Source organism: Pseudomonas sp. LBUM1659 (assembly GCF_059716045.1).
Window position 1 is genome coordinate 6,458,433 of record NZ_CP166797.1, and the last position, 46,407, is coordinate 6,504,839.

The following is a 46,407-nucleotide window of genomic DNA, read 5'->3' on the forward strand; positions in this document are numbered from 1 at the left end:
CTATCGAACCTGGATTGGATGGACCCTGTGACCTTGGGAGACTTGCCCACTCACATCACCCAGGCATGAGGCGTTGTGCGATCACCTCTTCAAGTCGCGGACACACTGCTCGCTCGCCGTCCCCGCGGCCACCCAACAAGGCGTTGCAGCTGAAGATGCTGAAAGACGCCGTTCGGCCAAAAGCAGACCATGGACACGCCGCTGATGACTCCGTAATGTGTGCAAAAAATAACCGTGGCATTTTGCATCCTCATCTCGCATAGAGGTTTCAACAGCGCTACTCCGAGGTGGATCTACAGCGGATCCTTTATATACAAGGAATAAGTATGGCCGTACGTCTGGATGAAGCTGAAAAACAAATTCTTGGTGCACTCTTGGTGGATTTTTCAGAGCGCACGCTAAACGCTGATCATCTGAGTAGCGGATATGAAGGTCCTCTAGTATCTGATCTCGCGGCAGCTATCTGCGTGGGAGGAGAAATTACAAAAGTCGACTTCGATATTGCCTTTTCGGATCTCGAAAAGAAGAAGTTGATTAGCACAGGGCCATATGCGGTTTTTGAGAATGATCCAAGCAGCAGCGTGTTGTTTATTGGCGGCTACAGCAAGCGAGAGTATGCAGGATTGACAGAGACGGGATACAAGGCTGCCAGGCTGTCGCCAAATAGGCCAAATAACGTCCAGCGCGTTGTTAACAATGTGCACATCTCAGGAGGGCAATTTTCTAATTTGCAACTCGCCGCCGGCAACAACGTCGCACAAAGGATGGACTCCATCTCCGGTGCGGACAGTGACATTTTAATGAAACTGGTTGCGATACTGGAGAACCAGGGGCAAGTTGTTTCAATGGATCAACGCACAGACTTGACCTCTGCCATAGAGTCGGCGAGCGAGGGTAACGGGAAAGAGGCTAAGAACCTACTTGAAAAAGTCTGCGGGCCTGCTTGGGGGGCCGTTCAGCCTGTGATTTGGCCGATTTTTGGCGAGCTTCTCAAGAAAAGCTTAGGGCTATAATTTAAGTACTAGTTTGAGGACGCTGGACGCCTAAGGTAAGTCGGGCATATTTACTTCCCTAACCGTGAATCATTTCAATATGAAGGACTGCTATGGGTCGATTGCAGCCCTCCGCAACAGACAGCTATCGACCAACAGCAGTCACTCACTATCGGCCGCTACCGACCCAGAACATGTAAAAACTGATCGTTTCTGCAAAACGTTGCAAGGTGCAAACTATCGATACACAAAGTGCCTATCTGTTCCGTCATGTCACCATCGGCACCAAGGACCTTTCCCTGACCGTCAACTTCTATGAACGCCCGCTCAAATCACTGGACATCGTATTGCTCGCTAGGAAGCACAATTGAGAGCGCGCTATTTTCACCGAGAGTATGGCAGCTTCAGATATGGCCCTTTGTATCTATAGTTCGCTCAATGAAAAGTGTACAACTTCCGGTAAAGGAGTGATGTCTAATGCTCCGGCTGACTTCTTAATTAGATGATATGGCACTAGGGCGTGATCACCCTGGAAGCCAGCTAATATACCGTTTGATCAGGAGCTCAAACAGTTGTCGTGATAGATTTGATGTCGGACCTCCTGTCGCCTCGACCGCTGACTGCCACGTCACATAATCCGAGCCTATTGTTCGAAGAAATAAAAACATCTCATTGCTAACTTCAATCGAGTCATTCCTTCTGTACAAGCGTGTTTCTCTGTGAGGTCCCTTGTAGAACTCGCCTAGCGCAACATCCGCAGCAATCCCAATCAGGGAACTATGAAGATGCTCACTTGCCCAAGGCGCTTGCCGCTGAAGGTAGTACCCCTCCACTATCAGTGCATCTACTTCTGGATGTTCAAGAAAGAAATCGAGCGCTTGCAAGGGGGTTTCCACTATCGGTTGATTAGCTCCATTTAGCGAGGTGTTAACCAGAATAGGGTAGCCTGACAAACATTCAAACTCCGTTAGTAACTCAGCGAGTTTCTGATCAAGATCCGAGTCCAATGTTTGAGCCCGAGTCGAGCCGTCTGGATGGTGCAAAGCCGCGAGTATTTTTCGATGCTCAGGCTTGATCTGGTGCAACAAATTCATAAACGGACTCTCTTCTACTCCCTCAAAATAGTCCGAAAACCGACTACTTAAAACAATAGGGGCCACCGGCCGCCATCCCTGACGGCCTTTAATACGATTCAGGCGATCCTTGTTTTCATCTAACAATGGCGAGCATAGAAGACTTCGCGCCCCGAGCGCTCGCGGCCCAAACTCTGACCGGCCAACCCACCGAGCTACTATCGCTCCATTAAACAGGTCATGCGCTACGATTGACGCTTGACATTGCTGGATCTTTACAAAAAACGCTCGTGACTTAAGAGCCTCATCTACCTCCGAGACCGTGTATATTGGGCCAAGGCGATCATTTCGGCATCGCTTACTGGATATGTTTTGACCCAATAAGTACTGGCCATAGTAAGCACACCCGACCGCTATACCTGCATCACTGGGCGAACTTGGAACGTATAGATGCTTGAAAACTCCTGATGTCGCTATTTTGCTGTTAGCATTAATATTTAAAAACAGGCCTCCAGCAACAGCAAGTGAATCACTATCCACCATAGCCCGGGCCCTACGGGCGTAAGAGAGGATGGCGTCCTCTGTACAAGCCTGAATGGTAAAGGCTAATCTTGCTGCATCATCATAGGAGTCGATACTCGCAGTCGCTCGATATTGCCAGTCGTTACGCCAAACAACATCATCGTTAACAATCGTGCAAATATCGTCCACCTGCAACCTGTTTGCTGCCCCCTCTAGCTTCGCGTAAGCAGATAGGGCCATCAATTGACCATAGGCATTTTCAGTGCGAAATACACAGCGTGACACATTCTCATAGAGACTTGCCGCACTAAATATGAACCTATCAGGTTCGCTGTGTGCAACAGCATACTCTCTATGCTCAAGTGCTATTTTTTCGTTACGCCACTTATACATAGACAAGCATTCTGTTTTAATTGCGATCGCACTTGCAACAGACTGCAAAGCGCTTTGCCAAACACTAAACGGATGGACGAAATCGAGCCCATCCAAGGTCGATGAACCTGCTAAGTCACATACCAGAACAGCACATTCCGGGAAACCGGCTCCCCCAATTGCAGAAAATGCGTGGGCCAAATGATGTGAAATGACGGTGTGTGACGTTAGGTTAGGATCAAAGCTGCGGAATTCTGCGTCTACCAACAACCGCCCGAACCCTAGCCCACCGGGCGACGCGGATTGAAAACAGGAAACAATATGGTCAACCTCTTGCATAGAAACTCCCGCAGCGCTTAGCACCTCAGCGATGGGTAGTTTATTACCTAACACCTCCTGACCGTCATACTTTACACGGGTCAAGCGCTCTTGCTGAATGGCAGAGACTAGTTGACCATCAATGACCACCGCACAGGAAGCATCATGTCCGATATGGATGCCAAGGGTGACTACTGGTTTATTCTGCATTCGGGATATCAAAGCCGATGGTTAGGATGCTAACGCTCTCACCCTGTTTCATATCCTCTCGTGCATGAATAACACTACCAGCATTGAGTATCAAAACTTCACCTGGAGTCAGCAGTATGCGTTCTGGCTCTACATCGTCGTCGAATATCAATAGACTCGACGGCTTATCAAGATATTCATGACTCAACATAACAATAACATTAATTTCATATATGTCAGTATCTACATGGGGATCAAGCCCATGCCCCTCGCGATCATAAAAGATGTAGCTTGCGATACCTGTTGGGTGAGCAAGTGGGAAGGACTGATGCACTAGATTGGTCAACTGCGCATCCACCGCAAATTTATCCGCCAACGTCCCGCCGCACCCCAAAAGATAGCGATCCGTTGGCTTTGCCACCTTGTGCATCTGTCGGCTTTCTTCTTGCAAGGACTGCAAGAGTTCATCCGTCATGAAGTCTGGTCGCCCGCGCCACATACCGCCATCAATGCGCATAGCTTTAAGGCACTGCACCACCGTTCGAAAGCTCTCTATCCGTACCGCTGACTCTGGACGATTGCCGCGAGGAGCTAATCCACCAGCGGCCATACATAAAAGCAATTTGTAGTTCTCAGTTTCTGCGGTACTGAGTCTCCCCTTCATCACACCAAGGGCATTGGCAAGCGCCATGGAAATAGACATAGATCTCCTTTCCCCCTGCACACTCAGCGCGCACTGTCACGTTCTGAGTCAAGGTGAACACATCAGATGACTGCCCTCATTACTGTAACGAGCAGTCGATTCCGAACGGATGTTTTCTACTTATTATCCAACCCAAGTTTTTTGGGAAGGTCTATGTAAGATTTTTTCATTTTTACCGTGGAGTACACCGACTTTGGCTTCATAAAGATCAGGTCACCATCGCCTTCCTCGTGGGCTTGCACCAGTTTGGTATGTGACGCTGCCGATCCAATAATTTCACTGAACACTTGCTTCTCTTCCGCAGAGAGCGTCTTCACCAGCTCGGCTAATTTTTTGATAAGTTCCGGGGCAGCAGCCTCCAATGCCTTCAGGTCTTTCGGTTCGGCGGGCATAGTATTCTCCAGTTAGGGGCAGTAATCTCTTCTGGCTAGTCCACAGCGAAAGGACGGGTCACATGAGGTATAGCATGCAATCTACGGAACGCTTTAATAACTGGAAAATTTGCGGTGATCGCGTCCAACTTGAGCCTCAGGTGCCTGCCCACGCCGACGAAATGTATGAGCTGCTCCTGGATCCTTCCATATACCGCTATCTCGATGAATCCCCCCCTGAATCCCCAGATAAGCTGAGAGATAGGTACCGTTACCTTGAAGCCTGCCAATCACCTGACGGTATGGAAACATGGCTCAACTGGATAGTAAGGGGAACAGAGGGCGCAGCGCTGGGATACGTGCAAGCAACGATATATTCCGGCAAGGTTGGGGAGATCGCGTATGTCTTCGCAAGCAAGTATTGGGGTGCCGGCTTGGCCTACGAATCGTGCAAGCTGATGCTCGATCATCTCGTCCAAAGGTTAGAAATTTGTGTCATCTATGCAACGACTTCGAAGGCCAACGTCCGATCTCGTACCCTACTTGCGAGGTTAGGTTTTAGAGTCATAGATCCCCAGACGTATCCGTTTGGCGAACTCCCTGAGCAAGATGAGGCGTGGGGTCTCGACCTACGAAAAGCACATTTTCAATCGCCCCAGGGTTTTTAATCACTTTGAATGTCTGCAAAGGGCTGTGGATTCAACCGGTCGTCACCCTCAGCTTTGGGGCTTGAGGCTGGCGACCAGTTAAACATTGAGAGTTTGGATGGAGTGATGGTGTTAAAGCCAATCTGGGATACGACTACCGACCCCTAATGATTGAGGCTTCAATCGACACGAATCTGTTGGGTGACCCGCGGTAAACGAATGCGGTTCAATGCCTGGCAAGCGAGCTAAGTGAGAGTACCCACTTACATCGACTTGACCGAGACCACTTCCACAAACCTGAATTTTTTTCTGGCCGTCTTAGTAGCTTCTTGTTCTGCAACTAGGGAGCTAAGCGTATCGGCCTCATGTACCATCTCGTGCATCTCGCCTTCAAATTCATTTCCCACACGGAGCGTAACTCTCAACCTGGGTGTGAAGCCTTTTGAGACTGTCTTTTTCTTCGTTGCCTTCACCGGTTGCACAATCACAACATCCGGGACTGTGCCCTGCACGTCTGAGTTAATTGCCGGAGCAGAGGGCTCAGAATCACCGAATAGCGCCCGGCGCATCTCATCTTCCATCAATTCTGTATTCATACCATTTCTCAGAAGAGTGTTATCTATAACCTGATTTATTCTATCCGGATGGCCGGACTCTGTAGTAAAGCGTCGCTGGGGTCAGACCTGAAGTGGTAGAGGGCCAGCAGATACCGGCGAGCGTCAGCATCTGTCCATCTGCTGCCTATCATGGCTGGCACTGGCGGCCAAAAGCTGCCATTCCGTTTATCTATGAAACCAAGGGGGATCTATTACGCCCTTATGGTCTTGGATAGATATCGGGCAACAGAGTCTATTTGATAGCCCTCACCGCTTTCTTGTTCTCCCCAAGCACATTCCACGTCCTCCATAAGTTTTTCATTGATAAACCATGAAATGGGAGTAGGTGATCCCGTTTTCAAATAGTACGCTAACAGCATGTAGTCACCACGATCTTTGTGGGATAGCGATGCAGGGCCTTCACGCTGCACAATTGACCAGAATAACTCCTCAACTTTAGGCATTTGCTCAGAAGCTATATCAACCCGCTCTCCGACCACCTCTTTCCACGCGTAGTACGTGAGATAAGATTGCATGTCAGCCATCTGCATACATGTAGGCAAAACTTTGCTGAGTCGGGAATGAAGTGTCGTAATATCCAACGCAGCCTCACCATGTATGACATCCCCGGAGATTGGAAGATGATAGCTATACAGCTCACGGCAAAATCGCAACTCCTCAAGTAGAGATACAATCTCACTCGCATAAATATTTTGCCGAACGTAGTAGTTGTCAATCTCCCTAGCCAATGCACTATGGGAGATTGATCTGACCTTTTCCAAGCTAAAATCAGCATTCAGTAGCATGTTTGCCGACAGAGCACTGAATAACGAGTAATAGCATGCGTAAAACGAAAGATTTTTCATACCCTGCACTTGAAGGGTTTGTGACTGTGTGAAATAGAGTGCGGCTAGCGATATTTTTTTTGATGCCAAATAATGTCGCGCAATCCATTCAACCCCGACGAATACGTCTTGATGACCAAAAACTTTCTTAAGTTTCTCGTGCTGCGCTCTCGAAAACTTTCCCAACTTTTCTCTAGAAACGTCTTTTCTTAGCGCGAAAAATTCGCCGTAGTCACTTTCGATATTTTTTAGAATTGACATATGCACCTATCTTAAAGTTAACTTTATACTACAACCTCGTAACCATGGTCTGCGGCGAGAGTCTAGCAGACTGCCAAATTTGGCATTCAACGCAGTAACCTATGCGGCGCACGTACTTAATCGATCGATCCTATACATATGTTATCTGCATGGGCTAAATTAATCCCATCCACATGCTATTTTCTCTGTGGTTTTGTGTAGATGCAAAAAAGCTTGCCGGAAAATCTGGTCTAGCTATAGACTCGCTCACATCCATACGAACTTAATCCCAAACGCCAATCAAATAGTTCCATCCTGACGTCCTCGCTACTCGACCCTTTACGGCTTTCTCCCAAAACCTCCAGGCACGCTCATTATTTTCAAGAGATTGAAGCGAGTAACTCACGCATGGGCGTCTTTCTATATACGAAAACACCTCTCTCGCAGCAGCAACTGCTGGCCCAGCGTTACCTCGAAACTCGGGGCAGATAAAAAACTTCGCCACCTCGGGGTTGAGGTCTAGAGCAATCACACAGAATCCGATCTCTTTGCCCTCGAACTTTATAATCAGCAATTCCTGACTTTGTGACCCGCAACGAGTCTCCTTGAAAGGTGTATCTACGTCGGTCTGATTGAGCCTGATCGCTATCGAGTGATCCAAAGTCAGCTTGAGCGTAACTCGTTTTTCATTCATGCCACTTCCTCCTGAAATCGGAACCTTACTGCATGCTGTGTGGATGGAATGCCAGTAGCCCACGATTGAATCGCCCCTAATTTCCCAAGCACACACGCCTGCATTATCTCAGCCGCGGTGGCGCCTCAGTGTCGAGTTTATGAGATCGGACCAGGGCTCCGCACTCCGACCTCTTTGAACTGACCTATTCTGAACACAGATTCCCTCTGGAAAGCATGTCGTTATCTCGACACGCAATTCGGATGGCTTCATAGCGCGATTTGGATCGAGTAGGAATCCAGTAGTTGTCGACCACTATGTAGCGAATAACTTTCTCTTTGTTTCGTAATGCGACGAACTTAAGAGACTTGTCAATAAATTTTAGCAGTTGGTTTTCTGGAGTTATTTCGTAGCTTATTTCGAAGATTGCAGCTTCCAACTGTAGGTAGTCTCTACTGTTTAGCGGAGGTAGTCGGAATTTGTGGGTGTCCCTAGCGGATATGGTTTCTCCGTCCAGTTCGTTGAATTCGATAATCGGAACCGAGCTGATGTTTCCGCCAGGCATCTCTAGACCGCCTTGCCGTGATTCTGCAACGATCGTTTTCGTGGTTTTTGCGATTACCGGTTGATCGGGATAAGAGATCTTGAATTTCTCAACGATGACATCAGCGGGCGAGTCATTGATTAATGAGAAAACGTAAGAGCGTCCGTATGGCCTTTCAAATATAAGTCGAGTGTCACTAATAAAAAAGCTGTAACAGGTAGCAATAATGAATCCGAATGCGCCTACGCTCGATAAAACTTTTAAGGATCGAATGCCTAGCTCTTTATAATTCTTACGGCGGTTTGGCCGTTTGAAGCGATCCTGATGTTTCATTTCGGTCCCTGATTTTAATTGACTGCTACGTTGCAAGCATCAGTGTTTGCACTGCCTACCCCATGGGGATGTCAATATGATATTAATACGCTTGGCGCCACGCGAAAAGTAGCTCCTGCACACCCAAGGGCTGATGATCGGAGGATGGATGCTTCTAACAGACGTTGAGACGGACTGGACCACTGAGATGCGGCAGCGCGGTCATTCGTTGAATAAACGACGTGGTGTGCAGTTCCTAAGACGACCTTGCAAATTCTACAGCACCGACTTAAATTCTAACGAAGAATGTACGAAAATCTTACGTTAGGACTACGAAATGAAAGACGAAATTGAGAAACACCTTGGCCAGTTTTGGGATAAGCGTGCGCTAGAAATCGTTGACGACCCGCTGTCTGTGGATGAATTGGGTGCGCCCATGGAATCGGTCATGGCCATCGACGCGCTTGTAGAGATTGGGAAGATGTTGAAAGTCAAAATCCCGGTTGATGTTGTGATCCGCAACGGTGGTTACGAAACCAAGGAACAGTTTGTCAGCTTGGTCACGTCGGGAATCCTCAAGCATCTGAAGGACAAGACTCATGAGTAGCTCGACGATAGAGGATCAAGACAGGCTTCGCCTGGCTGAGCGCCTGCGGGATGCCAGGGAATATGTTGGGCTTTCCCAAGATGAGGTTGCTCACGCGCTGGGACTATCTCGCCCGGCTGTGACCAACATAGAATCGGGCAACCGCAAGGTTGAAGCCACAGAGTTGAGCAAGCTCGCCAAACTCTATCGCAAGTCGATGGAGTATCTGATGACCGGGCGGGATCCAATGCCTTCCGGCCCCACCCAGCTTGCATTTCTGGCCAGAGCCGTAAATGGACTTTCGCAGCAGGATATTGATGAGGTAGCTCGCTTCGCCGAGTTCCTCAAGCACAAGGAACAGTGATGGGCTACCGCGATGTTGTTATGCGAGCCGCGCAACGTGCGGCTGAGGTCATAGATGAAAGCCGTGCGATGGAGCGCATCGAGCAAGACGGATATACGCGGATAGACCCATTCCAGATAGCTGCCGATTCTGGGGTCATGGTTATGTTGCGCCCCATGCAGAAGCTACTGGGGGCATTTCTGGGGAATGAGACCCCCGGAATTCTGGTCAATGTGGATCGACCGGCTGGCTTGGTTCATATGACCTGTGCCCACGAGTTGGGTCATTTCTTCATGGGCCATGGTAGTACCGCAGACGAGAAGATTTATTACGGCTCCAAGGGTGCCCTCGTCGAACAAGAGGCGGATCACTTTGGCTACAACCTTCTGGTTCCTCGCAAGCTGATCGTCAAGATAATGCAGCGCAAGCAATGGAAGAAAGAAGCGTTATTCCGACCTGCCATCCTCTATCAGCTGGCCTTGCGCATGGGAGTCAGCTACGAAGCAGCCGCATGGTCGCTCAGTCGCCATAACGTTATGAACGCCGATCAAGTTCAACAAATGTTGCGGACTACGCCGGCGATGATCAAAAAAGCGCTGCTCGGTGATCGTCTGACCGATGCTCGCAAAGAAGTATGGCTACTCGACAGTGATGACCGAACATCAATCTTGGAGCCGCGTCCAGACGATCAAATGGTGGTTCGACTGCCAAGCAGAGCCTCATCAGGATATCTCTGGGAAGCCGACTCCATTGACGAACTGGCGACAGAAGGCTTCCAACTGGAGCCGTTGACCGTTCCCTCGAAGTCTTCGATGGATAATTCGCTGGTCTTCGGCGGCCCAGGCACGATGGACTATCTGCTCACCGGCGGCCGAGCGGGCAATGCGACGCCGATGAGCGTGCAGCTCTCCGAGCGAGCACCATGGGATGTTACCAGCCCCCCAACCGACACATTCAAATCCAGTGCCCGGTTTGAGCCTTTGGATCTTGGGCTGACGCCTCACTCGCGCAAGCAGCTACTTGAGGGCAGGCAGACGTGATAGTCCCCAAGGTGTTGCTCGATGGCTATGACTCGCCGGCAAGACCGCAGGGTCGTCGCCCGACCTGTCTGGCATTTGCATTATCGGATCTCAACCGTCCGGGATCTCCCGCAGATTTGAGTCCCGAATTCCTGTACCAGGCAGCCGCGATTTTGTCTCCCGGATGGTTACCAGGGGAGGGAAGCACTTTCGACGCGATGCGAGAGGCGTCTCGTGCCGGGCAACCGGAAGAAACCGCCTTCCCCTATTGCCCCGAGGAGCCTTCGCTCCCAATCCCCGATCTGCCCTCGGGATTTCAACACTATGGCCAGTTTTTGCAGCGTGTATCGGCTGATCCTACCGATATCTCCTGCTTCATCAGCGCCGGACAGCCGATCGGGCTGGGGCTGCGGGTAACGCCCGAATTCTTCAAGCCTGAAGGGGATTTAGTGCCTTTTAGTGATCAGGTCATGTCGGGTTTGTTGCATGCGGTAGTCGCCATTGGCGTGGGTCATGAAGATGGAAATAGTGCGCCATGGTTCTACGTGCGCAACAGCTGGGGCCCTCAGTGGGGCGTAGATGGACACGCCTGGATTTCAGGTACCTATGTAAGCGCGCATGCCGAATGTGCATTTGGAGTAGAGAATGGCAAAACTGATCGTCAGTGAAAGTATAGGGCAGGCCTGGGTGGCGGCGGCGCGACATTTGGCGGGATGCAAACAGCGGAAAGATCGGAACCTGGTTTTGGAAATCAGCGCTCCTCAGAAGCTTTCCAAGGATGACGTGAGGATCATCAGGGCGGTGGATGCGGTATTGCGTAAGAGCCGGGAGGATCTGAGCATCGAGACCGTTGCGACCACAATTTTTCCCAACGGGCTGGCCCGACGATTCGCACGCCCCGAGCTCTACAAGGCCTATCTGGAGTTGTTGGCCAAGGGCAAGAAACCTGGTTCGTGGGGCACCTACGCTCACCGCATGATAAGTCGCCCTAGCCGAAACGGTACAGGAACTATCAACCCGTTAGACGACCTGATTGAGCGTCTGCTTCAGACGCATACCGGCACCAAGTACCAATCGGCTTTTGAGCTGGGGGTCAGCGACGCCGACATTGATCTGGCTCCCCCACTGGAGGGGCATGGGTATGAGCTGCCAGTGTTCGATCCCACCCGGGACGCCAAAGCCCTCAACGTTCCCTGCTTGAGTCATCTGAGCTTCAAGCTTACGGACGGCAAGCTAGATTTGACCGCTATCTATCGCTCTCAGTGGTACTGCCAGCGTGCGCTAGGCAACCTTGTTGGGCTAAGCCAGCTTCACTCGTTTGTGGGCAAAGAGTCCAAGTATGAGTGCGGAACGTTCACCTGCATTGCGACGCACGCATACCTAGATATGGAAACCTTCGGCAAGGTAGGTGTCACTAAGGATCTGTTGGCATCCCTACCCGGCTGAGGGAGATCATCAGAGTAGTGAAGCCTGGCGACTTGCCTGGAGAGCCAGGGGGCGGAGGTCATAGAGCCTTGCCATCCCTGCACGGAAGTCACGGACTCCGCCGTAGCTTGGGTGGCGGATTGTCTCCACTGGCAGGCCGAAACGCGACGCATAGTGAGCGGCATCCTGACCGATCGCGATGATCTTTCTGATTCTCAGCCAATTGAAAAGCTCGTTGTTCAGCTCATCCACCAGAGCCAGCTCCTTAGCGCTGAACTTGCGGTTGGTGAATGGGTTACCTGGCTCATGCGGATGGAAGGGAAACACATTCCACAAGAGCGGCGGAACATCGACAGCCTTCAGGATGGCCCAGATCTCTGCGGCAGTTCGTTCAGCGATTGCGGGGCCACGGGTTGCTTGTTGCGACTCAGATCCGGGATAGACGCGGGTCATCTCGGGCAGATGGTATTCGTCGGTAAGGGCTAGGCCAGTGCGTCGCCCGCCGCGATAGCCTAGATCGCGGCCCATCCAGATGGTATCGGCACCTAGATCGGAAACGGCCTGAAGGTAGCTTTTCAGGTTTTTGCGACGAGATGCAGCCGCTCCGGCGCGATCGTGTACAGGACAGGTATCTGCATAGGGGTTGAACACATTGTCTAGGCTGAATTCAGCCAAGGCCTTTACAAAGGAGGTAGGAGTCATTTCGTTTAGGCCTCTTTAGGGGGCTCGTGAAAGGTCAGCGTCCCCTCAGTAATGTTGACTACTACGGAGCCTCCTCGATGTTCGCGCAGTTCACGAAACATCTTGAAACCGTCGAGAATGGCAAGCTCCCACTGCCAAAGCTTGCATTGCTCAACCTCGTAGCCTCGAACCATGCCCTGGATCTGCTTGAGAAGACCGTAGTCGAGGCGTCCAGGTTGAGTCCCTTCGTAGTACCCATATTTTTTAGCGTGGTCGAAAATCCAAGTGGCAATGCCTTCCTCGATGATCGCTGCACGAGCACCATCGTCGTTCTCATCCTTGGCGGGGTTGGATTTCCGTTTGCGCTTGAGCAAAGCTCGCAACACTGGCGACCAACCCAGATGAGCCACGTAAGCCAAATGAAAGACATCGTGGAAACGATAGTCATCAGGCTCGTTGCTGTTATCTGTGAGGCGGTCGCCGATGTAAACGCCGTTCAAGCGCTGCACCACATGTTTGTTCTGCCCGTCGCCGCGCTCGATGAATTCAATAGTGAATTCACGCTCGAACTGCTCATGCTCCGGAAAGCCTTCATCGAATAGTGGGAATTCGCGCTTCTGCTCACTTGGCCAGCGGCTGGCTGTTTTCTCCAGGTTTCCCAGCGCCACGTCTTCAAGGGTCAGGTTGAAGCTGGAACAGGTCTTGGCGAGTTCCGACAACAGCTGTCCGAAATAGGCCTCACGCTTGGGCGCTGCCATGGCTTCCAAGCTGGCTTGAGACATTTCGGCCAGCACACCAGCACTAAGCGCTAACTTCCCAAGCTGGAGTGGGCGGGGGATTGTATCCTCATCCCGCTGTGTTTCGATAAGACCGTCTATCTGACGGAACGTGATCGGCGGTGCGGGAGCTTTCTTGCTTTCGCCGAATTCTTCGCGAAGCACAAGAATACATTGCTCTCCCAGAGCATCGGCAGGAATGCCCAGGAGGTGCGACGCAATGGTCAGGTACCACAACGCATCCCCCAGCTCTTCTGCTGCCAAATCGTTCTGCGCGGCTTGTAGACGGTCGCGGCCAGCCTTTTTCACGGAGGAAAGTAGGCCTCCTATTTCGCCGAAGTATCCGAACCGGATGTATTGAAGGCGATCGGGGTCATCCTTGAAACGCATGCTCTCCCGAGCTTTGAGCATGTACTTGGCTACGGTGAGCGCCACCGGGCGCGGTTGTGGTGTAGATGCCATCAATCCTCCTTGATCATGGTTCTGATGCTTCATGCTATTGCTAACAACTGCTGCCGTAGCTCCATCTTCAGTTGCTTGCAGCGACCCACGATAGTCTCGCGGTCAGCATCGATTGCTCCCATTTTCAGTGCGCGCTCACGCACTGCAACGGTCACATCGTAGTGCGGATAGCCCTTGGATTGAAACCAACTTCTGCGTAGGCCTAGCCTAATAGCGAACGCATGCAGTTCATCTAAGGTATCCGCTGCGAGGTGGCACCAGTGTTTTCCCCGCCATAGGATCTCTTCCGAATCCACGTAGACCGCCATTCAGCTCGCCTTTTGTAAAAAAATGTGCAAACATTTTGCACATTATGGGAAAAAAATTCAACTCTCCAGCAAGCGCCGCCATACTCGGAGGCCAGATCCGCCAAGCTCGTTTAGGTAAAGGCCTAACGCTCGTAGATCTTGGCTGTGCGGTTAGCGTAGATCATTCTCAGATTTCTCGTTACGAGCGAGGACAGATGAGTAGTGCCAGCAAAAATTTGCAAAAAATCTGCATATTTTTGCAAATTGACGATGCCCCTTACCGGTACTCGGCACCCAACTCAAGCCTGGGACGAAAAGTGGATGAGTTACTTCGCCAGGCCCCAGAGTGGGAGCCGGCCGTGACGAAGTTTGTAGAAGCGATGGAGGGACTCATCGCAGCGGCACGTGTACCCATTAAGAGCTAAATTCGCGTCGGACGATGCTGCCAGTGGGACACTGGAAATAGCCCTTCTAAACTAGGCCACGCCGCGAGCAGGCAGATGCCTGCCTGTCCCAATGATGGTGAGCGATTTCGATCCTCGAGTCATTGCAACGTACAAATCCTTAGCATCAAGCGCGTCAGCATCGAGAATAACGGCATGGTCATACTCAAGGCCCTTGACCAGCAGCGTTGTCCCGATGAGTTTTTGGTGGTTGATCGGCCGCCCCGTATGCCTCATCTCACGCTGGTACCTGTTACCGGCCTCCGCAAGAGTCACTCCTTCACCGTCAGAATGCATTTTAAGCACGCTGAGGAAGCGATACAGAAGGTCACGACGATAGGCAGACGTCTCTGGGTTGGTCTTCAAAGTCAGGAAAAATGTTTTGAGATGGCTGCTTGTAGGGTCGTTCAGGTAGTCATTCGCTGCCTGGAGTACCAGAGGATATCTCGTGCCTTTGCGAAGATTAGCCACCTCGCCTCGTTTGGTGCCAGCAGTCAACGCATCACCGACGCCAGTGAAACACTTCTTCGCGAAATCAACTGCGAGGAGAAAACCAGCCTGAACCGTCTTCGCGGCCACGAGCTTCTTGAGGAATGAATGGAGATCTCTTCCTTCAATCTCCTCAATTGAGGAAAAACGGCCGGCCATGCTTCGAGCCAAAAGATGGGTTTTGTTCTTGGACTGTTGATCGCCACCATGCAGAGCAATAACGCTCTCATCATGCTTCAGCAATCCGACACTGGTAGAAATCAGAGTCGCTGAACGCGAGATTCCATTGGGGGTGAAACGTGTAACGAATGGCTTCCAGAATCGTTGACTTGGAAGAATCCCCTTTGCCTATGAGGCAGAAGATGTCGGCCGTGGGAACGCTCCAGTCAAGCTCTTTCACTCCGCGAAAGTTCTTGATCACTACCTTTCTGATTTTCACCGACCAATATCCTTCTGAACGCCATCTATGAGAATGGGCAACATCCTTAAATAACGCCTCGAGTGTCCGACCTGATTAGGCTGGTGTGTCGGCAGGCGCATCAACAGTCAATGGCTCACTTGATGCGAATACAGTGACTTGCAGCGACAAAGGTAGAGGTGGCACTGCCGAGTTTTTTTCCACCCTGGCTCGTTTTTTATCACGTTCCGCTTTCCTCGCCGCTCGTTCCAGATCCATCTCCATCTCCCTCATCGGATGGTTGATGAAGTGCTGTTCGTACGTGCGGACCAATCCTGCATCGCTACTCTCCAGCACCTGGGCAAAGACATACTCTGAGTCTCTGGCCACAATCTCGTACTTTTGGGTTTGAAGGTCTCTCTCCGAGATCATCGATAGCGCTTGTGAAGTGAATTTGCCGCTACTCCATATTTCAAATCGCTGCGCTAGATTTTTCCATTCAGAGTGATGCTTAGCCACCTCACGGAGCACCGGGATACGGTCATCAAGCCATTTGACGACCTCACGATCGTCAACGTTGACTGAAGGGTGCACCCCTTTGCACTCGATGAACACTACGTCTCGATTCCTCCTGACAACCAAAACGTCAATTTCGGCCTCACGGCCAAGGCTATCCTTAACCTTCCGGTTCACTTCAGGATCGCCACCTAAGAATGTGGTCTTGGTAATGTGAGCTACCGCGAATTCGAACAGGCTGCCCCGTAGGGTAGACGCGGCGCCTTCGATCCTGGAAAGCACGTTGAAAACCTTGTCCAACGATTCGGGACTGTCCAGGAGCTTGGCCGTATTTTCGAGCAACGAGCACAGATTCTTTAAAGCCCTAGCTACCTCCAAGCCGAAGAGGCTTTCAGTAGTGGCGGGGATGATGCCTTCACTTTTTAAAAGCGCGAACGCTTCCGTCGAAAACTCTTCGGCTACAAATACCTGCAAACAACGATTAACCTTCGAGAGGCTTCGGAGCGTCACGCATTTTTTGACGAACGCGCTCAGCTCCTCAGCCGTTGCCCTGCCATTCAAGGCAATGTCGCATACAAAAAATCCTCCCCTGACCCCAGCAGCCTCGGTGTATGAACGCATGGGGAAGAGATAAGATGGTCCAGCCATATCCCACTGGAACGTCCCCACCTGCGGCATCTTTTCAAGACCCTCATCCTCACGAGTTTTAACGGCCTCGTAGCTCACCAGGCCCAATTTTCTTGCCCAGTCCTTTACCCCGAGCAGTGCCACTCGTTCGGCGATGTTTCGAGCCTTAAGTTTGGGCAGCGCGTACCCGTCTCTAAAAGACATTTCTTGATCGCATCTCACGATGCATACATCACCACCCGGGAGCGCTACCTCCTTGACCAGGTCAGCGCTGATCAGGCGTTCAAGCAGGCTTTCCGCGGAGATATGTTTCAGTTGAGCGACCGGCGCGCCACAGGCTATGAGGAAGTGGGAGCGCAGCATGATGTTGGAGCGCATCTTCAGAGCCTGGAGCGCTTGGTAGTAAGCGCTGTTCGTCTTCTGGAGTGCATCCATAAGGTTCTTAAAAAACCTTGGCGACCCATAGTCGGATCGCAAATATACAAAGCGAGCACGATGTGGAAAAACCAAATGGCTCAGCTTTCTCATGTCATCACATCCGCGCTCAACTCGCTTGCGTGCGGCCGGAGGGGCAAGCTTGTGCTTGGATTCCAGAATCTTCGCGAGTTCGCTGCTTAGCATCGGGCCGCTTTTGGCCAGAATCTCCGCTATTGCATCCGTCGCCATGCTGCGCTCCACCGTTGTCACACTGCGCTATTTATAAACCTTGATAACAAGGTCCGTTCGCTCATTGTGGATGCTATCTGAAAAGACCCGGCCTACAAGGGTTTCAGAGCAATAAAACAGGCGAGAAGGTCAAAAATGTCACAATAGTCGAACTCGGTTCCCACCGGGACTCCTCGCTCTCGACTTTGACGGCTAGAACAGGCCTCAGCACCGCTATGATACGCAACGCAGCGTTTGCTACTAGCGAGTGTCAGCCATGAAGCCTATTCGGGTGATACGAAGCACGGCTAAGAAAGGGCGTTACTGATAGACACCTAACCGAATGCGTTCCAGGTACTCCACTACAACGCTGTAGCCGAGCGAGGTACCGATCATTTCGAAAGGAACGATGCCTGCCAGATGCCTACTAGGGCGGTTCAGCCATTGCTCCGCAAGTTCTTGAGAGCCGAAAACCGATACAGCGAGCTCAAGCGCCTTTGCATACTGGAAAGCTACAGCACTTTGCAGGGCAGTCAATCGAACCGCATTTTTGAGTTTGATCTGACGTTGGATGGTCCTGGTCGACCTTCCTATGATCCGCTCCAAGAGCTTACGCGATGTGTACAGCCCGGAGGACGCGACCATAGCTCGTACCCCATCAAGTGAGAATCCCACCTGAACAAGACGAAGGATGTCCAACTGACTCAAGCTCTCATTATCTGCTTGTGTCAGATAAACCGTTGGCGTTTTAGTTGAAGACAGCACTTGAGGAAGCATGACTGTAGAAACCATTGGCTCAACCTCTCCAGCGACCTAGGCCCAGAGTAGATCTGTTTCTCTCTAATCGTAAGAGGATGATGGCGAGGTCTACCGTATCGATAGCAGCTTCATATATGCACGAGTCCGTGGGTAACGATCCCTTCTCTCCAGGTTCTGGGCGAGACGAGGTATCAAGGCGAATATCTGCGACTGCCTGAGATGCATATCCTGATCCGCTCCATACTTCCTAATTAGCTCCGCTCTCAACTGGTGTAGAAGGCAATCGTCTCGGCTCTCCCAATCGACTCGCGCAGGGCGGGTTCTACAAGGCTTGGGCATCTGAGCGGTCTGCACGTTCAGCCACTTTCTGTCGTTGCGATACAGCCAGACGTACAACGACGGGAATTTTTTTCGAAGTTCAGTAAGGGAGAGCGACGGGAACTGCTGCCGGAGGTCGAACCAGCGCGAACGATGATGGGCCTGGCTGAGAGCAATTTGCCGAGATGACCAAGACGCTTGAACACCAGGCTCGGATCGAAGCAGCTTGTTTACCGTAGAAATGGTGATCTGAAACTCATCACAAATCAGCCGTTTTGCTACTCCCTCAGCAAGGCGTCTGAGCAAAACCGCTCTGAGTTGAGGCTTCAACCGCTTCGGTCTCGGAGGCCCTCTCGAAACAACGATCGGCACGAGGTCCCCAGGCTGTTGGATGTTGTCATCTCGCAGGGCCGGCGTTGCTAGCTGCCTGAAGCTTACCTCGTAGCACTGTACAAAAGACTCCAGATCACCGAAAAGCCAGGTGAGCATCACCAAGTGCTTCAGTGGGTGAACGTGCTGGCGCGGAGAACGCGTCATCTGAGCGATAAAACTGCCGGCAGCTTCCACAGTTGCCGGCAATCCTCCGTACGGATGAAATCTCCGCAGGGGAAGCAAATGAGCCAACAGGCTCTGGGGCGCTCCGCCCTTAGGAAGCCACTTCCGGTAGACGTGAGCGACTACCAGCGAATCGAACTGCTGATTCAGTCCAAAACCGGCCAAGTCGCGACAAGCATCGGACATCGAAGCGAGTCTCTCCTGTTCCTCATTCTTCAATGCTCCATAACTCATGTCGCTTAAAGTGGTCTCCTCAGGCAATGTCCAATTGAAACGGCCGCACCACCGCCGGTTTCGTGTGCACTCACTGAGCACTTCCCTGTGCGTCGAGCAGATCACTACGCCAGGATACTGGTGGTCGAGATGCCAGTACGAAACGCCACATAGCTCGATATCTCGCCTCATGCACGACTGGCAAGCCCTCAGGGGATGGTCTGCACCAAAACCTCCGCATACCAGACCGAGCTGATATTTCAGCGCCCCCATTACTGGGCTTCTCAATCGGGTCAATGCGTCATTGACCGCTACCTGAGACTGAAAGGGACCGAAGAAGGGAAAAATCGTGTGCTTCTCGATGATCTGCCTAGCATCGCCCCACCTGCTACCACTGTTCTGTTCGAAGGCATCCATCCCGCAGGGTAGGTCGTGTTTGATGCATCGCTCAGACAGACCAAACAGCTGCGTCGCAGTAGCACCGGGACGGAGGTTTCCTGAGAGTAGATGTAGGCGACTGCAAAGGCTGAAAAAGGTCTCACCTCTCAGCCATTCAATATCTGCCTCCAGGTAAGCAGTGTGCATGCGGGCTGCTATCCAATCCGGGTGACCCTTTCAGCGTGGGTCAATTTTTCTGTGGATAACTTATTATAGTCAGAGAACAGCTGTGGATAGTTTTATTCGAATTAACTCGCGGCCCTTTTATACTATAAGGAAATCTATATGTGGATAACTTTCCCCTCATCCAGAGAGGGAATTGAGACCTTTTGCACACATTTATAAAGCGCTGCCGCTCTACATCAACATTGGAAATGATGCCGTGTCAGGGGGTGCCTTTTTTTTGCGATTTTTTCCAGTTGTCAATCCACGTTTCATAGAGTTACCATGCGAGGTAACGCTATAGACATAACTGCGAATTGATCTAAAAAACGCGTTCTAGCGGCGTATGCTTAAACCCCAATTTTGTTAAGGGTTCGGCTAACACTAAGTTGCGCTACTGGATGAATATAACCAATAAAAGAATAGATATTAATTAGGTAAGAACGTAATGATTAATTCTGGTTAAATTATCGGGAGCCAGAATAGACAAGGGCCTAAGTTTTACCTTAGGCCCCTGTGTCAAGATTGGACCCCTGACACGATCATTGTCTATCCGCATACGCGGAGCGTCAAGCTCTGCGGGTTCCCCTCATCCCTAAAATAGCGAAATCCGTGTGCCGAAAGGCAGCGCGGCGTATGCGTATGATTGTTGTACGCATTTACTAAGTTAGGCCACCTGCTGCGGGTCTAACCAGGTGGCATGGGTACGGATAACAATGATTTCTCAAAAAACTCTCACTCGAATTAGAGATCGCCAGGGTAGCTTCCGCTGGGGTGATGACTACCTACCCGCGATATTCGCCGTACCTGGCGAGGCACCTAAAGGCTCACGGGTTTGCCGGCTCAACAGCCGGAAGCTTGAGCGTGCGCTTCACCTGCTCTCCATTCCTGAACGAGTATTTACCCAACTGGCCCTGTTCCATCCGGCTGTCTTCGATATACATGAGCAGAAGCTGCTTCACCCGCAGGCGCACGTCCACCCGCTGCATGGTCACCCACTAGTACAAGGAACCAATCTCAAACCGCTAGCAGGTACGCTAGCCATCGCAAGTCAGATCGGCATGGACCACGCAAAGGTGGTAGTCGAAACCTCAAGCGGCGAGCGCAAGTGGGCAGCGTACCCCTACCTCGGAGACTTGCTGCTCTATCTCAATGCTCCAGGCGCTGCTCCGTATGCAGTTAACTGGAACATCAAGTTATCAAAATACGACTTCATGGAAAAACGACGGTCTTCTTTGAAATCGCTCGCGACTAGACGGAAAGATCGTGAACTTGCTGACCTGCGGCTCCGCTTAGAGGAAGAATATTATTTAAGCGCGGGAATCAGAACAGTAAATTTGTCACTTGATGATATTGATCCGATTGTAATGGCAAATTTGGATCAAATTTTTGGTGCGCACGACCGTCCACTGGATTTAAATCCTCAGTTGCTGGAGGACTTCAGTCAGCAATTAGATGAGGATTTCATCTGCGGTCGTCCCCTTGCGCCAGTTGCTATAGCGTTTGGAAAAAAATGGGGTAACCGGGATCAATTTATCACACGCATCTATCAAGATATTTGGGACCGAAATCTAGCTGTCGATTTATTTAAATACATTCAGATCGATCAACCGCTTGAGCATGCACGGTGCGATGTGATTGAGCATTACCGATCATTCTTCTCGGAAACTGCTCAATGATGACAGGATCTCGACTAATCGCACCTGAAGGCTGCGGTGAACTGGTCAATGGAGTGGCCTATCACTTTCTCATAAACGATGGGGGGAGCAACAGAGTCCGGTTGGTCGAGTTCGACGAGCGTGGAACTCGAGCCACCCTCATTACTATGTCAAGGCTGCGCTTCGAAGCCGCGCTCGAAGCCGGAGAGCTCGTTGAGATGGACATGCACGCCAATCCACCATGGCTCGACGAATCTGCGGGCATTGAAAGCTCTTGGCGAGAGAGCCGCCGTGTCGATCCAAAGGAGCGATACGAGGATAAGGTTAACCGCCGCTTGCTTGCCATAACTGAGCTGGTTCCTAGGGCAGCGGAAATTCTGGCCTCCGACAATCCCGAAGCGATCATCAACGCACACGCGAAAAACTATGAGCCTAAGCAGCATCCGGGGAGACTACGGTTGTGGTTTTTCAGCTTCTTAGTGTTTGGCAAATCGAAATGGGCGCTCATGCCCAGCTTGCATAGGATCGGCACCTGGGACAGAAGTGAGAAGACAACAAAGAAGCTTGGCCGCCCTTCTCGCTTTGGAGGAAATAGCGGGTTTCCCATCACACCCGAAATGAAAGAACAAATTCTAAAAGGATTTCTGGAGTTTAAGAGGGCCGACAAGACCCAAGATGACATTTATGGAGCTGCTCTCCGAAAAACTTTCGGGTGCCGAGTTCGTGAAGGTGTGAGGGGCCGAGAGTTCTTTCATCCTGAGGGTGAGCCTTTTCCTAGCCCAAATCAATTTTGGGATTGGGTCAAAAAACAAACCGATCCCGCATCGCTTACCCGAGATTTGAAAGGACCGAGCGCGGCCCGTGCAGCGTCAGGCGACAAGGGAAGCTTTTCAGCGCAACTATGCAATTTAAATCAGCTGGTCGAGTATGACGGTTTTTATCCGAGCGAGAAGATCTCTGGAATTATTGAAGGTGCTGCTCTAGACGCTTTTTGCGTGGTAAGAGCGGTATGTGCTGTATCTGGGGCCGTCGTTGGTATTGGATTCGCTAAAGGCCGTGAAAGCATGGAAGCATATCGAATGGCCTTATTTTGCGCAGCAGTCGATAAGGTCAAATACTGTGAATTATTTGGCATTACGATTAAACCCGATCAGTGGCCAAGTATTGGACTGTCCAGCAAGCTGGTCTTCGACAGAGGTCCAGCTGCACATATGAAGGCCGAGGAAGCCATCGAATGGCTAAGCCGCGTTGAATTGACCCCAACACATTCTGGACAATCCAAAGCGACGGTAGAGTCATCTCATCCTAGGGATAAGCAAACTAAGGATCAAGCGTCCTACATTCATAGCGGACTCAATCTAGTGGAGATGGCACGCCGGGAAGTCCGTAGAGCAATAAAAGATAACGAGACCTCCGATCGCAGTTCCTATATGACAGAAGAAATGTGGCTTGAAGAATTCGCGCCGACTCCATTGAATATTTGGACGTATTTAGACGAACGAGGGCGTAATAGCGGGAGTCTGATGCCCTTCAAGCAGGCGGTCAGAGAGTTTTTAACTCCACTTCCAGCGGTAATACGTAGTGACGGCGTGTATTTCTATGGGCGCAAATACAATTCAACGTTATTAATTGACACTGGAGTATTTGATAGGATAGCGCGGAGCGGAGTGATTCGCGTGAAGGCCTACAGTATCACCATGTGCGTGCGTCATATATGGATCGAGATTGAAGGTGAATTAATCGAACTCAGCTTCGTCTACACCGCAAGCATAAAGCCGGGAAGCGCCGATATTTCGCTAGAAGATCTCCAAGTAATACATGAAGCTCGCCTTCGTGCGCAAGCAAAGCGACGCCACGAGAAGGTAGCTATTGATCAACAGCATAAGACAACCTTCGAAGAGGAAACCAGTAAAGAGTGGGACGCGGGCGTTAAGAAACTGGGGCGCCCCGTTAAGGACTCTGTTGCCCAACGTGACTTGGAAGATCAAAAACGCCTGATGGGAATAAAGTCATGATTAGCCTTATGACATCTCGCTTCAATGGCTTGACGAATATGGATTATCTTCGCGAGAAGATTACAATCCGACCAGACCCTGTTAGCGAGCTAGACAGCATTGAACCTAATTTGGCAGCAGAACTGTTTGGCGGCGTACTAAAGGAAATTTTCGTTCCCAATGAATTTACCCTTGAGTTCATTGCAGAGGTGGTGGGCAGAGCAGCCGCTCACTCAGCCAAGAACTTTGACACTGAAAGCCGTTATGTCAATAGAATGTACTACCCACAGTCTGGTGAGGTATTTCCCATCTGTCTAACCGGCTTAGCAGGCGTAGGAAAAACTGAAACTATCAATGCGTTGCGACGCGTCATGCCCGGCCCAGTTGAAATAGAAGTTGGTCATTATCAGCAGCCGCATGCCGTTTACTCTCACTGGTACGCTAGCGCTCGCGGCAAAGCGTCTGGTAAGCAACTTCTAATGAATTTCCTGGGCCATGAGGGCTCGACACGAGAAAACGTTGCAATCCTGCTACACAGATGCCAACAGCGCGCTAATCAGAACGGTATATCGCTGGCAGTACTGGAAGAAATGCAGCACGTGAATACCGGACAAGGTGCCGCCAAGGTAACGGATCTACTCCTAACCATGTCTGGCCTGAATATACCAATGGTTTTCGTATCGAATTATAGTCTGATCCATAAACTTCTTAGACGTAACAGCGAAGATAGACAGCGCCTCTTATCAGAGCCAAGAGTGATGCTTCCAGATGAACCAGACTCCAAGCCTTGGTCCGATTACATAAGCGAATGCATAGCTGCCAGCAACGGGCGAATTCGCGCTAACGTCGAGGACTTGGCAAAAGAAGTCTATCGCGGCAGTTTTGGAATCAAACGGCTCGCAGTGCAGCTTTTAAAGCTTTCTTACTTAGAAGCTCGGAACTCAAACCGCATGTGGATAGGTCTTGAAGATGTGCACCGAGCTTACATTTCAAGCTCCTACTTTTCTCATCGAGATGACGTGGAGGAACTGGAGCGACAAGCTATTCAGAAGAATAAGGCCAGTCGCCTAGATCTACGCTGCCCATTCGGTATACCAATTCGATCCAATGTAATTCAGTTTGCTAGGAAAGATCGTGACAACCGTGCGGCTCAAGCTGTATTCGAGGGCGCACTGACCGCGACTGAGCGGGAAACACACAAAAATCTTAAGCTTGGCTCAGACGCAAGCCCCCCAAGCACTAAACGTCCTAAGCGTACCAGCATTGAAAAGCCAACGGACGAGAGTTTATTGGATGCATTCAATGAAATCTTTGATCCAAAGGTCGATTAAGATTAAAAATTCAATGGCTTATATTCACGTACTACGTGCATCGAATCATCCATGCATTTCACTAAGCCACCTCTTTGACGAATATCATCCACCAACGACCCGAAGCTCCCATACATGGTTGCTACGACTTGTATCAATTGTTGGCTATAACGGTGATCTGGCCTGTAATCTGAATCAATTCTCGGAATAGAGAACCTGAAAAACTCTAGGCGAGCCTCAACTGCTTCCAATTCTTCTTCTGAAATTTCTTCACTAGATGCCATGTCTGTGGCTTTTTCTTTAAGGTGTTGAATTAGTTCATCACGTAAAAGATAAAATCTTGATTGCCCTATTTCTTCGTGTATCTTTGAATAGGTTTGCTCGCTGGCATCGCTATTTATTGTCTCACGGAATTCATAGACGTGACGCCCTTTACATCCTTTCCATAAAAGGGAATAGCCATATCCATGGTCGTGTACTTCAATGCTCTTTTTACAAACTGGGCATTTTCTTAGTAAAACGACATTATGCTTGGCGCACACATTCACGTAGCGATGATCTCTCCTCCAGTACGCAAATCCTATCGATTCAATATCTTCTTTAACGCACGCAATGCAGAAGGCAGGTCGTATATCTTCGGTTTCAAACCTTGTTGTACTCGATAGATACGTGCTTCCTGAATAACCTACTTGGGAAGCTTGTCTGAAAGTTGCAAGTTGAGGGTAGCTGGTATGGTCGTGCAGGAGACGATTAAAACCGTAACAGTTGTCGCGGCCTATAGCCCCAGCGATTACGCGGATTGCTGATGCCCTCATGTAGAAGCGCGAGATTTTCATGAGAGGGATTGCTGATGGGGCTTGCGAATCCAGATAGATATGCCGCTCCAAAAAGGAGCGCAAGGACTCGTTGGGCAGAATGGTCAGAAGCAAGGGCGAGCGTCTCGGAATTCTGCAAAGCAGGGATGGCCAGAAGCAATGACGTCGTTTGGAGCCCCGAGAGACTCCAAAACGAGACAGTTTTTAATACCTAGAGACAGTTTTTAATCCTGAAGACCAACTTCGTGCCACGCGTCTTTCGATTTACTCCACCGTCACCGACTTCGCCAGATTGCGCGGCTGGTCAACGTCCGTGCCTTTCAATACAGCAACGTAGTACGACAGCAACTGCAGCGGGATGGTGTAGAGGATCGGCGACAGGATGTCGTGGATGTGCGGCATGTGCACAACGTGCGTGCCTTCACCATTGGTCATGCCTGCCTGCTCGTCTGCGAAGACGATCAATTGGCCGCCACGGGCGCGGACTTCCTGAAGGTTGGATTTCAGCTTCTCCAGCAACTCGTTGTTCGGTGCCACGGTCACCACGGGCATGTCGTTATCCACAAGCGCCAACGGGCCGTGTTTCAGCTCGCCAGCCGGATAGGCTTCAGCGTGGATGTAGGAGATTTCCTTGAGCTTCAGGGCCCCTTCCATCGCTACCGGGAATTGCGCGCCACGGCCGAGGAACAGCGTGTGGTTCTTCTCGGCGAACAGTTCGGCGATTTTCTCGACGGTGCTGTCCATGGCCAGGGCTTCGCCCAAGCGGGTTGGTAGACGACGCAGTTCTTCAACCAGAGTGGCTTCGACGCCTTGGACCAAGGTGCCGCGAACCTGACCCAGGGACAGGGTCAGCAACAGCAGGCCTACCAGTTGGGTGGTAAAGGCTTTGGTCGAGGCCACGCCGATTTCGCGACCGGCCTGGGTCAGCAGGGTCAGGTCAGACTCACGCACCAGCGAACTGATGCCGACGTTGCAGATCGCCAGGCTGGCGAGGTAGCCCCCTTCTTCTCTTGAAAGCTCCTTGGCGTTGCGCAGCGCGGCCAAGGTGTCGGCGGTTTCTCCGGACTGGGAGATGGTCACGAACAGAGTGTCTGGCTGCACCACGACTTTGCGGTAGCGGAACTCGCTGGCGACTTCGACCTGGCACGGGATGCCGGCCAGCTCTTCGAGCCAGTAACGGGCAACCATACCGGCGTGATAGCTGGTGCCGCAGGCAACGATCTGCACGTTGCGCACTTTGGCGAACAGCTCGGCAGCCTGTGGACCGAACGCTTGTACCAGCACGCCGTTCGGGCTGAGACGACCTTCGAGGGTGCGCTGAACAACAGACGGTTGCTCGTGGATTTCCTTGAGCATGAAGTGGCGGAATTCGCCCTTGTCCGCCACTTCGGCACCGTCGCGGTACTGCACGGTTTCGCGCTCGACGGCTTTACCATCAACGTCCCAGATATGCACGCTGTCACGGCGAATCTCAGCGATATCACCTTCTTCCAGGTACATGAAACGGTCGGTGACCTGACGCAGGGCCAGTTGGTCGGAAGCGAGGAAGTTTTCACCCAGGCCCAGACCAATCACCAGCGGGCTGCCGCTGCGCGCCGCGACCAGGCGATCCGGTTGCTGTGCACTGATAACCGCCAGGCCGTATGCACCGTGCAGCTCTTTGACAGTCGCCTTGAGGGCCACGGTCAGATCGTGCAGATCCTTGAGCTTGTGGTTCAGCAGGTGGGCGATGACTTCGGTGTCGGTGTCCGAGGTGAACACGTAACCCAGGGCTTTCAGCTGCTCACGCAGGGCCTCGTGGTTTTCGATGATGCCGTTGTGCACCACGGCCAGGTCGCCGGAGAAATGCGGGTGGGCGTTACGCTCGCACGGTGCGCCGTGTGTTGCCCAGCGGGTATGGGCGATGCCGAGGCGACCGACCAGTGGCTCGGCTTCAAGTGCCAGTTCCAGCTCGCTGACCTTGCCCGGACGACGCATGCGTTCGAGCTTTTCATCGTTGGTGAAGACCGCCACACCGGCGCTGTCATAGCCACGGTATTCCAGGCGTTTGAGGCCTTCGAGCAGGATGGCGGTGATGTTACGTTCTGCAACTGCGCCGACAATTCCACACATACTATTTCTCCTGACTGACAGCCGCGCAAATCAAATTGATTCCGCGGGCCTGAATCTGATCGCGTGCCGAAAGCGGAAGACGATCATCGGTAATAAGGGTATGGACACTGCTCCATGGCAGCTCCAGGTTGGGGATTTTGCGGCCGATCTTGTCGGCCTCCACCATCACGACTACTTCGCGGGCGACTTCTGCCATGACCCGGCTCAGCCCCAGTAATTCGTTGAAAGTGGTGGTACCGCGGACCAGATCGATGCCATCGGCACCGATAAAAAGTTGGTCAAAGTCGTAAGAGCGTAGAACCTGCTCGGCGACCTGCCCCTGAAAGGACTCGGAATGCGGGTCCCAAGTGCCGCCGGTCATCAACAGCACCGGCTCGTGTTCGAGCTCGCTCAGCGCATTGGCAACGTGCAGCGAGTTGGTCATCACCACCAGCCCTGGCTGCTGACCGAGCTCCGGAATCATCGCGGCCGTGGTGCTGCCGCTGTCGATGATGATCCGCGCATGCTCACGAATACGTGTGACGGCGGCGCGGGCAATGGCTTGTTTGTACTTGGAGACGGGTTGGCCGATGTCAGCGACCAATTCCTGAGGCATGGTGATCGCTCCGCCGTAACGGCGCAGCAGCAGGCCGTGACTCTCGAGTGCCGCCAGATCTTTTCGAATCGTAACTTCCGAAGTTTCGAAGCGCTTTGCCAGCTCGTCTACACTGACTTCGCCCTGCTCATTGAGCAAGGTGAGGATATTGTGCCGGCGTTGGGGTGTGTTGCGCTTCGACATGGGCTAGTAAGTTTCGATTCGAAAGATAACGGAAGCAATCAAAACCTATAGCCGGAATTTCGTCAAGCATGATGCGATAAAAAGGCCTGTGCATAACTAAAAAAATCGTAGCTTATGGCGAGTCATTCAGTACCTGCCGCAAACTACGATTTTTTGATTTTGAAGCGCTGTGGATAACTCAGCTCTTCTTGACCTTTTCCGGCCGCTTCCAGCCGTCGATATTCTTCTGCCGCGCCCGGCCCACCGCCAACTGGGCGTTATCCACATTCTGGGTAATGGTCGAACCGGCCGCCGTGGTCGCACCGGCAGCGATATCCACAGGCGCCACCAACGAGTTGTTGGAACCGATGAACACATCTTCGCCCACCACGGTTTTCCACTTGTTGACGCCGTCGTAGTTGCAGGTGATGGTGCCCGCGCCAATGTTGGTGCGCGCACCGATCTCCGCGTCCCCAAGGTAAGACAGATGACCGGCTTTCGCGCCTTCGCCCAGGTGAGCGTTCTTCAATTCAACAAAGTTACCCACATGTGCGCGAGCCTCAAGTACGGTACCCGGACGCAGGCGCGCGAATGGACCGGCATCGCTGCCCTCGCCCAGAATTGCGCCTTCGATATGGCTGTTGGCCTTGATCACCACGCCTTTGCGCAGGGTGCTGTCCTTGATCACACAGTTCGGGCCGATCACCACGTCGTCTTCGATGACTACTTTGCCTTCGAGGATCACGTTGATATCAATCAGTACATCGCGGCCGACAGTGACTTCACCACGCACATCGAAACGAGCCGGGTCACGCAAGGTCACGCCTTGAGCCATCAACCGGCGGCCGGCGCGCAATTGATAGTGACGCTCAAGTTCGGAAAGTTGCTTGCGGTCATTGGCGCCCTGCACTTCCATGGCGTCGTGCGGTTGCTCGGTGGCAACCACCAGCCCATCGCTGACCGCCATGGCGATCACGTCGGTCAGGTAGTACTCGCCCTGGGCATTGTTGTTGGAGAGACGGCTCATCCAGCCACCCAGTTGTGCGAAAGGCAGGGCGAGAATGCCGGTGTTGCCTTCAGTGATCGCACGCTCGTCTTCGTTGGCGTCTTTTTGCTCAACGATCGCCGTGACCTTGCCAGCGGCATCGCGAACGATGCGGCCGTAACCGGTCGGGTCGTCCAGTTCAACGGTCAGCAAGCCCAGTTGCTGCGGCGCCACTTTCTTGAGCAGGCGTTGCAGGGTTTCGACTTCAATGAGCGGCACGTCACCGTAGAGAATCAGTACGGTATCGGACTCAATGAACGGTACGGCCTGAGCCACCGCATGACCGGTACCCAGTTGTTTGTCCTGCAGGACGAAATTCAGATCGTCCGCCGCCAAGCGCTCACGTACTGCTTCGGCACCATGGCCTATCACCACATGGATGCGCTGTGGATCAAGTTGTCGGGCGCTGTGGATAACATGGCCAAGCATCGAGTTGCCGGCAATCGGGTGCAGAACTTTTGGCAACGCCGAGCGCATGCGAGTGCCTTGGCCGGCAGCGAGAATAACGATTTCTAGAGACATGACTGGCTACCAATCCTGGGTGGTCAGCGGCTGCGACCAGATTATGAAAGTTGGAAAAGAAAAAAGGGTAGCCGAGGCTACCCTTTTTAATCAATCGCGCAACAAGCGATGGCCTTTTAGTGGCCGAACTTCTTGCGGATCTGCTGGACGGTGCGCAGCTGAGCTGTCGCCTCGGCCAGACGTGCAGCAGCAGAACCGTAATCGAATTCTGCGCCACGTTCATGCAAGGCCTTCTCGGCAGCCTTAACGGCTTCCTGAGCGGAGGCTTCATCCAGGTCGGCAGCACGTTGCACGGTGTCGGCAAGAACCTTGACCATGTTCGGCTGAACCTCGAGGAAACCACCCGAGATGTAAAACACCTCGGCTTCCCCGCCCTGCTTGATCAGGCGGATCGGGCCCGGCTTGAGATTAGTGATCAGCGGCGCGTGACCCAGGGCGATACCAAGATCACCCAGTGCACCGTGCGCAATCACCATCTCGACCAGGCCGGAAAAGATTTCTCCTTCCGCGCTGACGATATCGCAATGGACTGTCATAGCCATCTGATTGCCTCAACCTAAATTAGCGCCCGTTTCCGGGCGCCGGGATTACAGTTTCTTGGCTTTCTCGATCGCTTCTTCGATGCCGCCGACCATGTAGAACGCTTGTTCTGGCAGGTGGTCGTAGTCACCGTTGAGGATGCCTTTGAAGCCAGCAATGGTGTCTTTCAGGGAAACGTATTTACCCGAAGCACCGGTGAAGACTTCAGCCACGAAGAACGGCTGCGACAAGAAACGCTGGATCTTACGAGCACGGTTTACCAACTGCTTATCGGCTTCCGACAGCTCGTCCATACCCAGGATCGCAATGATGTCCTTCAGTTCTTTGTAACGCTGCAGAACATACTGTACACCGCGAGCGGTGTCGTAGTGGTCCTGGCCGATTACGTTCGGGTCCAGCTGGCGCGAAGTCGAGTCGAGTGGATCGACCGCTGGGTAGATACCCAGGGAAGCGATGTCACGGGACAGAACGACGGTGGCGTCCAAGTGGGCGAAGGTGGTCGCTGGCGACGGGTCAGTCAAGTCATCCGCAGGTACGTATACCGCTTGGATCGAGGTGATCGAACCGTTTTTGGTCGAAGTGATACGCTCTTGCAGAGTACCCATCTCTTCGGCCAAGGTCGGCTGGTAACCTACTGCAGAAGGCATACGGCCCAGCAGTGCGGATACTTCAGTACCGGCCAGGGTGTAACGATAGATGTTGTCGACGAACAGCAGAACGTCGTTACCTTCGTCACGGAACTTCTCGGCCATGGTCAGGCCGGTCAGTGCTACGCGCAGACGGTTACCCGGCGGCTCGTTCATCTGACCGTAAACCAGTGCCACTTTGTCCAGAACGTTGGAATCCTTCATCTCGTGGTAGAAGTCGTTACCCTCACGAGTACGCTCACCCACACCGGCGAACACGGAATAACCGCTGTGCTCGATGGCGATGTTACGGATCAGTTCCATCATGTTTACGGTTTTGCCTACACCGGCACCACCGAACAGACCAACTTTACCACCCTTGGCGAACGGGCAAACCAGGTCGATAACCTTGATGCCGGTTTCCAGCAGGTCGTTGCCGCCCGCTTGTTCAGCGAAGGTTGGTGCAGGACGGTGAATGCCCCAGCGCTCATCGGTGTCGATCGGGCCAGCTTCGTCGATCGGGTTGCCCAGAACGTCCATGATCCGGCCCAGAGTCGCTTTACCGACCGGTACGGAGATGGCTGCGCCGGAGTCGATGACGTCCAGACCACGCTTCAAGCCCTCGGTGGAGCCCATCGCAATGGTACGAACCACGCCGTCGCCCAGCTGTTGCTGAACTTCCAGAGTGGTTGCGGCCGCGCTTTGTACTGTCAGCGCGTTGTAGATGCTCGGTACGCTGTCGCGTGGAAATTCCACGTCGATAACGGCGCCGATGATTTGAACGATACGTCCGCTACTCATAGCTGGATCCTCTGAATATTTGAACCGTTAAACCGCGGCAGCGCCGCCGACGATTTCCGAGATCTCTTGGGTGATCGCAGCCTGACGCGCCTTGTTGTAGATCAGCTGCAAATCGCTGATCAAATCACCGGCGTTGTCGGTAGCGTTCTTCATCGCGATCATCCGCGCAGCTTGTTCAGCCGCGTTGTTCTCGACCACCGCCTGGTAGACCTGCGACTCCACGTAGCGAACCATCAAGCCGTCAAGCAGCTCTTTGGCGTCCGGTTCGTAGAGATAGTCCCAGTGGTGCTTGAGTTCTTGATCCGGGGTTGCCACCAATGGAATCAACTGCTCCACGGTAGGCTGCTGCGTCATGGTGTTGATGAACTTGTTGGACACAACGCTCAGACGGTCGATACGACCATCCAGGTAGGCATCCAGCATCACCTTGACGCTGCCAATCAGATCATTGATCGACGGCTCTTCACCCAGGTGGCTGATAGCTGCTACGACGTTGCCGCCGAAGTTGCGGAAGAAAGCCGCACCCTTGCTACCAACAACACACAGATCGATCTCGACGCCGTTTTCACGGTTTTTCGCCATGTCCTTGACCAAGGCCTTGAACAGGTTGGTGTTCAAGCCACCACACAGACCACGGTCACTGCTCACCACAACATAACCAACGCGCTTGATTTCACGGTCGATCATGAACGGGTGGCGATATTCCGGGTTAGCGTTGGCCAAATGACCAATAACCTGGCGGATGCGCTCCGCATAAGGACGGCTAGCAGCCATGCGCATTTGTGCCTTGCGCATTTTACTGACCGCCACTTTTTCCATGGCGCTGGTAATCTTTTGCGTGCTTTTGATGCTCGCAATCTTACTGCGAATCTCTTTTGCGCCTGCCATGTAACACCTATCAGGTTAGCAAGCGGGAGCCTTGCGGCTCCCGCTGCGGCTTACCAGGTTTGGGTGGCCTTGAACTTCTCGATACCGGCTTTCATGCCAGCGTCGATTTCGTCATTGAAGTCACCCTTCACGTTGATCTTCGCCATCAAATCGGCGTGATCGCGGTTGAAGAAAGCAATCAGCGCTTGTTCAAAGCTGCCGACCTTGGTGATTTCGACGTCAGTCAGGAACCCGCGCTCAGCGGCATACAGCGACAGCGCCATGTCAGCAATCGACATTGGTGCGTATTGCTTCTGCTTCATCAGCTCGGTAACGCGCTGACCATGCTCAAGTTGCTTACGGGTCGCTTCGTCCAGGTCAGATGCAAACTGGGCGAATGCCGCCAGTTCACGGTACTGAGCCAGAGCGGTACGGATACCACCGGAGAGCTTCTTGATGATCTTGGTCTGAGCGGCACCACCCACACGGGATACCGAAACACCGGCGTTCACAGCAGGACGGATCCCGGAGTTGAACATGGCCGATTCCAGGAAGATCTGACCGTCGGTGATGGAAATCACGTTGGTCGGAACGAACGCGGAAACGTCGCCAGCCTGGGTTTCGATGATCGGCAGTGCGGTCAGGGAACCGGTTTTGCCGGTCACTGCGCCGTTGGTGAACTTCTCTACGTATTCTTCCGAAACGCGGGATGCGCGCTCCAGCAGACGGGAGTGGAGATAGAACACGTCGCCTGGGTAAGCTTCACGGCCTGGCGGACGGCGCAGCAGCAGGGAAATCTGGCGGTAAGCCACTGCTTGCTTGGACAGATCGTCATAAACGATCAGCGCGTCTTCACCGCGGTCGCGGAAGAATTCACCCATGGTGCAACCGGAGTACGGTGCCAGGAATTGCAGTGCTGCAGATTCCGAAGCGCTCGCTGCCACGACAATGGTGTTAGCCAGTGCGCCGTTTTCTTCCAGCTTGCGAACCACGTTGGCGATGGTCGATTGTTTCTGACCGATAGCTACGTAGACGCAGAAAATGCCGCTGTCTTTCTGGTTGATGATCGCGTCGATCGCCAGAGCGGTTTTACCGATCTGACGGTCACCGATGATCAGCTCACGCTGGCCACGGCCGACAGGGATCATCGCATCGACAGCCTTGTAGCCAGTCTGTACAGGCTGGTCTACCGACTTACGCCAGATCACGCCTGGAGCAACTTTCTCGACCGCATCGGTCAAGGTGTTGTTCAGCGGACCTTTGCCGTCAACTGGGTTACCCAGTGCGTCGACTACGCGACCCAGCAGTTCCTTACCAACCGGAACTTCGAGGATGCGGCCGGTGCACTTGGCGCTCATGCCTTCAGCCAGAGACTGGTAGGAGCCCAATACAACGGCGCCTACAGAGTCTTGCTCAAGGTTGAGGGCCATACCGAAGACGCCGCCCGGAAACTCGATCATCTCGCCGTACATTACGTCGGCCAGACCGTGAATCCGCACGATACCGTCAGATACGCTGACGACAGTGCCTTCGTTACGGGCTTGGGAGGTCACATCGAGCTTGTCGATGCGGCCCTTGATAATTTCACTTATTTCGGAAGGATTGAGTTGCTGCATTGCTCTGCTGCCCCTTCAAACTCAAGATTTCAATGCTTCGGCAAGATTCGCGAGTTTGCCGCGAACCGAGCCATCGATAACCAGGTCGCCGGCGCGGATGACAATGCCCCCAATAAGGGATTTGTCTTCCTCGACTTGCAGGCGCACTTCCCGGTTGAGTCGTGCACTGAGAACCTTGGCGAGTTTGTCTTGCTGTTCTTGGTTCAATGCAAAAGCACTGGTCACTTCAACGTCTACCGACTTCTCTTGTTCGGCCTTGTACAGGTCAAACAGAGCGGCGATCTCCGGCAACAGCGGGAGACGGTCGTTTTCGGCAACGACGTTGATGAAGTTCTGTGCCTTGGCATCAAACTTGTCACCGCACACGTCAATAAACGTGGCGGCCTTGTCTGCGCTCGTCAGTCGCGGGGCCTTGAGCACGCGCTGCATGGTGTCGTCTTGCGACACTGCTGCAGCCAGGCCGAGCATGGCTGACCAAGAGGCCAGTTGCTGGTGGGCCTGGGCGTGCTCGAAGGCTGCCTTAGCGTAAGGTCGGGCCAACGTGGTCAATTCTGCCATGATCGCCCTCGCTTAAATTTCAGCAGCCAGTTTGTTTACCAGCTCCGCGTGCGCGTTTTGATCGATTGTGGAACCCAGGATCTTCTCGGCGCCGGAGACTGCCAGGCTACCCAGTTGGGCACGCAGCGCGTCTTTGACACTGTTCAGTTCCTGTTCGATCTCGGCCTGAGCCTGAACCTTCACACGGTCAGCGTCGATACGGGCTTTTTCAACAGCCTCTTCAACAATCTGGTTACCGCGTTTCTTGGCTTGCTCAATGATTTCGGCTGCCTGAGCTTTAGCTTCGCGCAGTTGTTGACCCGCTTTATCTTGGGCCAATTCCAGGTCGCGAGCTGCTCGGGCGGCAGCGTCCAGTCCATCCGCAATCTTCTTCTGACGTTCGTGCAAAGCCGCGATGACCGGAGGCCACACGAACTTCATGCAAAACAGTACAAAAATGAAGAACGCAACGGACTGGCCAATCAGGGTTGCATTAATGTTCACGCCAACACCTCGCTCGTTCGTTACACATCACACCAACTACTCGAAGGTTCGAGTAATTAGCCAGCGAGTTGACCAACGAATGGGTTCGCGAAGGTGAAGAACAGAGCGATACCAACACCGATCATGGTTACGGCGTCGAGCAGACCGGCAACGATGAACATTTTAACTTGGAGCATTGGAACCATTTCTGGCTGACGCGCTGCGCCTTCCAGGAACTTGCCACCCAACAGGCCGAAACCAATTGCGGTACCCAGTGCGCCCAGGCCGATCAACAGTGCAACAGCGATAGCGGTTAGACCAACTACAGTTTCCATCTTTCCTCCCGACTTTTACGTCGTATGGTTTAGGTTTTTTAGATTTTAAAGCGGTAAAACAAATCGTTTCATAGCCCTGTTCGGGCACCCACTCGTTTGACCGAGTGGGACATCAGACTAGTCGAGACTGGTCTTAATGGTTCTCTTCGTGCGCCATCGACAGGTAAACGATGGTCAGCATCATGAAGATAAACGCCTGCAGGGTGATGATCAGGATGTGGAACACAGCCCACGCCCACTGCAGAACAATGCCCAGGCCGCTAAGCCAGAGCAGACCGCTGCCGAACATCACAGCAATCAGAATGAAGACCAGCTCGCCGGCGTACATGTTGCCGAACAGACGCAGTGCCAGGGAAATTGGCTTGGCAACCAGCGTCACGAACTCCAGCAGGAAGTTCACCGGGATCAGCAGCGCTTGAACGAAGATGTTCTTGCTGCCGAACGGGTGCAGGGTCAGTTCGCCGATGAAGCCGCCGATACCCTTGACCTTGATGCTGTAGAAGATGATCAACGCGAACACCGACAGGGACATACCCAGGGTCGCGTTCGGGTCAGTGGTCGGAACAGCACGGAAGACCAGATGCGGGTCGCCGGTAATGATGGCAGCCACTTTCGGAATCCAGTCGACCGGAACCAGATCGACGGCGTTCATCAGGAACACCCAGACAAAAATCGTCAGTGCCAATGGTGCGATCAATGGATTACGGCCGTGAAAGGTATCTTTCACGCTGCTGTCGACGAACTCGATCAGAACCTCGACGAAGTTCTGTAGGCCGCCAGGCTGACCGGAAGTCGCCTTCTTTGCCGCCATGCGGAAAAGAAGAACGAAGATCAGACCCAACGCGACCGACCAGCCGAGGGTATCGACGTGGAAAGCCCAAAAGCCCATTTCTTTGGCTTCTGCTGCGGTGTGGGCAAAACCCCACCCGCCAGTTGGGTGCTGACCGAAGGTCAGGTTCTGCAAGTGGTGCTGGATATAGCCCGAAGCGGTTGTCTCTGCCATGGTTGCCTCAAACGCCCTAAGGTCTCGAAAGTCTTGTTCTCATCAGCAGGGGCGCGAACCAGCTGACCAGTTGGGTCAACACGAAGACGCCGAATACAGCTAGCGGCGCCAATGGCTTCACACCTGCAAACGTCAATGCAAAGAGCACTGCCGTCAAAATCAGTTTGCCCGCCTCGCCGGCATAAAATGACCGGACGATGGCTTGAGCTGCTCGGGCGCCGGAAAACCGAAATGCCCTGTGAGCGAAATAAACATTGGGTAGCAAGGCTATCAGGCCTCCACAGAGTCCTGAGTACCCGGCTACGACTCCATGCCAGTACCAGAGCGCCAAGGCGGCCAGTACCAAAACGACAAATTGAGCCAGTAGGACCGGAAAAACTGCCAGGCGATGGAACGGCAAGCGGTTTGGCGTGCGGCTCTCCATCGTTATTGCTCCCCAATGATCGGCTGCCAGAATTCAATAACTTGGCATAATTTGTGCCGACAAAATGCGCGCAGAGTATAGGGGCGGTTCCGCCCCTATTCAACTGTCAGGTAGTGATTTCCGACTGCACGCTACATGAGGAAATGTTTCAACGAATGTGTGCAAGCACACCCTGCAACTCGTCGAGGGAGTTGTAACCAATAACCAACTGCCCCTTCCCCTTCTTACCGTGGCGAATCTGCACCGCAGAGCCTAGGCGTTCGGCCAGGCGCTGCTCAAGTCGGGCTATATCCGGGTCCGGTTTTACCGGTTCGGCAGGCTCCTGTTTGCCACTCAACCACTGGCGAACCAGTGCTTCAGTCTGGCGCACAGTCAGCCCCCGTGCGACAACGTGTCGCGCCCCTTCTACCTGTTGATTCTCCGGTAAACCGAGCAAAGCACGCGCATGACCCATTTCCAGGTCACCGTGCGACAGCATGGTTTTGATAACTTCCGGCAACGCGATCAAGCGTAGCAGGTTGGCCACGGTCACGCGGGATTTGCCCACTGCTTCAGCAACCTGTTGCTGAGTCAGCTGGAATTCCTGCTGCAAACGCTGCAACGCCACCGCTTCTTCGATCGGATTGAGGTCTTCACGCTGGATATTCTCGATCAGCGCCATTGCGATGGCCGTTTCATCCGGTACATCGCGAACCATCGCCGGGATGGTTTCCTGGCCAGCCTGCTGGCTTGCGCGCCAGCGGCGTTCACCGGCGATGATCTCGAAGCGACCGCTACCGATCGGGCGGACCACGATCGGCTGCATAACCCCCTGGGCCTTGATCGACTGCGCCAATTCTTCCAGCGCTTGAGGATCCATATCCCGACGGGGCTGGTACTTGCCCCGCTGGATCAGGTCCAGGGGCAGGTGCTGCAGCTCACGCTGGTCGGCTTGCACCGCTTGTTCTTCCAGCGAGCTAACAGTCGGACCACTCAGCAGTGCATCCAGTCCACGTCCGAGACCTCGTTTCTTGACGGCCATGGGGATTCCTTAAGTTGCCTGAGCAGCGGCGGTGCGTGAGTTTTTGCGTTGACGACGAACCATCTCGCCCGCCAAAGCCAGATAGGCAATGGCGCCCCGTGATGACTTGTCGTACGCCAATGCCGGCATCCCATAACTAGGCGCTTCGGCCAGGCGGATGTTGCGCGGAATCACGGTGTCGTAGAGCTGCTCGCCGAAGTGTTCCTTGAGCTGTGCGGACACATCGTTCATCAGGCTCAGACGCGGGTCGTACATGGTCCGCAACAGGCCTTCGACTTTCAGATTCGGGTTCAGCAGCTCGGCGATGCGCTTGATGTTATCCACAAGGTCACTCAGACCTTCGAGCGCGAAGTACTCGCACTGCATGGGGATAATCACCCCATCGGCGGCAACCAGCGCGTTCAGCGTCAGCATCGACAACGACGGCGGGCAGTCGATCAAAATGTAATCGTAGTTTTCACGGATCGGCGCCAATGCACTGCGCAGGCGGCTTTCCTTCATCTGCATTTCCAGCAGAACCACTTCAGCCGCCGTCAGGTCACGGTTAGCTGGCAACAACTGGTAACCACCGTGCTCGGAGAAATGCATGGCCTGGGCCAGGTCGCATTCACCGATCAGCAAGTCGTAGACCGAGTTTTCCAGACCGTGTTTATCCACACCGCTACCCATGGTGGCGTTGCCCTGTGGATCGAGATCGATCAGCAGCACCCGACGCTTGGTAGCGACGAGGGAAGCTGCGAGGTTGATGCAGGTGGTGGTTTTACCCACACCACCCTTTTGGTTCGCAATCGCGAATACCTTAGCCATTCTTGCTTGTGTTCCCAATCATGCCGTGCGGCGCAGTATCAGCAGATGGCGTTGGCCTTGGCAACCAGGTACGGCCAGGGCGTGTTCGCTATCGAGGTGGAAGTCTGCCGGCAATGCTACCAGCTCATCGGCCGGATGAACGCCCTTCATTGCCAGCCAGCGTGTGTCGGCGTCGCCGAGGTGGCGAGTCCAGTTGCTGAAGTTCTCCATGCTGCTGAACGCCCGGGAAATGATCCCGTTGAATGGCTGTGCAGGCTGGAAGGCTTCGACGCGACTGTGGATAACTTGCAGGTTATCCAGTTTGAGTTCGAGTTTGACCTGGGTCAGGAAGCGGGTTTTCTTGCCGTTGCTGTCCAGGCAGGTCACTTGGGACTCTGGAAACAGGATGGCCAACGGAATACCCGGCATGCCGCCACCGCTGCCAACGTCCAGCCAGCGACCGTTTTCGATGAACGACATGACGCTCAAACTATCGAGCAGGTGGCGAGAGACCATTTCGTCCGGATCGCGCACGGCGGTCAGGTTGTAGGCCTTGTTCCATTTGATCAACAGGGCCAGATAACCCAGCAGCTGCGCATGCTGGGTTTCTGTCAGTGTGACACCGAGCTGGCGAGCACCTGTGGATAACTCTTCGGCGTGTTGCGAGGTGACCAACGAACTCAAGCGCTTTGCTCCAACTGACGGCCCGCGCCGCGTTTTTTCAAATGAATCATCAACAGCGAAATAGCTGCCGGGGTTACGCCCGGGATACGCGACGCCTGGCCCAAGGTTTCAGGACGGGTCGCGCCGAGCTTGCTCTGGATCTCTTTGGAGAGACCGGAGATGTTCGTGTAATCGATATCCACAGGCAGTTTTGTATCTTCGCTGGCCCGCAGGCGTGCGATTTCATCCTGTTGACGGTCGATGTAACCAGCGTACTTGGTCTTGATTTCAACCTGTTCGGCGACCTGTGGATCATCTGCGCCCCCGCCAGTCACGGCGATCAGGCCAGCGTAATCGATTTCCGGACGGCTCAAGAGGTTGAGCAAATTGTATTCATGGGTCAGCGGCGTGCCGAACTTTTCGGAAATCGCATCGCCTTGCTCGGTACCAGGGCGTACCCAGGTACTTTTCAGACGCTGTTCTTCCAGTTCGATGCTTTCGCGTTTCGTGCAGAACGCTGCCCAACGCGCGTCATCGACCAGACCCAGTTCGCGACCTTTTTCGGTCAAGCGCAGGTCCGCGTTGTCTTCGCGCAGGATCAGGCGGTACTCGGCACGCGAGGTAAACATCCGGTACGGCTCTTGAGTACCGAGCGTAATCAGGTCGTCGACCAACACGCCGATGTACGCCTCGTCGCGACGCGGGCACCAGGCATCTTTGCCTTGTGCGCGCAGTGCAGCGTTGGCGCCGGCCAGCAAACCTTGGGCGCCAGCTTCTTCGTAACCGGTGGTGCCATTGATTTGCCCGGCGAAAAACAGACCGCCGATGACTTTGGTTTCCAGGCTGTACTTCAGGTCACGTGGATCGAAGTAGTCGTACTCGATGGCGTAGCCAGGACGAACGATGTGCGCGTTTTCCATGCCACGGATCGATTGCACGATCTGCAATTGCACGTCGAACGGCAAAGAGGTGGATATCCCGTTCGGATACAGCTCGTGAGTGGTCAGACCTTCCGGCTCGATAAAGACCTGATGGCTTTCCTTGTCGGCAAAGCGGTGGATCTTGTCTTCGATCGACGGGCAATAACGCGGGCCGATGCCTTCGATCACGCCGGAATACATCGGCGAACGATCAAGGTTGGAGGCAATGATTTCGTGAGTCCGGGCGTTCGTGTGGGTAATCCAGCAGCTCACCTGTTTCGGATGCTGCTCTTTGGACCCCATGAACGACATCACCGGGATCGGTGTATCGCCTGCTTGCTCGGTCATGACCGAGAAATCCACAGAACGACCGTCGATCCGTGGTGGCGTACCGGTTTTCAGGCGACCTACACGCAGTGGCAATTCCCGCAGACGGTGAGCCAGGGCAATCGAAGGCGGATCACCGGCACGACCGCCGGAGTAATTCTGCATTCCTATGTGGATAAGTCCACCGAGGAAGGTGCCAGTGGTCAACACCACGGAGTCCGCGAAGAAACGCAGGCCCATTTGGGTGACAACACCACGCACTTGTTCCTGCTCGACGATCAAGTCGTCAGCGGCCTGCTGAAATATCCACAGGTTCGGCTGGTTTTCCAATGCTTCGCGGACAGCGGCTTTGTACAGAACCCGGTCCGCCTGAGCGCGAGTTGCACGCACCGCCGGGCCTTTGCGGCTGTTCAACACGCGAAATTGAATACCACCTTTGTCGGTAGCCATGGCCATCGCACCACCAAGGGCGTCGATTTCTTTTACCAGATGGCTTTTACCGATCCCACCAATAGCGGGGTTGCAACTCATTGCTCCGAGGGTTTCCACGTTATGCGTCAGCAACAGGGTTTTTGCACCCATACGTGCTGAGGCCAGTGCTGCCTCGGTACCGGCATGACCGCCGCCGATGACGATCACTTCAAAACGGGAAGGGAAATCCACCACGCACCTCGTGCCTGCTTCAGTTAGGTAATCAGGAATAGTTTGAGCTCAGGTTTCTGGACCTGGTCGGCAAGTATAGGGACTTCGTCCTTCCTAAAGAACCCTTTGCACAAAATTTAACCAGCTGTGGAGAAGTCGGGGTTATAGAAATTAAAAAGAGAGAAATTTATTAAATCTTTGTTTTTATGTTTATTTCTACTGAGGCACCTTTCTGTGGATAGATTGCTACAGCCCTTTATTATCAATATGTACAGAGATTCAAAACCCTGTGGTCATGTGCCAACGAGGCCCTTGGATAACCGGTTTAAGCCTGTGGATGAAAGGGGTGGTTATCCACAGAGGCGGTTATCTTCAGTTTTGAGGCCCTGTTATCAACTGCCCTTAGTGGCAGTTATTCACAGGGCTTAATCCAAAGAAAAGCGCTCATCGGGCAAATTTCGGTCGAAGGAAAACCGCTCAACCAGAAATTATCTGCTCGGCACTGAGGGAAGATTTATCAAAAAGAGGAACAGACAGGCGCGAATGGCCTGTCTGTGGACAACGGAAGGGCTATTTACCGATACAGAAGCTGGAAAAAATCCGCCCCAACAGGTCATCGGAGCTGAATGCACCGGTGATTTCACCCAGCGAGTGCTGGGCCTGACGCAAATCCTCGGCCAATAACTCACCGGCACCTGCCAGGGTCAATTGCGCGCGGCCATGCTCAAGGGATGCGCTGGCATGACGCAGCGCCTCAAGGTGGCGCCTGCGTGCGCTGAAGCTGCTTTCTGATGTTTGCTCGTAACCCATGCAGGCCTTGAGGTGGTCGCGCAGTAACTCCAGGCCTTCGCCAGCAGACTTGGCACTCAGGCTGATGGTGACGTGGCCATCCTCACTGACTTCCACGGCAATGGCTTCGCCCGTCAGATCAGCCTTGTTACGAATCAGCGTGACTTTCGCCGGATCGGGGCGGATTTCGAGGAATTCCGGCCACAATGCGAAGGGGTCCAAGGCTTCAGGTGCCGTCGCATCGACGACCAGCAACACGCGATCCGCTTCGCCGATGGCTTTCAACGCCCGTTCTACACCGATTTTTTCCACGTGATCTTCGGTATCTCGCAGACCAGCGGTATCAACCACGTGCAGCGGCATGCCATCAATGTGGATATGTTCACGAAGAATGTCCCGGGTTGTGCCGGCAATTTCGGTCACGATCGCGGCTTCTCGACCGGCCAAGGCATTCAACAGGCTGGATTTACCGGCATTCGGCCGACCGGCAATCACCACCGTCATCCCGTCACGCAGCAAGGCGCCTTGCCCGGCTTCGCGAAGGACTGTGGACAGTTCATCGCGCACTTTATCGAGCATGGCCAATACATGACCATCGGCAAGGAAGTCGATTTCTTCCTCCGGAAAGTCGATGGCCGCCTCGACATAGATGCGCAGGCCTATCAGTTGCTCGGTGAGGTTATGCACACGCTGGGAAAAGGCGCCTTGCAAGGAACGCAGGGCGTTGCGTGCAGCTTGTGCAGAACTCGCTTCGATCAAGTCGGCGATGGCTTCAGCCTGAGCCAGGTCGAGTTTGTCGTTGAGGAAGGCTCGCTCGCTGAATTCACCGGGACGGGCGAGACGACAACCCAGTTCCAGACAACGCTTGAGCAACATATCCAGAACGATCGGCCCGCCATGACCCTGCAGCTCAAGCACGTCTTCGCCGGTGAAGGAGTTCGGTCCCGGGAAATACAACGCGATGCCTTCGTCCAGCACCTCATCGTTTTCACTGAGGAACGGGCCGTAATGGGCAAACCGGGGTTTCAGGTCCCGACCGCTGATGGCCTTGGCCGCAAGGCTCGCCAACGGCCCGGAAATTCGAACGATGCCCACGCCGCCGCGACCTTGAGCGGTTGCAACGGCTGCGATGGTTTCACGAGGAACGCTCATAAACCGGAATCCAGACAAAAGTGACAGATAGCAAAACGCCCCACTAGGGGGCGTTTTGAGTGGTTATCTACAGTGTAAATCAGGCAGCTGCTTTGGCAGCCGCTTCGATTTTACGTGTGATGTACCACTGTTGGGCGATGGACAGGCAGTTGTTCACTACCCAGTACAGCACCAGACCAGCCGGGAACCACAGGAAGAAGAAGGTGAAGATGATTGGCATCAGCTTCATCACCTTGGCCTGCATCGGGTCCGGAGGTGTCGGGTTCAACTGCTGCTGGATAAACATGGTTGCACCCATGATGATCGGCAGAATGAAGAACGGATCCTTGATCGACAGGTCGGTGATCCACAGCATGAATGGCGCCTGGCGCATTTCAACGCTTTCCAGCAGAACCCAGTACAACGAAAGGAATACCGGCATCTGCACGAGGATTGGCAAGCAACCACCCAGCGGATTGATCTTCTCTTTCTTGTACAGCTCCATCATGGCTTGCGACATTTTCTGCCGGTCATCACCATGTTGCTCTTTCAGCGCGGCCAGTTTCGGAGCCACTGCACGCATGCGCGCCATGGATTTGTAGCTGGCGGCCGACAGAGGGAAGAAAATCCCTTTGATCAGCATGGTCAGGAAGATGATCGACCAACCCCAGTTACCGACCAGCGCGTGGATATGTTGCAACAGCCAGAAAATTGGCTGGGCAATGAACCACAGAATGCCGTAGTCGACGGTCAATTCCAGACCTGGGGACAACTCTTTCAGTACTGCCTGGCTTTTCGGGCCGGCGTACAGAACAGCGCTGACTTCAGCTTTCGCACCTGGGGCAACAGTGATTGCCGGGGCGGTGTAGCCGATGATGTAGTTGCCTTTGCTGTCTTTACGGGTCTGGACGACATTGTTTTCGCCCTTCGCCGGAATCCACGCAGTCACGAAGTAGTGTTGCAACCAGGCAACCCAACCACCGTTTACGGTTTCTTTCAGCTGAGCCTTGTCCATGTCCTTCATCGACACTTTTTTGTACGGCTCGTTACTTGTCCACAGGGCTGCGCCCAAGTAAGTCGCGGTGCCGGTGGCAGTGCTGGAAGAAGGATCGGAGCTGGCATCACGTTTCAGTTGGGCGAACATCGCCCCCGACCAAGGCTTGGCGCTTTCGTTGTCGATCAAGTAGGAAACGCCTACATCGTACTGGCCACGTTTCAGAGTGAAACGCTTGATGTAGTTGACGCCGTCCTTGCTGAACTTCAGGTCCACGACCAATTGGTCTTGACCGTCAGCCAGTTGGTAAACCTTCTTCTCCGAAGACCAAACCGGACGACCGGCAGGACTTGCATCCGGACCATCAGTGCCGATCAAACCGCTTTGAGCCAGATAAGTCCGCTCGTTGCCGTTATCGAACAACTGGAACGGGATATCCGGATGGTCCTGGCGACGTGGATACAGCGGCAGCGTCAGCTGGGCAACATCACCACCCTGTGGATCGACGGCCAGGTTGAGCACATCCGTTTTGATCTGGATGAGGTCTTTGCTTGCAGCTACTGGCGTTTCAGCAGGTGCAGTGGCACTGGTATCGCTTGCGGCGCGTGGAATGTCGTCACTGACAGAAGCATTATTGCCAGTAGCCGTATCCGGTAAGCCCGGTGCGGTAGTACTGGAAGCAACATTCTGAGTCGGCAGGGCAGCCTGGCCATAGTCCTGGTTCCATTTAAGAACCATAACGTAGGACACGATTGCCAGGGCGACGATCAGGATCGTGCGTTTGATATCCATGATTACTCGGCCATCGAAGAAGAACGGGAGGTAGGGATAGATGGAACCGGGTCATAACCACCGGGATTCCACGGATGACAGCGACCTAAACGACGAAAGGTCAGCCAGCCACCGCGCAGAAGGCCATGATTTTCTATGGCTTCATACGCGTAGCAGGAACAACTGGGGTAGAAGCGACAGTGACTGGCCATCAGAGGACTAATGGCATAGCGATAAAACTGGATCGGAACGAGTGCCAGTTTACGCATCGGGACTGTCTACCCCTACAGTTTCGGTTTTGACTGCTGGTACCGGCGTGCTGCGTGCCAGACGCTTCCAGAGCTTGCCGAAATGCTGAATCAATTCGGGGCTTTCTACGTCACCCAAACCTTTGCGCGCGACGATAACGATGTCCCAGCCGACCAGTGAATCCTGGTGCAGACGGAACGATTCGCGCATCAGACGTTTGAGGCGATTGCGCTCGACGGAGAGCTTTACGCTCTTTTTCCCGATAACCAACCCGAGACGGGGGTGATCAAGATCGTTGTTGCGCGCAAGGAGCAGGAGATTTTTCCCCGGAACCTTGCCGGTAGGGGAGTCAAAGACTGCCTTGAAATGCCGGGGAGTAAGCAGACGCTTTTCCCGACTGAAGTCCTGACTCACCTCCAGTGCCGGATTATCAAACTGCCAGACGCGCACGACCTTTGGCGCGACGACGCGACAGGACGGCACGACCGTTCTTGGTAGCCATGCGAGCACGGAAACCGTGGGTACGAGCGCGTTTGATAGTGCTTGGTTGGAAAGTACGTTTCATTGTCGTGTTACCTGGTTCGTCCACAACGGGCCGGAATGGCCCCCGTTTTAAGAGACCGGGGATTCTAGAGAAAGCAAGCCTCTAGGTCAATTTCCAACCAACGTTTCCTTATAAATAGATCTCCAGAGGTTTTGCTCGTGAATAACCCGTCGTTAGAAATATAAATAAGAAAGGAATTATTTAAAGCTTTTCTGTAAAGCTTATAAAAGCTAGGCAGGCGATCGTCTGTGGATAACTACCTTTGAGCCTTCTAATCCGCGCTGTACAGAGAATGACAACTACCGTGGAAAACGGGGGGCAGCCTGTGCTGCGCTGTCGGATAACCTGTGGGTGAAAGGGAGTGTTATCCACAGGCTGGTTATCCACTGAGTTTCCCCCCTACTTGTGCAACGACCTTAGACCCGGTTATCCACAGAGCTTATGCACAGACCGCTGGTCGTGTTTTTTGCGTATAAAACGTTGATTCTTCTTGTCCAGTGATCCACCTACGTGTGGATAAGTCGGCGTCTGGTCGCTACAATGGCCGCTTGTTTTTGCCTCACCGGCTTTCAACTTAGGGGATATCC

Annotated in this window: 50 protein-coding genes (1 of these 50 cut by a window edge); 13 read left to right on the plus strand and 37 right to left on the minus strand. The window is 53.2% G+C overall.

Annotation, left to right across the window (positions count from 1 at the left end; genetic code table 11):
* The 3 genes from ACA048_RS29505 to ACA048_RS29515 form a co-directional block, all read left to right on the plus strand.
* Positions 1-69, plus strand: the final stretch of a protein-coding gene (locus tag ACA048_RS29505) for an HNH endonuclease (RefSeq protein WP_497627388.1). The gene continues 714 nt to the left of window position 1, outside the view; 69 of the gene's 783 nt are visible here — the last part of the coding sequence; its start codon lies beyond the left edge, outside the window; the stop codon is at positions 67-69.
* Between the two features lie 257 nt (positions 70-326).
* Positions 327-1,013 (plus strand): hypothetical protein, encoded by a 687-nt coding sequence (locus ACA048_RS29510; RefSeq protein ID WP_497627389.1) that lies wholly within the window; start codon positions 327-329, stop codon positions 1,011-1,013.
* Between the two features lie 209 nt (positions 1,014-1,222).
* A complete protein-coding gene (locus ACA048_RS29515; protein ID WP_497627390.1) occupies positions 1,223-1,363 on the plus strand; it encodes a hypothetical protein in 141 nt (46 codons plus the stop codon).
* Positions 1,364-1,516: 153 nt separating this feature from the next.
* Here the strand turns inward: ACA048_RS29515 and ACA048_RS29520 are convergent, their stop codons facing one another.
* The 3 genes from ACA048_RS29520 to ACA048_RS29530 form a co-directional block, all read right to left on the minus strand.
* Positions 1,517-3,487 carry a carbamoyltransferase C-terminal domain-containing protein gene (locus tag ACA048_RS29520; protein ID WP_497627391.1) on the minus strand — a complete coding sequence of 657 codons (1,971 nt, stop codon included), beginning with the start codon at positions 3,485-3,487 and terminating at the stop codon, positions 1,517-1,519.
* Positions 3,477-4,169: a hypothetical protein gene (locus ACA048_RS29525; protein ID WP_497627392.1), complete on the minus strand. Its 693-nt coding sequence runs from the start codon at positions 4,167-4,169 to the stop codon at positions 3,477-3,479. The genes ACA048_RS29520 and ACA048_RS29525 overlap by 11 nt, the downstream gene beginning before the upstream one ends.
* 116 nt (positions 4,170-4,285) lie before the next feature.
* A complete protein-coding gene (locus ACA048_RS29530; protein WP_497627393.1) occupies positions 4,286-4,561 on the minus strand; it encodes a hypothetical protein in 276 nt (91 codons plus the stop codon).
* A gap of 74 nt (positions 4,562-4,635) precedes the next feature.
* Here ACA048_RS29530 and ACA048_RS29535 point away from each other — a divergent pair, with 74 nt between their 5' ends.
* Positions 4,636-5,208 (plus strand): GNAT family N-acetyltransferase, encoded by a 573-nt coding sequence (locus ACA048_RS29535; protein WP_497627394.1) that lies wholly within the window; start codon positions 4,636-4,638, stop codon positions 5,206-5,208.
* Between the two features lie 242 nt (positions 5,209-5,450).
* Here the strand turns inward: ACA048_RS29535 and ACA048_RS29540 are convergent, their stop codons facing one another.
* The 4 genes from ACA048_RS29540 to ACA048_RS29555 form a co-directional block, all read right to left on the minus strand.
* Positions 5,451-5,783: a hypothetical protein gene (locus tag ACA048_RS29540; RefSeq protein WP_497627395.1), complete on the minus strand. Its 333-nt coding sequence runs from the start codon at positions 5,781-5,783 to the stop codon at positions 5,451-5,453.
* Positions 5,784-5,995: 212 nt separating this feature from the next.
* Positions 5,996-6,889 carry a hypothetical protein gene (locus ACA048_RS29545; protein WP_497627396.1) on the minus strand — a complete coding sequence of 298 codons (894 nt, stop codon included), beginning with the start codon at positions 6,887-6,889 and terminating at the stop codon, positions 5,996-5,998.
* Between the two features lie 262 nt (positions 6,890-7,151).
* A complete protein-coding gene (locus ACA048_RS29550) occupies positions 7,152-7,562 on the minus strand; it encodes a hypothetical protein (protein WP_497627397.1) in 411 nt (136 codons plus the stop codon).
* Positions 7,563-7,746: 184 nt separating this feature from the next.
* Complete coding sequence (locus ACA048_RS29555; protein WP_497627398.1) at positions 7,747-8,418, minus strand: hypothetical protein; 672 nt, start codon at positions 8,416-8,418, stop codon at positions 7,747-7,749.
* Between the two features lie 316 nt (positions 8,419-8,734).
* Here ACA048_RS29555 and ACA048_RS29560 point away from each other — a divergent pair, with 316 nt between their 5' ends.
* The 5 genes from ACA048_RS29560 (at position 8,735) to ACA048_RS29580 (ending at position 11,791) form a co-directional block, all read left to right on the plus strand.
* Positions 8,735-9,004, plus strand: coding sequence for a hypothetical protein (locus ACA048_RS29560; protein WP_497627399.1), 270 nt, complete (start codon positions 8,735-8,737; stop codon positions 9,002-9,004).
* Positions 8,997-9,347, plus strand: a complete 351-nt coding sequence (locus ACA048_RS29565) for a helix-turn-helix domain-containing protein (protein ID WP_497627400.1) — start codon at positions 8,997-8,999, stop codon at positions 9,345-9,347. Before ACA048_RS29560 ends, ACA048_RS29565 begins: the two co-directional genes overlap by 8 nt.
* A complete protein-coding gene (locus ACA048_RS29570; RefSeq protein WP_497627401.1) occupies positions 9,347-10,366 on the plus strand; it encodes an ImmA/IrrE family metallo-endopeptidase in 1,020 nt (339 codons plus the stop codon). Before ACA048_RS29565 ends, ACA048_RS29570 begins: the two co-directional genes overlap by 1 nt.
* A gap of 116 nt (positions 10,367-10,482) precedes the next feature.
* On the plus strand, positions 10,483-11,013 hold the full coding sequence (locus ACA048_RS29575; RefSeq protein WP_497627402.1) for a C1 family peptidase: 531 nt from the start codon (positions 10,483-10,485) through the stop codon (positions 11,011-11,013).
* Entirely contained in the window at positions 10,991-11,791 is an 801-nt protein-coding gene (locus ACA048_RS29580; protein WP_497627403.1) for a thymidylate synthase family protein, read from the plus strand. The genes ACA048_RS29575 and ACA048_RS29580 overlap by 23 nt, the downstream gene beginning before the upstream one ends.
* 9 nt (positions 11,792-11,800) lie before the next feature.
* Here the strand turns inward: ACA048_RS29580 and ACA048_RS29585 are convergent, their stop codons facing one another.
* From ACA048_RS29585 to ACA048_RS29595, 3 genes are read right to left on the minus strand one after another with little or no spacing between them, the layout of a single operon-like run.
* Positions 11,801-12,472, minus strand: a complete 672-nt coding sequence (locus tag ACA048_RS29585; protein WP_497627404.1) for a uracil-DNA glycosylase — start codon at positions 12,470-12,472, stop codon at positions 11,801-11,803.
* A 5-nt stretch (positions 12,473-12,477) separates the two neighbouring features.
* A complete protein-coding gene (locus ACA048_RS29590) occupies positions 12,478-13,689 on the minus strand; it encodes a MazG C-terminal domain-containing protein (protein ID WP_497627405.1) in 1,212 nt (403 codons plus the stop codon).
* 29 nt (positions 13,690-13,718) lie between these two features.
* Entirely contained in the window at positions 13,719-13,997 is a 279-nt protein-coding gene (locus ACA048_RS29595; RefSeq protein WP_497627406.1) for a DUF4031 domain-containing protein, read from the minus strand.
* Between the two features lie 44 nt (positions 13,998-14,041).
* Between ACA048_RS29595 and ACA048_RS29600 the strand changes: the two genes are divergently transcribed.
* Positions 14,042-14,401 carry a helix-turn-helix domain-containing protein gene (locus ACA048_RS29600; protein ID WP_497627407.1) on the plus strand — a complete coding sequence of 120 codons (360 nt, stop codon included), beginning with the start codon at positions 14,042-14,044 and terminating at the stop codon, positions 14,399-14,401.
* Positions 14,402-14,452: 51 nt separating this feature from the next.
* Here ACA048_RS29600 and ACA048_RS29605 read toward each other — a convergent pair whose 3' ends face one another.
* From ACA048_RS29605 to ACA048_RS29625, 5 genes are all read right to left on the minus strand, one after another.
* Entirely contained in the window at positions 14,453-15,151 is a 699-nt protein-coding gene (locus tag ACA048_RS29605; protein ID WP_497627408.1) for a hypothetical protein, read from the minus strand.
* A complete protein-coding gene (locus ACA048_RS29610) occupies positions 15,138-15,347 on the minus strand; it encodes an AAA family ATPase (RefSeq protein WP_497627409.1) in 210 nt (69 codons plus the stop codon). Before ACA048_RS29610 ends, ACA048_RS29605 begins: the two co-directional genes overlap by 14 nt.
* A 75-nt stretch (positions 15,348-15,422) precedes the next feature.
* Positions 15,423-17,114 (minus strand): hypothetical protein, encoded by a 1,692-nt coding sequence (locus ACA048_RS29615; RefSeq protein WP_497627410.1) that lies wholly within the window; start codon positions 17,112-17,114, stop codon positions 15,423-15,425.
* A 300-nt stretch (positions 17,115-17,414) separates the two neighbouring features.
* The gene (locus tag ACA048_RS29620) at positions 17,415-17,885 is read right to left on the minus strand and encodes an Xre family toxin-antitoxin system antitoxin (RefSeq protein ID WP_497627411.1); all 471 of its coding nucleotides are present in this window, start codon (positions 17,883-17,885) and stop codon (positions 17,415-17,417) included.
* A 75-nt stretch (positions 17,886-17,960) separates the two neighbouring features.
* The gene (locus ACA048_RS29625) at positions 17,961-19,523 is read right to left on the minus strand and encodes a TnsD family Tn7-like transposition protein (RefSeq protein WP_497627412.1); all 1,563 of its coding nucleotides are present in this window, start codon (positions 19,521-19,523) and stop codon (positions 17,961-17,963) included.
* Positions 19,524-20,254: 731 nt separating this feature from the next.
* Between ACA048_RS29625 and ACA048_RS29630 the strand changes: the two genes are divergently transcribed.
* The 3 genes from ACA048_RS29630 to ACA048_RS29640 all read left to right on the plus strand — a co-directional run bounded on the left by ACA048_RS29630 (position 20,255) and on the right by ACA048_RS29640 (position 24,521).
* Positions 20,255-21,217: a PDDEXK family nuclease gene (locus ACA048_RS29630; protein WP_497627413.1), complete on the plus strand. Its 963-nt coding sequence runs from the start codon at positions 20,255-20,257 to the stop codon at positions 21,215-21,217.
* Positions 21,218-21,414: 197 nt separating this feature from the next.
* On the plus strand, positions 21,415-23,211 hold the full coding sequence (locus ACA048_RS29635; protein WP_497627414.1) for a TnsB C-terminal domain-containing protein: 1,797 nt from the start codon (positions 21,415-21,417) through the stop codon (positions 23,209-23,211).
* Positions 23,208-24,521, plus strand: coding sequence for an AAA family ATPase (locus ACA048_RS29640; RefSeq protein ID WP_497627415.1), 1,314 nt, complete (start codon positions 23,208-23,210; stop codon positions 24,519-24,521). Before ACA048_RS29635 ends, ACA048_RS29640 begins: the two co-directional genes overlap by 4 nt.
* A 2-nt stretch (positions 24,522-24,523) precedes the next feature.
* Here ACA048_RS29640 and ACA048_RS29645 read toward each other — a convergent pair whose 3' ends face one another.
* From ACA048_RS29645 to rpmH, 22 genes are all read right to left on the minus strand, one after another.
* Positions 24,524-25,429 carry a TniQ family protein gene (locus ACA048_RS29645; protein WP_497627416.1) on the minus strand — a complete coding sequence of 302 codons (906 nt, stop codon included), beginning with the start codon at positions 25,427-25,429 and terminating at the stop codon, positions 24,524-24,526.
* A gap of 150 nt (positions 25,430-25,579) precedes the next feature.
* Positions 25,580-27,427, minus strand: a complete 1,848-nt coding sequence (glmS, locus tag ACA048_RS29650) for a glutamine--fructose-6-phosphate transaminase (isomerizing) (RefSeq protein WP_497627417.1) — start codon at positions 27,425-27,427, stop codon at positions 25,580-25,582.
* 1 nt (position 27,428) lies between these two features.
* On the minus strand, positions 27,429-28,205 hold the full coding sequence (locus ACA048_RS29655; protein ID WP_497627418.1) for a DeoR/GlpR family DNA-binding transcription regulator: 777 nt from the start codon (positions 28,203-28,205) through the stop codon (positions 27,429-27,431).
* 178 nt (positions 28,206-28,383) lie between these two features.
* Positions 28,384-29,751, minus strand: a complete 1,368-nt coding sequence (glmU, locus tag ACA048_RS29660) for a bifunctional UDP-N-acetylglucosamine diphosphorylase/glucosamine-1-phosphate N-acetyltransferase GlmU (RefSeq protein ID WP_497627419.1) — start codon at positions 29,749-29,751, stop codon at positions 28,384-28,386.
* 116 nt (positions 29,752-29,867) lie between these two features.
* On the minus strand, positions 29,868-30,293 hold the full coding sequence (locus ACA048_RS29665; RefSeq protein ID WP_497627420.1) for a F0F1 ATP synthase subunit epsilon: 426 nt from the start codon (positions 30,291-30,293) through the stop codon (positions 29,868-29,870).
* Between the two features lie 45 nt (positions 30,294-30,338).
* Entirely contained in the window at positions 30,339-31,718 is a 1,380-nt protein-coding gene (gene atpD, locus ACA048_RS29670) for a F0F1 ATP synthase subunit beta (RefSeq protein WP_027926214.1), read from the minus strand.
* Between the two features lie 27 nt (positions 31,719-31,745).
* Positions 31,746-32,606: a F0F1 ATP synthase subunit gamma gene (gene atpG / locus ACA048_RS29675; RefSeq protein ID WP_054048164.1), complete on the minus strand. Its 861-nt coding sequence runs from the start codon at positions 32,604-32,606 to the stop codon at positions 31,746-31,748.
* 50 nt (positions 32,607-32,656) lie between these two features.
* Positions 32,657-34,201 (minus strand): F0F1 ATP synthase subunit alpha, encoded by a 1,545-nt coding sequence (atpA, locus tag ACA048_RS29680; RefSeq protein WP_497627421.1) that lies wholly within the window; start codon positions 34,199-34,201, stop codon positions 32,657-32,659.
* Between the two features lie 21 nt (positions 34,202-34,222).
* Positions 34,223-34,759 carry a F0F1 ATP synthase subunit delta gene (locus ACA048_RS29685; RefSeq protein ID WP_007948089.1) on the minus strand — a complete coding sequence of 179 codons (537 nt, stop codon included), beginning with the start codon at positions 34,757-34,759 and terminating at the stop codon, positions 34,223-34,225.
* 12 nt (positions 34,760-34,771) lie between these two features.
* Positions 34,772-35,242, minus strand: coding sequence for a F0F1 ATP synthase subunit B (locus tag ACA048_RS29690; RefSeq protein WP_007948090.1), 471 nt, complete (start codon positions 35,240-35,242; stop codon positions 34,772-34,774).
* A 56-nt stretch (positions 35,243-35,298) separates the two neighbouring features.
* Positions 35,299-35,556: a F0F1 ATP synthase subunit C gene (gene atpE, locus ACA048_RS29695; protein WP_002555987.1), complete on the minus strand. Its 258-nt coding sequence runs from the start codon at positions 35,554-35,556 to the stop codon at positions 35,299-35,301.
* A 133-nt stretch (positions 35,557-35,689) separates the two neighbouring features.
* Entirely contained in the window at positions 35,690-36,559 is an 870-nt protein-coding gene (gene atpB / locus ACA048_RS29700) for a F0F1 ATP synthase subunit A (protein ID WP_123367462.1), read from the minus strand.
* Between the two features lie 16 nt (positions 36,560-36,575).
* Entirely contained in the window at positions 36,576-36,983 is a 408-nt protein-coding gene (locus ACA048_RS29705) for a F0F1 ATP synthase subunit I (RefSeq protein WP_007948092.1), read from the minus strand.
* Between the two features lie 148 nt (positions 36,984-37,131).
* Positions 37,132-38,004: a ParB/RepB/Spo0J family partition protein gene (locus ACA048_RS29710; protein WP_008027541.1), complete on the minus strand. Its 873-nt coding sequence runs from the start codon at positions 38,002-38,004 to the stop codon at positions 37,132-37,134.
* Between the two features lie 9 nt (positions 38,005-38,013).
* Positions 38,014-38,811: a ParA family protein gene (locus ACA048_RS29715; protein ID WP_007948095.1), complete on the minus strand. Its 798-nt coding sequence runs from the start codon at positions 38,809-38,811 to the stop codon at positions 38,014-38,016.
* Positions 38,812-38,829: 18 nt separating this feature from the next.
* Entirely contained in the window at positions 38,830-39,474 is a 645-nt protein-coding gene (gene rsmG, locus ACA048_RS29720; protein WP_007948096.1) for a 16S rRNA (guanine(527)-N(7))-methyltransferase RsmG, read from the minus strand.
* The gene (mnmG, locus tag ACA048_RS29725) at positions 39,471-41,363 is read right to left on the minus strand and encodes a tRNA uridine-5-carboxymethylaminomethyl(34) synthesis enzyme MnmG (RefSeq protein WP_497627422.1); all 1,893 of its coding nucleotides are present in this window, start codon (positions 41,361-41,363) and stop codon (positions 39,471-39,473) included. The genes rsmG and mnmG overlap by 4 nt, the downstream gene beginning before the upstream one ends.
* Positions 41,364-41,912: 549 nt before the next feature.
* Positions 41,913-43,283 carry a tRNA uridine-5-carboxymethylaminomethyl(34) synthesis GTPase MnmE gene (gene mnmE, locus ACA048_RS29730; protein ID WP_497627423.1) on the minus strand — a complete coding sequence of 457 codons (1,371 nt, stop codon included), beginning with the start codon at positions 43,281-43,283 and terminating at the stop codon, positions 41,913-41,915.
* A 79-nt stretch (positions 43,284-43,362) separates the two neighbouring features.
* Complete coding sequence (yidC, locus tag ACA048_RS29735; protein WP_497627424.1) at positions 43,363-45,048, minus strand: membrane protein insertase YidC; 1,686 nt, start codon at positions 45,046-45,048, stop codon at positions 43,363-43,365.
* Positions 45,049-45,050: 2 nt separating this feature from the next.
* Positions 45,051-45,296, minus strand: coding sequence for a membrane protein insertion efficiency factor YidD (gene yidD / locus ACA048_RS29740; RefSeq protein ID WP_052966011.1), 246 nt, complete (start codon positions 45,294-45,296; stop codon positions 45,051-45,053).
* Positions 45,289-45,690 carry a ribonuclease P protein component gene (gene rnpA, locus ACA048_RS29745; protein WP_497629946.1) on the minus strand — a complete coding sequence of 134 codons (402 nt, stop codon included), beginning with the start codon at positions 45,688-45,690 and terminating at the stop codon, positions 45,289-45,291. The genes yidD and rnpA overlap by 8 nt, the downstream gene beginning before the upstream one ends.
* Positions 45,691-45,706: 16 nt before the next feature.
* Positions 45,707-45,841: a 50S ribosomal protein L34 gene (rpmH, locus tag ACA048_RS29750; RefSeq protein WP_003213577.1), complete on the minus strand. Its 135-nt coding sequence runs from the start codon at positions 45,839-45,841 to the stop codon at positions 45,707-45,709.
* Positions 45,842-46,407 lie beyond the last annotated feature (566 nt).

What these genes read in the sequence shown, in the direction of transcription:
- ACA048_RS29625 (WP_497627412.1), bottom strand. Translation starts at nt 19,523, where the DNA reads ATGCACACTGCTTACCTGGAGGCAGATATTGAATGGCTGAGAGGTGAG.
- ACA048_RS29590 (WP_497627405.1), bottom strand. Translation starts at nt 13,689, where the DNA reads ATGGCATCTACACCACAACCGCGCCCGGTGGCGCTCACCGTAGCCAAG.
- ACA048_RS29600 (WP_497627407.1), top strand. Translation starts at nt 14,042, where the DNA reads ATGGGAAAAAAATTCAACTCTCCAGCAAGCGCCGCCATACTCGGAGGC.
- ACA048_RS29685 (WP_007948089.1), bottom strand. Translation starts at nt 34,759, where the DNA reads ATGGCAGAATTGACCACGTTGGCCCGACCTTACGCTAAGGCAGCCTTC.
- ACA048_RS29640 (WP_497627415.1), top strand. Translation starts at nt 23,208, where the DNA reads ATGATTAGCCTTATGACATCTCGCTTCAATGGCTTGACGAATATGGAT.
- ACA048_RS29655 (WP_497627418.1), bottom strand. Translation starts at nt 28,205, where the DNA reads ATGTCGAAGCGCAACACACCCCAACGCCGGCACAATATCCTCACCTTG.
- ACA048_RS29555 (WP_497627398.1), bottom strand. Translation starts at nt 8,418, where the DNA reads ATGAAACATCAGGATCGCTTCAAACGGCCAAACCGCCGTAAGAATTAT.
- ACA048_RS29580 (WP_497627403.1), top strand. Translation starts at nt 10,991, where the DNA reads ATGGCAAAACTGATCGTCAGTGAAAGTATAGGGCAGGCCTGGGTGGCG.
- ACA048_RS29635 (WP_497627414.1), top strand. Translation starts at nt 21,415, where the DNA reads ATGGACATGCACGCCAATCCACCATGGCTCGACGAATCTGCGGGCATT.
- atpG (WP_054048164.1), bottom strand. Translation starts at nt 32,606, where the DNA reads ATGGCAGGCGCAAAAGAGATTCGCAGTAAGATTGCGAGCATCAAAAGC.
- ACA048_RS29550 (WP_497627397.1), bottom strand. Translation starts at nt 7,562, where the DNA reads ATGAATGAAAAACGAGTTACGCTCAAGCTGACTTTGGATCACTCGATA.
- ACA048_RS29595 (WP_497627406.1), bottom strand. Translation starts at nt 13,997, where the DNA reads ATGGCGGTCTACGTGGATTCGGAAGAGATCCTATGGCGGGGAAAACAC.
- ACA048_RS29705 (WP_007948092.1), bottom strand. Translation starts at nt 36,983, where the DNA reads ATGGAGAGCCGCACGCCAAACCGCTTGCCGTTCCATCGCCTGGCAGTT.
- ACA048_RS29530 (WP_497627393.1), bottom strand. Translation starts at nt 4,561, where the DNA reads ATGCCCGCCGAACCGAAAGACCTGAAGGCATTGGAGGCTGCTGCCCCG.
- ACA048_RS29525 (WP_497627392.1), bottom strand. Translation starts at nt 4,169, where the DNA reads ATGTCTATTTCCATGGCGCTTGCCAATGCCCTTGGTGTGATGAAGGGG.
- rpmH (WP_003213577.1), bottom strand. Translation starts at nt 45,841, where the DNA reads ATGAAACGTACTTTCCAACCAAGCACTATCAAACGCGCTCGTACCCAC.
- ACA048_RS29540 (WP_497627395.1), bottom strand. Translation starts at nt 5,783, where the DNA reads ATGAATACAGAATTGATGGAAGATGAGATGCGCCGGGCGCTATTCGGT.
- ACA048_RS29570 (WP_497627401.1), top strand. Translation starts at nt 9,347, where the DNA reads ATGGGCTACCGCGATGTTGTTATGCGAGCCGCGCAACGTGCGGCTGAG.
- ACA048_RS29535 (WP_497627394.1), top strand. Translation starts at nt 4,636, where the DNA reads ATGCAATCTACGGAACGCTTTAATAACTGGAAAATTTGCGGTGATCGC.
- atpA (WP_497627421.1), bottom strand. Translation starts at nt 34,201, where the DNA reads ATGCAGCAACTCAATCCTTCCGAAATAAGTGAAATTATCAAGGGCCGC.
- mnmE (WP_497627423.1), bottom strand. Translation starts at nt 43,283, where the DNA reads ATGAGCGTTCCTCGTGAAACCATCGCAGCCGTTGCAACCGCTCAAGGT.
- ACA048_RS29620 (WP_497627411.1), bottom strand. Translation starts at nt 17,885, where the DNA reads ATGGTTTCTACAGTCATGCTTCCTCAAGTGCTGTCTTCAACTAAAACG.
- ACA048_RS29585 (WP_497627404.1), bottom strand. Translation starts at nt 12,472, where the DNA reads ATGACTCCTACCTCCTTTGTAAAGGCCTTGGCTGAATTCAGCCTAGAC.
- ACA048_RS29545 (WP_497627396.1), bottom strand. Translation starts at nt 6,889, where the DNA reads ATGTCAATTCTAAAAAATATCGAAAGTGACTACGGCGAATTTTTCGCG.
- yidC (WP_497627424.1), bottom strand. Translation starts at nt 45,048, where the DNA reads ATGGATATCAAACGCACGATCCTGATCGTCGCCCTGGCAATCGTGTCC.
- glmU (WP_497627419.1), bottom strand. Translation starts at nt 29,751, where the DNA reads ATGTCTCTAGAAATCGTTATTCTCGCTGCCGGCCAAGGCACTCGCATG.
- ACA048_RS29710 (WP_008027541.1), bottom strand. Translation starts at nt 38,004, where the DNA reads ATGGCCGTCAAGAAACGAGGTCTCGGACGTGGACTGGATGCACTGCTG.
- ACA048_RS29560 (WP_497627399.1), top strand. Translation starts at nt 8,735, where the DNA reads ATGAAAGACGAAATTGAGAAACACCTTGGCCAGTTTTGGGATAAGCGT.
- ACA048_RS29510 (WP_497627389.1), top strand. Translation starts at nt 327, where the DNA reads ATGGCCGTACGTCTGGATGAAGCTGAAAAACAAATTCTTGGTGCACTC.
- atpE (WP_002555987.1), bottom strand. Translation starts at nt 35,556, where the DNA reads ATGGAAACTGTAGTTGGTCTAACCGCTATCGCTGTTGCACTGTTGATC.
- ACA048_RS29565 (WP_497627400.1), top strand. Translation starts at nt 8,997, where the DNA reads ATGAGTAGCTCGACGATAGAGGATCAAGACAGGCTTCGCCTGGCTGAG.
- ACA048_RS29615 (WP_497627410.1), bottom strand. Translation starts at nt 17,114, where the DNA reads ATGGCGACGGATGCAATAGCGGAGATTCTGGCCAAAAGCGGCCCGATG.
- ACA048_RS29665 (WP_497627420.1), bottom strand. Translation starts at nt 30,293, where the DNA reads ATGGCTATGACAGTCCATTGCGATATCGTCAGCGCGGAAGGAGAAATC.
- ACA048_RS29520 (WP_497627391.1), bottom strand. Translation starts at nt 3,487, where the DNA reads ATGCAGAATAAACCAGTAGTCACCCTTGGCATCCATATCGGACATGAT.
- ACA048_RS29715 (WP_007948095.1), bottom strand. Translation starts at nt 38,811, where the DNA reads ATGGCTAAGGTATTCGCGATTGCGAACCAAAAGGGTGGTGTGGGTAAA.
- glmS (WP_497627417.1), bottom strand. Translation starts at nt 27,427, where the DNA reads ATGTGTGGAATTGTCGGCGCAGTTGCAGAACGTAACATCACCGCCATC.
- ACA048_RS29630 (WP_497627413.1), top strand. Translation starts at nt 20,255, where the DNA reads ATGATTTCTCAAAAAACTCTCACTCGAATTAGAGATCGCCAGGGTAGC.
- yidD (WP_052966011.1), bottom strand. Translation starts at nt 45,296, where the DNA reads ATGCGTAAACTGGCACTCGTTCCGATCCAGTTTTATCGCTATGCCATT.
- atpD (WP_027926214.1), bottom strand. Translation starts at nt 31,718, where the DNA reads ATGAGTAGCGGACGTATCGTTCAAATCATCGGCGCCGTTATCGACGTG.
- atpB (WP_123367462.1), bottom strand. Translation starts at nt 36,559, where the DNA reads ATGGCAGAGACAACCGCTTCGGGCTATATCCAGCACCACTTGCAGAAC.